This is a genomic window from Agathobaculum desmolans ATCC 43058 (assembly GCF_000701665.1).
Taxonomy (GTDB): domain Bacteria; phylum Bacillota; class Clostridia; order Oscillospirales; family Butyricicoccaceae; genus Agathobaculum; species Agathobaculum desmolans.
Window position 1 is genome coordinate 1 of record NZ_JNJN01000008.1, and the last position, 55,676, is coordinate 55,676.

62 protein-coding genes and 2 tRNA genes (1 of these 64 running past the window's edge) are annotated in these 55,676 nt (G+C 56.4%); 34 read left to right on the forward strand and 30 right to left on the reverse strand.

The genetic code is table 11. From position 1 onward, the window contains the following. Positions 1-495: 495 nt before the first annotated feature. The 4 genes from T363_RS0103535 to T363_RS16430 all read left to right on the forward strand — a co-directional run bounded on the left by T363_RS0103535 (position 496) and on the right by T363_RS16430 (position 4,546). Positions 496-1,425 (forward strand): DMT family transporter, encoded by a 930-nt coding sequence (locus tag T363_RS0103535; RefSeq protein WP_034971569.1) that lies wholly within the window; start codon positions 496-498, stop codon positions 1,423-1,425. 23 nt (positions 1,426-1,448) lie between these two features. Next, positions 1,449-2,825 (forward strand): MBOAT family O-acyltransferase, encoded by a 1,377-nt coding sequence (locus T363_RS0103540; RefSeq protein WP_031473306.1) that lies wholly within the window; start codon positions 1,449-1,451, stop codon positions 2,823-2,825. A 10-nt stretch (positions 2,826-2,835) separates the two neighbouring features. Further along, positions 2,836-3,882 (forward strand): alginate O-acetyltransferase AlgX-related protein, encoded by a 1,047-nt coding sequence (locus tag T363_RS0103545; RefSeq protein ID WP_031473308.1) that lies wholly within the window; start codon positions 2,836-2,838, stop codon positions 3,880-3,882. A gap of 70 nt (positions 3,883-3,952) precedes the next feature. Beyond that, a complete protein-coding gene (locus tag T363_RS16430; RefSeq protein WP_031473310.1) occupies positions 3,953-4,546 on the forward strand; it encodes a hypothetical protein in 594 nt (197 codons plus the stop codon). Positions 4,547-4,837: 291 nt separating this feature from the next. Here T363_RS16430 and T363_RS0103555 read toward each other — a convergent pair whose 3' ends face one another. Beyond that, entirely contained in the window at positions 4,838-5,419 is a 582-nt protein-coding gene (locus T363_RS0103555) for a sugar O-acetyltransferase (RefSeq protein ID WP_031473312.1), read from the reverse strand. Positions 5,420-5,430: 11 nt separating this feature from the next. Then, on the reverse strand, positions 5,431-5,604 hold the full coding sequence (locus tag T363_RS16335) for a DUF6472 family protein (RefSeq protein WP_169737574.1): 174 nt from the start codon (positions 5,602-5,604) through the stop codon (positions 5,431-5,433). Between the two features lie 131 nt (positions 5,605-5,735). Between T363_RS16335 and T363_RS0103565 the strand changes: the two genes are divergently transcribed. The 7 genes from T363_RS0103565 (at position 5,736) to T363_RS0103595 (ending at position 11,498) form a co-directional block, all read left to right on the forward strand. Continuing rightward, on the forward strand, positions 5,736-6,632 hold the full coding sequence (locus T363_RS0103565; RefSeq protein WP_031473314.1) for a fumarylacetoacetate hydrolase family protein: 897 nt from the start codon (positions 5,736-5,738) through the stop codon (positions 6,630-6,632). Between the two features lie 12 nt (positions 6,633-6,644). Then, positions 6,645-7,067 carry an aminoacyl-tRNA hydrolase gene (locus tag T363_RS0103570; protein ID WP_034971547.1) on the forward strand — a complete coding sequence of 141 codons (423 nt, stop codon included), beginning with the start codon at positions 6,645-6,647 and terminating at the stop codon, positions 7,065-7,067. Positions 7,068-7,175: 108 nt separating this feature from the next. Further along, on the forward strand, positions 7,176-8,075 hold the full coding sequence (locus tag T363_RS0103575; RefSeq protein ID WP_031473318.1) for a precorrin-6B methylase: 900 nt from the start codon (positions 7,176-7,178) through the stop codon (positions 8,073-8,075). A gap of 403 nt (positions 8,076-8,478) precedes the next feature. Further along, on the forward strand, positions 8,479-9,054 hold the full coding sequence (locus T363_RS0103580) for a 2-oxoacid:acceptor oxidoreductase family protein (protein ID WP_031473320.1): 576 nt from the start codon (positions 8,479-8,481) through the stop codon (positions 9,052-9,054). Then, positions 9,054-9,359 (forward strand): 4Fe-4S binding protein, encoded by a 306-nt coding sequence (locus T363_RS0103585; protein ID WP_031473322.1) that lies wholly within the window; start codon positions 9,054-9,056, stop codon positions 9,357-9,359. The genes T363_RS0103580 and T363_RS0103585 overlap by 1 nt, the downstream gene beginning before the upstream one ends. Then, positions 9,359-10,558 carry a pyruvate ferredoxin oxidoreductase gene (gene porA / locus T363_RS0103590; RefSeq protein WP_031473324.1) on the forward strand — a complete coding sequence of 400 codons (1,200 nt, stop codon included), beginning with the start codon at positions 9,359-9,361 and terminating at the stop codon, positions 10,556-10,558. Before T363_RS0103585 ends, porA begins: the two co-directional genes overlap by 1 nt. A gap of 1 nt (position 10,559) precedes the next feature. Further along, the gene (locus tag T363_RS0103595) at positions 10,560-11,498 is read left to right on the forward strand and encodes a thiamine pyrophosphate-dependent enzyme (protein WP_031473326.1); all 939 of its coding nucleotides are present in this window, start codon (positions 10,560-10,562) and stop codon (positions 11,496-11,498) included. Positions 11,499-11,814: 316 nt separating this feature from the next. Here the strand turns inward: T363_RS0103595 and T363_RS0103605 are convergent, their stop codons facing one another. From T363_RS0103605 to T363_RS0103635, 7 genes are all read right to left on the reverse strand, one after another. After that, entirely contained in the window at positions 11,815-14,517 is a 2,703-nt protein-coding gene (locus T363_RS0103605) for an ABC transporter permease (protein WP_031473328.1), read from the reverse strand. Positions 14,518-14,531: 14 nt separating this feature from the next. Then, entirely contained in the window at positions 14,532-15,200 is a 669-nt protein-coding gene (locus T363_RS0103610; RefSeq protein WP_031473329.1) for an ABC transporter ATP-binding protein, read from the reverse strand. 105 nt (positions 15,201-15,305) lie between these two features. Next, positions 15,306-16,229, reverse strand: coding sequence for a sensor histidine kinase (locus T363_RS0103615; protein ID WP_031473330.1), 924 nt, complete (start codon positions 16,227-16,229; stop codon positions 15,306-15,308). Next, positions 16,226-16,894, reverse strand: a complete 669-nt coding sequence (locus tag T363_RS0103620) for a response regulator transcription factor (protein WP_031473331.1) — start codon at positions 16,892-16,894, stop codon at positions 16,226-16,228. Before T363_RS0103620 ends, T363_RS0103615 begins: the two co-directional genes overlap by 4 nt. A gap of 364 nt (positions 16,895-17,258) precedes the next feature. Next, a complete protein-coding gene (locus T363_RS0103625) occupies positions 17,259-19,391 on the reverse strand; it encodes an ABC transporter permease (RefSeq protein ID WP_031473333.1) in 2,133 nt (710 codons plus the stop codon). A gap of 328 nt (positions 19,392-19,719) precedes the next feature. After that, positions 19,720-20,463: an ABC transporter ATP-binding protein gene (locus T363_RS0103630; protein ID WP_031473335.1), complete on the reverse strand. Its 744-nt coding sequence runs from the start codon at positions 20,461-20,463 to the stop codon at positions 19,720-19,722. Between the two features lie 14 nt (positions 20,464-20,477). Continuing rightward, positions 20,478-21,245: a TraX family protein gene (locus T363_RS0103635; RefSeq protein WP_031473337.1), complete on the reverse strand. Its 768-nt coding sequence runs from the start codon at positions 21,243-21,245 to the stop codon at positions 20,478-20,480. Positions 21,246-21,449: 204 nt separating this feature from the next. Here T363_RS0103635 and T363_RS0103640 point away from each other — a divergent pair, with 204 nt between their 5' ends. The 6 genes from T363_RS0103640 (at position 21,450) to T363_RS14990 (ending at position 25,934) form a co-directional block, all read left to right on the forward strand. Continuing rightward, a complete protein-coding gene (locus T363_RS0103640) occupies positions 21,450-22,157 on the forward strand; it encodes a LytR/AlgR family response regulator transcription factor (RefSeq protein ID WP_031473339.1) in 708 nt (235 codons plus the stop codon). Positions 22,158-22,167: 10 nt separating this feature from the next. Then, the gene (locus tag T363_RS14400) at positions 22,168-23,430 is read left to right on the forward strand and encodes a sensor histidine kinase (RefSeq protein WP_031473341.1); all 1,263 of its coding nucleotides are present in this window, start codon (positions 22,168-22,170) and stop codon (positions 23,428-23,430) included. 125 nt (positions 23,431-23,555) lie between these two features. Continuing rightward, the gene (locus tag T363_RS0103650; protein ID WP_242840222.1) at positions 23,556-24,152 is read left to right on the forward strand and encodes a TlpA family protein disulfide reductase; all 597 of its coding nucleotides are present in this window, start codon (positions 23,556-23,558) and stop codon (positions 24,150-24,152) included. Next, complete coding sequence (locus tag T363_RS14405; protein WP_034971551.1) at positions 24,149-24,295, forward strand: CD1871A family CXXC motif-containing protein; 147 nt, start codon at positions 24,149-24,151, stop codon at positions 24,293-24,295. Before T363_RS0103650 ends, T363_RS14405 begins: the two co-directional genes overlap by 4 nt. Beyond that, positions 24,288-25,175 carry a 4Fe-4S binding protein gene (locus tag T363_RS0103660; RefSeq protein ID WP_031473345.1) on the forward strand — a complete coding sequence of 296 codons (888 nt, stop codon included), beginning with the start codon at positions 24,288-24,290 and terminating at the stop codon, positions 25,173-25,175. The genes T363_RS14405 and T363_RS0103660 overlap by 8 nt, the downstream gene beginning before the upstream one ends. 96 nt (positions 25,176-25,271) lie before the next feature. Further along, the gene (locus tag T363_RS14990) at positions 25,272-25,934 is read left to right on the forward strand and encodes a 4'-phosphopantetheinyl transferase family protein (protein WP_051643067.1); all 663 of its coding nucleotides are present in this window, start codon (positions 25,272-25,274) and stop codon (positions 25,932-25,934) included. A gap of 50 nt (positions 25,935-25,984) precedes the next feature. Here T363_RS14990 and T363_RS0103670 read toward each other — a convergent pair whose 3' ends face one another. Genes T363_RS0103670 through T363_RS0103680 form a run of 3 tightly spaced genes read right to left on the reverse strand, consistent with a single transcriptional unit; the run spans position 25,985 to position 27,542 of the window. After that, positions 25,985-26,245: a TIGR03905 family TSCPD domain-containing protein gene (locus T363_RS0103670; RefSeq protein WP_031473349.1), complete on the reverse strand. Its 261-nt coding sequence runs from the start codon at positions 26,243-26,245 to the stop codon at positions 25,985-25,987. A gap of 24 nt (positions 26,246-26,269) precedes the next feature. After that, positions 26,270-26,974: an HAD family hydrolase gene (locus tag T363_RS14995; protein ID WP_051643068.1), complete on the reverse strand. Its 705-nt coding sequence runs from the start codon at positions 26,972-26,974 to the stop codon at positions 26,270-26,272. A 7-nt stretch (positions 26,975-26,981) separates the two neighbouring features. Next, a complete protein-coding gene (locus T363_RS0103680) occupies positions 26,982-27,542 on the reverse strand; it encodes a TIGR01440 family protein (protein ID WP_031473353.1) in 561 nt (186 codons plus the stop codon). Between the two features lie 254 nt (positions 27,543-27,796). Here T363_RS0103680 and T363_RS14415 point away from each other — a divergent pair, with 254 nt between their 5' ends. The 3 genes from T363_RS14415 to T363_RS0103695 are packed head-to-tail and all read left to right on the forward strand — an operon-like array spanning position 27,797 to position 28,934. Beyond that, complete coding sequence (locus T363_RS14415; RefSeq protein ID WP_034971552.1) at positions 27,797-27,994, forward strand: spore coat associated protein CotJA; 198 nt, start codon at positions 27,797-27,799, stop codon at positions 27,992-27,994. Further along, the gene (locus T363_RS0103690; protein WP_031473355.1) at positions 27,991-28,248 is read left to right on the forward strand and encodes a spore coat protein CotJB; all 258 of its coding nucleotides are present in this window, start codon (positions 27,991-27,993) and stop codon (positions 28,246-28,248) included. The genes T363_RS14415 and T363_RS0103690 overlap by 4 nt, the downstream gene beginning before the upstream one ends. Beyond that, entirely contained in the window at positions 28,248-28,934 is a 687-nt protein-coding gene (locus T363_RS0103695) for a manganese catalase family protein (protein WP_078096898.1), read from the forward strand. The genes T363_RS0103690 and T363_RS0103695 overlap by 1 nt, the downstream gene beginning before the upstream one ends. Before the next feature lie 139 nt (positions 28,935-29,073). Here the strand turns inward: T363_RS0103695 and T363_RS0103700 are convergent. Further along, positions 29,074-29,150 (reverse strand) — tRNA-Arg (locus tag T363_RS0103700). A 987-nt stretch (positions 29,151-30,137) separates the two neighbouring features. Between T363_RS0103700 and T363_RS0103705 the strand changes: the two genes are divergently transcribed. The 6 genes from T363_RS0103705 (at position 30,138) to T363_RS0103730 (ending at position 34,612) form a co-directional block, all read left to right on the forward strand. Further along, positions 30,138-31,505, forward strand: a complete 1,368-nt coding sequence (locus T363_RS0103705; protein ID WP_242840225.1) for a pyruvate carboxylase subunit B — start codon at positions 30,138-30,140, stop codon at positions 31,503-31,505. Positions 31,506-31,507: 2 nt separating this feature from the next. Then, the gene (locus tag T363_RS0103710; RefSeq protein WP_031473361.1) at positions 31,508-31,840 is read left to right on the forward strand and encodes an OadG family protein; all 333 of its coding nucleotides are present in this window, start codon (positions 31,508-31,510) and stop codon (positions 31,838-31,840) included. A 14-nt stretch (positions 31,841-31,854) separates the two neighbouring features. Next, entirely contained in the window at positions 31,855-32,235 is a 381-nt protein-coding gene (locus tag T363_RS0103715; RefSeq protein ID WP_031473363.1) for a biotin/lipoyl-containing protein, read from the forward strand. Positions 32,236-32,251: 16 nt separating this feature from the next. After that, positions 32,252-33,403 (forward strand): sodium ion-translocating decarboxylase subunit beta, encoded by a 1,152-nt coding sequence (locus tag T363_RS0103720; protein WP_031473365.1) that lies wholly within the window; start codon positions 32,252-32,254, stop codon positions 33,401-33,403. A 167-nt stretch (positions 33,404-33,570) separates the two neighbouring features. After that, positions 33,571-34,149 (forward strand): TetR/AcrR family transcriptional regulator, encoded by a 579-nt coding sequence (locus T363_RS0103725; RefSeq protein WP_161645941.1) that lies wholly within the window; start codon positions 33,571-33,573, stop codon positions 34,147-34,149. A gap of 184 nt (positions 34,150-34,333) precedes the next feature. After that, positions 34,334-34,612 (forward strand): sporulation transcriptional regulator SpoIIID, encoded by a 279-nt coding sequence (locus T363_RS0103730; protein WP_031473369.1) that lies wholly within the window; start codon positions 34,334-34,336, stop codon positions 34,610-34,612. Between the two features lie 50 nt (positions 34,613-34,662). Here T363_RS0103730 and T363_RS0103735 read toward each other — a convergent pair whose 3' ends face one another. Beyond that, entirely contained in the window at positions 34,663-34,905 is a 243-nt protein-coding gene (locus tag T363_RS0103735; RefSeq protein ID WP_031473371.1) for an AbrB/MazE/SpoVT family DNA-binding domain-containing protein, read from the reverse strand. Between the two features lie 99 nt (positions 34,906-35,004). On the opposite strand from T363_RS0103735, the gene T363_RS0103740 reads away from it, so the two are divergent. Beyond that, entirely contained in the window at positions 35,005-35,589 is a 585-nt protein-coding gene (locus T363_RS0103740) for a nucleoside recognition domain-containing protein (RefSeq protein WP_031473373.1), read from the forward strand. Between the two features lie 136 nt (positions 35,590-35,725). Further along, positions 35,726-36,241 carry a nucleoside recognition domain-containing protein gene (locus T363_RS0103745; protein ID WP_031473375.1) on the forward strand — a complete coding sequence of 172 codons (516 nt, stop codon included), beginning with the start codon at positions 35,726-35,728 and terminating at the stop codon, positions 36,239-36,241. A 169-nt stretch (positions 36,242-36,410) separates the two neighbouring features. Here the strand turns inward: T363_RS0103745 and T363_RS0103750 are convergent, their stop codons facing one another. The 10 genes from T363_RS0103750 to T363_RS0103795 form a co-directional block, all read right to left on the reverse strand. Next, positions 36,411-37,280 (reverse strand): 3-hydroxyacyl-CoA dehydrogenase NAD-binding domain-containing protein, encoded by an 870-nt coding sequence (locus tag T363_RS0103750; RefSeq protein WP_031473377.1) that lies wholly within the window; start codon positions 37,278-37,280, stop codon positions 36,411-36,413. Positions 37,281-37,325: 45 nt separating this feature from the next. Then, on the reverse strand, positions 37,326-38,141 hold the full coding sequence (locus tag T363_RS0103755) for an enoyl-CoA hydratase-related protein (protein ID WP_031473379.1): 816 nt from the start codon (positions 38,139-38,141) through the stop codon (positions 37,326-37,328). Positions 38,142-38,382: 241 nt separating this feature from the next. Beyond that, entirely contained in the window at positions 38,383-39,576 is a 1,194-nt protein-coding gene (locus tag T363_RS0103760; RefSeq protein WP_031473381.1) for an acetyl-CoA C-acetyltransferase, read from the reverse strand. 188 nt (positions 39,577-39,764) lie between these two features. Next, positions 39,765-41,339: an acyl CoA:acetate/3-ketoacid CoA transferase gene (locus T363_RS0103765; protein ID WP_031473383.1), complete on the reverse strand. Its 1,575-nt coding sequence runs from the start codon at positions 41,337-41,339 to the stop codon at positions 39,765-39,767. A gap of 5 nt (positions 41,340-41,344) precedes the next feature. Next, positions 41,345-41,626 carry a hypothetical protein gene (locus T363_RS14420; protein WP_154658731.1) on the reverse strand — a complete coding sequence of 94 codons (282 nt, stop codon included), beginning with the start codon at positions 41,624-41,626 and terminating at the stop codon, positions 41,345-41,347. Between the two features lie 81 nt (positions 41,627-41,707). Next, positions 41,708-43,159, reverse strand: coding sequence for a 4-hydroxyphenylacetate 3-hydroxylase family protein (locus T363_RS0103775; protein WP_031473385.1), 1,452 nt, complete (start codon positions 43,157-43,159; stop codon positions 41,708-41,710). A gap of 102 nt (positions 43,160-43,261) precedes the next feature. Next, complete coding sequence (locus T363_RS0103780) at positions 43,262-44,443, reverse strand: 4-hydroxybutyrate dehydrogenase (RefSeq protein ID WP_242840223.1); 1,182 nt, start codon at positions 44,441-44,443, stop codon at positions 43,262-43,264. Positions 44,444-44,725: 282 nt separating this feature from the next. Continuing rightward, entirely contained in the window at positions 44,726-45,514 is a 789-nt protein-coding gene (locus T363_RS0103785; protein ID WP_031473389.1) for an amino acid ABC transporter ATP-binding protein, read from the reverse strand. A 13-nt stretch (positions 45,515-45,527) separates the two neighbouring features. Further along, positions 45,528-46,289: an amino acid ABC transporter permease gene (locus T363_RS0103790; protein ID WP_031473391.1), complete on the reverse strand. Its 762-nt coding sequence runs from the start codon at positions 46,287-46,289 to the stop codon at positions 45,528-45,530. A gap of 209 nt (positions 46,290-46,498) precedes the next feature. Beyond that, a complete protein-coding gene (locus T363_RS0103795; RefSeq protein WP_031473393.1) occupies positions 46,499-47,332 on the reverse strand; it encodes a transporter substrate-binding domain-containing protein in 834 nt (277 codons plus the stop codon). Positions 47,333-47,573: 241 nt separating this feature from the next. Between T363_RS0103795 and T363_RS0103800 the strand changes: the two genes are divergently transcribed. After that, positions 47,574-48,914 carry a butyryl-CoA:acetate CoA-transferase gene (locus T363_RS0103800; protein WP_031473395.1) on the forward strand — a complete coding sequence of 447 codons (1,341 nt, stop codon included), beginning with the start codon at positions 47,574-47,576 and terminating at the stop codon, positions 48,912-48,914. A gap of 376 nt (positions 48,915-49,290) precedes the next feature. Next, entirely contained in the window at positions 49,291-49,845 is a 555-nt protein-coding gene (locus T363_RS0103805; protein WP_031473397.1) for an ECF transporter S component, read from the forward strand. 111 nt (positions 49,846-49,956) lie between these two features. On the opposite strand, the gene T363_RS0103810 is transcribed toward T363_RS0103805, so the two are convergent. Both T363_RS0103810 and T363_RS0103815 read right to left on the reverse strand, forming a co-directional pair. Then, a complete protein-coding gene (locus T363_RS0103810; protein WP_051643069.1) occupies positions 49,957-50,805 on the reverse strand; it encodes a glycoside hydrolase family 25 protein in 849 nt (282 codons plus the stop codon). Positions 50,806-51,067: 262 nt separating this feature from the next. Further along, positions 51,068-51,141 (reverse strand) — tRNA-Gly (locus tag T363_RS0103815). Between the two features lie 134 nt (positions 51,142-51,275). Here T363_RS0103815 and T363_RS0103820 point away from each other — a divergent pair. The 3 genes from T363_RS0103820 (at position 51,276) to T363_RS15950 (ending at position 53,082) form a co-directional block, all read left to right on the forward strand. Further along, a complete protein-coding gene (locus T363_RS0103820) occupies positions 51,276-51,848 on the forward strand; it encodes a biotin transporter BioY (RefSeq protein WP_031473401.1) in 573 nt (190 codons plus the stop codon). 362 nt (positions 51,849-52,210) lie between these two features. Beyond that, a complete protein-coding gene (locus T363_RS15000) occupies positions 52,211-52,780 on the forward strand; it encodes a GerMN domain-containing protein (protein WP_051643070.1) in 570 nt (189 codons plus the stop codon). Positions 52,781-52,845: 65 nt separating this feature from the next. Beyond that, positions 52,846-53,082 (forward strand): hypothetical protein, encoded by a 237-nt coding sequence (locus tag T363_RS15950; protein ID WP_154658732.1) that lies wholly within the window; start codon positions 52,846-52,848, stop codon positions 53,080-53,082. A gap of 27 nt (positions 53,083-53,109) precedes the next feature. Here the strand turns inward: T363_RS15950 and thiE are convergent, their stop codons facing one another. From thiE to T363_RS0103845, 4 genes are read right to left on the reverse strand one after another with little or no spacing between them, the layout of a single operon-like run. Then, on the reverse strand, positions 53,110-53,742 hold the full coding sequence (gene thiE / locus T363_RS0103830; RefSeq protein WP_031473405.1) for a thiamine phosphate synthase: 633 nt from the start codon (positions 53,740-53,742) through the stop codon (positions 53,110-53,112). A gap of 16 nt (positions 53,743-53,758) precedes the next feature. Then, complete coding sequence (locus tag T363_RS0103835; RefSeq protein ID WP_078096899.1) at positions 53,759-54,484, reverse strand: nitrilase-related carbon-nitrogen hydrolase; 726 nt, start codon at positions 54,482-54,484, stop codon at positions 53,759-53,761. Next, complete coding sequence (locus T363_RS0103840) at positions 54,472-54,945, reverse strand: YbaK/EbsC family protein (protein WP_031473409.1); 474 nt, start codon at positions 54,943-54,945, stop codon at positions 54,472-54,474. Before T363_RS0103840 ends, T363_RS0103835 begins: the two co-directional genes overlap by 13 nt. A 2-nt stretch (positions 54,946-54,947) precedes the next feature. Further along, the gene (locus T363_RS0103845; protein WP_034971564.1) at positions 54,948-55,478 is read right to left on the reverse strand and encodes a DUF1836 domain-containing protein; all 531 of its coding nucleotides are present in this window, start codon (positions 55,476-55,478) and stop codon (positions 54,948-54,950) included. Between the two features lie 144 nt (positions 55,479-55,622). Between T363_RS0103845 and T363_RS0103850 the strand changes: the two genes are divergently transcribed. Further along, positions 55,623-55,676: the 5' portion of a polysaccharide deacetylase family protein gene (locus T363_RS0103850; protein WP_031473413.1), read on the forward strand. Its footprint extends 1,188 nt past the window's final position; only the first 54 of its 1,242 coding nucleotides appear in the window; the start codon lies at positions 55,623-55,625; its stop codon lies beyond the right edge, outside the window.

A 55,676-nucleotide genomic window follows, 5' to 3' on the forward strand; every position in this document is an offset into this window, starting at 1 on the left:
CAACCAAACCCCCTTTGATTTATTCGTAGGTGAAAATGAAAAGAAACTGCTGAAGCTTCTAGACCTTTCTCCAATTGCCCCAGACGAGGTCTACCTGAAACCAGCGCTTCTCAAAACAAAACCTAACTAACCAACATCATTGCCGGTGGAGCAGTCCAATTATAGAGCTGCTCAGGCGAGGGTTGCATTTTCTTTTTCAAGAAAATAGCCGTCGTCCGGTTGTCATGCGCAAATTTCAGTAAATTCCAGCAGTTTCGTCCCTATTATACCTTGTCTGGGACTGAATTTCCACTGCTTTTATGAAGTATGATCCATTAATTCGGACTCACTGGCTTTTAGTTATTCACTCAAAGCTGGAACAAGGGGAAAATGGTATAATAACCGCATACAACTTTCCCGCTGGCGGCATTTAGCGGCTGATAGGGGATGGAGAATATGTGCCGTTGTGGCATCATCATACGGACGGTATCCAAGAAAAAAGAACGGAGCGAAAAAATGAGGGAACAAAAACAGGCGCTGCTGCGTCAATTATACATGCCTGCAGTGTTGTGCACTGCATTATGGGGGAGCGCTGCCCCCTGCGTGAAAAAAGGATATGCGTTGTTTGCCATTGCAGCGGGGGATTCGTTTTCCCAGTTGGTGTTTGCGGGATGGCGGTTTACACTGGCGGGGCTGCTGGTGCTGCTTGTCGCCAAAGGGATGGGGCACCGCATTGTGCCGGTGCGCAGCGAATGGAAGCCGATCCTGTGGATCAGCCTGTTTCAGAGCATGCTCCAGTATGTGTGCTATTATATCGGGCTGTCCGCTACAACAGGCACCAAGGGATCGGTGCTGTCCGGCACGCAGACCTTTTTCGCGTTGCTGTTTGCCCATCTTTTTTTGGCTAATGACAAGCTCAACCGCCGCAAAACACTCGGTTGCCTGTGCGGCTTTGCCGGGGTTCTGGTACTGGGGCTGGGTGGCCTGCATGGCTTTCAGCTGCGGGGGGACGGACTGGTCCTGCTCTCGGCTGCTTCCGCAGGTGCGGGCGCGTTGGTTTCGCGCATTTTCACACCGGGACGGGATCCCATGCTGCTGACCGGCTGGCAGCTGCTGCTGGGCGGCTTGCTGCTGGGTGGTATCGGTGCAGCAGGCGGCGGACGGTTGGGCGCAGTCTCGCTGCCGGGTGCGCTGCTGCTGGCCTATATGGTGATGCTGTCCGCGGCGGCCTTTACGATTTGGACCGCGCTGCTCGGGCGCTTTCCGGTGGGCAAGGTCACGCTGTTCGGATTTTTGATCCCGGTATTCGGCACGCTGTTTTCCGCGCTGGTGCTGGGCGAACAGATTTTTACCCTGCGCAATCTGGCGGCGCTGGCGCTGGTCAGCGGTGGAATTGCGGTGGCCAACTACGTGAATGAGGGTAAAAGCAGCGCAAAGCAGGCATAATAAAGAAAAAAGGAAAGTCAATCATGGTATTTAGTTCAGCGGTCTTTTTATTTGTTTTTCTGCCCGCGGTGTTTTTGCTCGACCGGCTGCTGCCGGGCATTCGGGCGAAAAATGCGCTGCTTCTCATCGCCAGCCTGATCTTTTATGCGTTCGGGCAGCCGGTGTATCTGCCGCTGCTGCTGTTATCCGTGCTGCTCAATTACGTGTGCGGACGGATGGCGGCGGGTAAGCACGCCCGTCTTGGCGTGGCGCTGGCGGTCATCGGCGGCATCGGTATGCTGGCCGTGTTCAAGTATGCGGATTTTCTGATCGGTTCACTGAACAGTGCATTCGGGCTGGCGCTGCCGCTGACCGGCATTGCGCTGCCGATCGGCATTTCGTTCTTTACCTTTCAGGGCTTGTCGTATGTGATCGACGTATATCGTGACCGCACGGTCGTTTCTCGGTCATTTGTTAAGGTTTTGCTGTATATTGCGTATTTCCCCCAGTTGATTGCGGGGCCGATCGTCAAGTATCACGATATCGAAAAGGAGATCGACAACCGCCGCACCACCCCGCAGGAGACTGCACACGGCATCCGCCGCTTTATTTGCGGCCTGTCGAAAAAGCTGCTGCTTTCCAATGCGATGGGGCGGATGGCGGATGCGGTATTTACCCTGCCGGCCGGGGAGATCGGGATGTTTGCTGCATGGATGGGCGCGATCTGCTATACGCTGCAAATTTACTTCGATTTTTCCGGTTATAGCGATATGGCGATTGGCATGGGACGCATGTTCGGTTTTCATTTTCAGGAGAATTTCAATTATCCCTATACGGCAACCACTATCAAGGAATTTTGGCGGCGGTGGCACATCTCGCTTTCCACTTGGTTCCGCGATTACCTGTATGTGCCGCTGGGCGGCAACCGGAAGGGACGCGGCCGCACATGGGTCAATCGTTTCCTCGTGTTTTTCGCCACCGGCCTATGGCATGGTGCAAGCTGGAATTTTGTGCTGTGGGGCCTGTGGCACGGCACATTCTCTGTGCTGGAGGACAGCGGCGTGCTGCCGGTGCAGCGCTTGCGCGGGCGGCTGGCGGGACGGATCTATACGCTGCTGGTGGTCGTGCTGGGCTTTACCCTGTTCCGTGCGGATACACTGGCGCAGGCGGGTGCAATGTTTTCCGCCATGTTCACGGGCGTTGGTTTGAACTGGGCCGGTACGGCAGCGGTCTGCGCCTTGCTCACCCCTTCTTTTCTGCTTTGTCTGCTGGTATCGCTGCTGCTCAGCGCACCGGTGGCAAAACGCTTGGAGCCGAAGCGGGAGTGGATAACGCTCGCGGGGTCGCTGGTGCTGCTCGTCCTGTGCATGCTGGATCTGTCGGCAGGCACGTTCAATCCGTTTATCTATTTCCGATTCTAAGGAGACTGTGATGAAATACCGCATTTTTACCGCGGCCTTTGTGCTGCTTTGCCTGATCCCGTCCGTGGGGATGCTGTGCCTGCCGCCGACCAAAGCGGCGGCAAATGAGCAGCTTGCGCCTGTGCCGCAGCTGCAAACGCCGGATGGAAGCTGGAATCCCGCAGTGCTGGAGGAAGCGACCGACTATATCGCCGATCACTTTGCCCTGCGGCAGGAGATGGTAACGCTGAACGCTGCGCTGCATACCGGCCTGCTGGCTACCTCTCCCGCGGAGAAGGTGATCTGCGGCACGGATGGATGGCTGTATTATACGGAAACGTTGGCAGACTACCAGCACAAGCCGGTGCTGACAGAGGAACAGGCGCGTGAAACCGCGGCCTTGCTGGCGGAGATGCAGGCGTATTGTGAAGCGCGCGGCGCACGGTTTTTGTTTACCATCGCACCCAACAAAAATTCGCTGTATCCGGAGCATATGCCGGGTCGCTATCTGCAGGCGGAGATGCCGAACCATTATGCCATGCTGCGTCCTTATCTGGAGGAGTACGGCGTGCATTATGCCGACCTGTTTACCTTTCTATCCGCGCAGGATGAAACGCTGTACCTGAAAACTGATTCGCACTGGTCCAACCGCGGCGCAGCGCTGGCGCATGATTTTTTGATGCAGCAGCTGGAACTGCCGCACACGGCATTTGCACAGGCGCCGTATACAACGGCAAATACACACCGCGGCGATCTGTACGAGATGCTTTATCCCGCCGGGAAGGCGCTCGAAGCGCAGCAGCAGTATCAGACGACTTTTTCGTATGTGCGGGAGCCGCGCACAGCGGAGGATATCCTGATCGAAACCACCAAGGCAGATGCACCGAACGGACGGCTGCTGCTGTGCCGCGATTCGTTTGGCAATGCGCTGCATCCGTTTCTGGCGGAGGATTTCCGCGAAACGGTCATCACCCGTCAGATGCCCTACCCGTTGGAGCAGGTGCAGGAAGGGGATACGGTGATCATAGAGATCGTAGAAAGAAATTTGCCGAATTTATTAAAATATGCGCAGAAATAAGGGAACAAAGACGGAGCGCTTTCCGTCTAACCCTGCAAAGACTGAAATAGAAACAGGGAGGATAACCGATATGATGAAAAAATGTACCGCGCTGATGCTGGCGCTTGTGCTGTGCGGCAGCCTGGCAGCATGCGGCGGCAATGCAGAGCAGCAGCCGGAAAAAGATCCGTCCGAGGAAAATCAGACGGTCGAGCCGGTGACGCCTGAGGAGAAACCGGAAGAGAACAAGCCGGAGGCGCAGAATACCGGCAGTACGACCGATCAGCCCACGGCTGATACCGGCAGCAAGCCGAGTGCGGACCAGCCGGCTTCGTCCAAGCCGAGCAGCAGCCAGTCCAGCTCGTCCAAGCCGAGCACGAATCAGTCCACTTCGTCCAAACCGGCTCCTAAGCCGGAGGCAAAGCCCGAACCCAAGCCGGAACCCAAACCCGAGCCCAAGCCGGAGCCGAAACCCGAACCGGCCGGCCCGACGGCGGGACAGGCCTCGGCTTACATCGGCGGCTCGGCTTCTGCCATGGAGGGTGCGATCGGTTCTCCGCTTTCCAAGAGCTATGCACCGAGCTGCATGGGAGAAGGCGAGGACGGCGTTTGGTCGTATAACGGCTTTACAGTTTATACCTTCCGCGGTACGAATGGCTCCGAGACGGTAGAAGCTGTACAGTAACAGTATCATAAAAGCGCCAAAGCAAAGCTTTGGCGCTTCAGCTTGTCGAAAAAGTCTTTGCGCGAGCCGCGCGCATCAAATAGAAAATGGCAGCAAGCTGCAATTTTCATAAAAACCCGCGACATGTGCGTGGGTTTTTATACAAGACGACGGAGAATTGTGCCCAAAGGGCGCGATTTGCAGTCGCAAATTCGATCGAAAGCGTGGTTTCGATCGAGAGACTGTTCGAAAAACGCAGTTTTTCGACAGTCTCAAAAGCGCCAAAGCAAAGCTTTGGCGCTTTTGTTTTGATTATAAGATGACGCGGCGCGGCTTGGCGGCAATGGCGCGAACCGGCCGGCAGGGCACGCCGACGGCAAGCATACCGGCGGGAATATCATGCGTAACAACACTGCCGGCGCCGATCACGGCATTGTCGCCGATGGTCACGCCCGGCAAGACCTGCACCCCCATGCCGATCCATACATTGCTGCCCACGGTGATCGGTTTGGCATATTCCAATCCGGCATTGCGCTGGGCAGGATCGAGCGGATGACCGGCGGTGGAAAAACAGCAGTTCGGGCCGATGAATACATGATCGCCGAAGGTGACTGCCGCCCCGTCGAGGATCACCAGATTGTGATTGGCGAAAAAGCCCCGTCCGATGCGGATATTGCTGCCGTAGTCCACATAAAACGGTGGTTCGATCACCGCATCCTCCCCGCAGGCGGCCAGCAGAGTGTGCAGCAGCGTCCGGCGCTCGTGTGGCTGTGTGCTGCGGGTCAGGTTATAGTCCAGACAGAGATCCTTGGCACGTCCGCGCGCGGCGATCAATTCGGGATCGAAATTGGCGTCATACAGCAGCCCGGCGGCTGCTTTTTCTTGTTCTGTCATAAGAGCACTCCTTAATTTTGGTGGCGAACCAGTTCATAGTCATCGCCGGAGCGATAGTAGGGGCAGGATTTGCCGCTTTGCAGCAGGCGGAAAAATTCATCCTCATCCAGATAGGCTTCGCACACATATTCATCCAGTTCATCATCGTATGCGTTGTAGGCGCAGTCCTCGCAGCGTCCGGTCACAGTGGTCACCTCGTTTTGCTTGATGCAACAAGCATAGCATATTTACGGAAAAAGTTCAAACGGATGCTTTCCATTTCAGGTGCACTGTGCTATGATAAAATGGAAAATTATGAAACAGGAGTGTGACCGCTATGAAGCTGTACACTTATCAGGGGCAGGACGGCGCAGAACATCTGGGCGTTGGCTTATCCGAACGGCCCGGACTGCTGTGGCCGGTCGAACAGTTTGGATGGTCCTTTGCGGATATGAACAATTTGATCGATCAGATGACCGCGGCGGAACGTGTTGCCTTGCAGCAGGCCGTGCAGACGGCAGCGGAGGAAGACGCGCTGCCGCTCGACCGTGTGCGTCTGCGTGCCCCCATTCCGCGCCCGCGGCAGGATCTGCTGTGTCTCGGCATCAATTATGCTGCACATGCGGTCGAATCCGCGCGTTTTCATGAGGATGCCTTTCTGGTTGGGCGGCAAAAGGCGACTTACTTTGGCAAGCGGGTCAGTGAAGCCACCGGAACCGGCGACCCGATCCCGTGGTATGAGGGGCTGGTGGACAGCTTGGATTATGAGGTCGAGCTGGGTGTGATCATCGGCAGGGACTGCAAAAATGTACCGGCGGAACAGGCCGGGGACTATGTGTTCGGATATACTGTGATCAACGATGTTTCCGCCCGCAATTTGCAGACCGCGCATAACCAGTGGTACTTTGGCAAATCGCTGGACGGCTATACGCCAATGGGGCCATGCATCGTTACAGCGGATGAATTCGCATTTCCGCCGGTGTGCACGGTGCGTTCCACGGTTAATGGCGAAAAACGGCAGGAGAGCAGCACGGATCTGCTGCTGCACTCCATTCCGGAGATTATTGCGGAGTTGTCCCGCGGGATGACGCTGCGCGCGGGCACAGTGATCGCGACCGGTACGCCGGCCGGTGCGGGAATGGGCTTTACGCCGCCGAAGTTCCTGCAGCCCGGCGATGTGGTGGTATGTGAGATCGATGGCATCGGTGCGCTGACCAATCCGGTCGGCCGGTAAGGGGGAACCGCTGTGGACAAGCCCAAACAGATGATCGTCGTGCGGCGTGATTTGAAGATGCGCAAGGGAAAAATCGCAGCGCAGGCCGGGCATGCCTGTGTCAATGCGGTGCTGGCCGCACTGGTGCAGGAGGGACGGCTTGGTCAGGTGCAGGCCGCCGGGACGGAGATCACGCTGTGTCCGTCCGACAGGCCGGCAACACCGCTCAGTGAATGGTTTGCACGGGGCACTGCGAAAGTGTGCGTATATGTGGATTCTGAAGAGGCGCTGCTTGCAGTCGACCGGCAGGTGCGGGAAGCCGGGCTGCTGTCCGCGCTGATCTGCGACAACGGCCTGACCGAATTCCATGGACAGCCGACCTACACCTGTCTGGCAACCGCACCGGCGCTGCCCGGGCAGATCGATCCCATCACGGGGGCGCTGCCGCTGCTGTAAGACGTTGGGATGTTTGCGCGGCGCGGGCAGCCGTGCTATAATGAATACAGGATATGCCGTCCGTGCGTTCTCGTGCGGTATCATCAAAAATAAAGGAGGGATCCATCCATGGATCAGCAGCTTTTCAACAACAGTCAGATCCTTTCATGGCTGCAATATTACGCGGAGCATACGCAGATCGATCTGCAAAAGGTCAAAATACTGGATATTACACGGAAGAATAAAAATCTGATCCCAACGGTGGAATCCCACGATGCGGTGCTGGTGTTTACCGAAGCCGGACACGCGGATATTTTTTACCGGATGTGGAACGCCGGTCTGGGCAGCTGCGATGTGTGGTACAACGACGGCTCAGACCCGTCCGGGCCGATCCGGCATGATAAATTGTGCGATATGATCAACCGTGGGATCAATGCTTCGGCAGCAATGCTGGTGCTCAATCCCAATGCGCGTTCGACCTATAAGATCGGGATGGAGAATGCGAACTTTTCGCGCGGGTCGATCCATTATGTCGGCAGCGAGATCCGGGCGGTCATTCTGAACAAAATGCATATGGCGCAGGATGACGTGGTATGTGTGGTTTCGGGCGAATCCATTGCGGTGGAAGCCGCGCTGATCGCAGGCGAAGGTACGGTCATCGCGGTGGAATATAACCAAAATGACCGCCGCACGCTGGAAGAGAATATTGAGCAGTTCGGCTTGAACAATATTTCGATCATTGACCATGTGGATGACCGAACCATGCAGGGGCTGCCGGCTCCGTCGCTGGCGTTCCTCGTGGCTTCGGCCAGCATGGAGCAGGAGATCGAATGCCTGCTGCGCTGCAATCCGCACATGGAGTTTGTGGTGTATACGCTGGACTTCCGCTGCGCCGCTTCGCTGCCGGAAATTTTTGCACGCTACGGCATCGGAGAGACCGAGGTGATCCAGATCTCAGTGTCCAAGCTGAGCCAGAAGCATACTTTTGAGGCGGAGCCGGCGCCGTGGCTGATCACCGGCCGGGCATAAAAAACGCACGGCGTCCGCCCGGCAAAAACAGTTGTTTTTGTGAGAAATGACGATTGACAGCGCGTTAACTCTTTATTATAATGAAGCAAAGAAATAAATCATCCCAAAGATGATGAGGGAGACAGTAGGTTTCGAACCGACCGCCGTAGCGAGCCGGGGCATGGTGTAAGCCCGGCGCCAGTAGGACGTTGCCGAAGATCACTCCGGAGTTGCAGCCCGAACCCTGCGGGAAGTAGGTGCTGACGGTTTTCCCCGTTACAGGAAGCGCGTATAACAGTATGCAGTAACGGGTGGTAGAACGAGGGTTTTACAGAGCTTTCGTCCTTTTACGGGACGAAAGCTCTTTTTATTTTCGCATCCGGCATGGCAAACGGGTAAAGATATGGAACAGGGAGGAAGCAGTATGAACAATATGGTGGAGATCCGCTGGCATGGGCGCGGCGGACAGGGCGCAAAAACCGCCTGCCTGCTGCTGGCGGACGCAGCATTTGCATCCGGCAAATATGTGCAGGGCTTTCCGGAATACGGCCCCGAGCGCATGGGTGCGCCAATCACGGCCTATAACCGCATTTCGGATGAACGGTGCACCATTCATTCCAATATTTATGAGCCGGATTATGTTGTTGTGGTTGATGAAACGCTGCTGCAGTCGGTCGATGTGACGCACGGCTTAAGCCCCAAGGGCGCCATTGTTATCAACACACATAAAACGCCGGATGAGGTGCGCCCGCTGCTGCGCGGCTATGAGGGGCGCGTGTACACGATCGACGCACGCGCGATCTCCGAGCGTACGCTCGGCAAATATTTTCCCAATACGCCGATGCTGGCGGCAATCGTTAAGGTAAGCGGTGTGCTCGATCCGTGGCGGTTCATATCCGATATGGAGGCATCCTTCCGGCACAAGTTTGCCACCAAACCGCAGGTGATCGAAGGGAATATGGAGTGCCTGACCCAGTCTTTGAAAGAGGTGCGCGGATAATGGCAAAATGTGCAAAGGATATTCATGAGCAGTCCCCGTGGCAGGATCTGACCCTGGGGGGAGAGGTTTACGAGGGCGGCACCGCCCGCCTGACCATGACGGGCGAGTGGCGTGCCAACATTCCGGTATGGCATGAGGATAAATGCAAGCAGTGCCTGCTGTGCGCGCCGTTCTGCCCAGATTCGTCCATCCCGGTTTGCGACGGCAAGCGGGCAGATTTTGACTTTGATCACTGCAAGGGCTGCGGCATCTGCTGGAAGGTGTGTCCCTTCGGCGCGATCGATTTTGTGAAGGAGGAAAAGTGATGAGCATCCGAGAACGGCTTTCGGGCAACGAAGCGGTGGCCTATGCCATGCGGCAGATCAATCCGGACGTGTTCGCGGCTTTCCCGATCACGCCTTCAACAGAAATACCGCAGTATTTTGCGCAGTACGTTGCCAACGGGCAGGTGGATACCGAATATGTTACGGTTGAGTCCGAGCATTCCTCCATGTCCACCTGCATCGGCGCGGAGGCGACCGGCTGCCGTGCGGTTACCGCGACCTCGTCCTGCGGTTTGGCATTTATGTATGAACTGTTGTATGTGGCGGCTTCTTCGCGTCTGCCGGTCACGCTGGCCTGTGTCAACCGTGCCCTGACCGGCCCAATCAATATCAACAATGACCATTCGGACTCCATGGGTGCGCGCGATACGGGCTGGATCCAGCTGTATGCGGAGAATAATCAGGAAGCGTATGACAATTACCTGCAGGCCATGCGCATTGCGGAAACGCCCGATGTGCGCCTGCCGATCATGGTATGTCAGGATGGCTTTATCACGTCACACGCGGTCGAGAATATCCTGATTGAGGAGGATGAGGCTGTCAAAGCGTTTGTGGGCGAATACCACCCCGAGCATGCGCTGCTGGGGCGGGAAACGCCGCTTGCAGTCGGCCCGTACGACATTTCGCCTTACTATATGGAGCATAAGGTGCAGCAGGCCGAGGCCATGAAAAACGCCAAGCGTGCGGTGCTGGATGTGGCAGCGGACTTTGAAAAGACCTTTGGCCGCAAATACGGATTTTTTGAGGAATACTGCATGGAGGATGCCGAGGTCGCGCTTGTGCTGATCGGTTCGACAGCCGGCACGGCAAAGGCGTGCATCGATCAGCTGCGTGCGGCAGGCCGCAAGGTCGGCCTGATTAAGATCCGTGTATTCCGCCCGTTCCCGGGTGAGGAACTGGCGCAGGCTCTTTCGCACGTCAAGGCTGTGGCTGTTATGGATAAGAGCGAAGGGTTTTCTGCTTGCGGCGGCCCGCTGTATGCGGAAACCTGTGCCGCCTGTTACGATCTGCCCGAGCGGCCGGTGCTGGTCAATATTGTTTACGGTCTGGGCGGACGCGATGTGGCAACCGAGGATATTGCCCGTGTGTACGATCATCTGTTCCTGCTGACCCGCAACGGCGGTCAGGGGCCGAAATATATCCACATGGGACAGCGCAGCAGCGAAGCGGAGGTGCTTTGACATGGCCTATAATCACAAAAAGGAATTGAGCAAACCCGAGCGCTTTGTCGGCGGACACCGCTTATGCGCGGGCTGCGGCGCGGGATTGGTGTGCCGCGGCATGCTGCGCGCACTGGATGAGGGTGATAAAGCGGTGGTATGCAACGCAACATCCTGCCTGGAGGTCTCGTCCTTCCTTTATCCCTATACGGCGTGGGAGGATTCCTACATCCACTCGGCATTCGAAAATGCAGCGGCGACCTGCGGCGGTGTGGAAGCAGCCTATAACGTGCTCAAGCGCCGGGGCAAGCTGGATGACACTTATAAATTCCTTGCGATCGGCGGCGACGGCGGTACATACGATATCGGCTTCCAGTCCCTGTCCGGCGCGATGGAACGCGGGCACGATATGGTATATTTCTGCTACGACAATGAGGCGTATATGAATACCGGTATCCAGCGCTCGTCCTCCACGCCGCGGTTTGCCACCGCAACGACAACACCGGTCGGATCGGTTTCCGCGGGCAAAAAGCAGAATAAAAAGGATCTGACCGAGATTATGGCGGCGCATCATATCCCTTATGTGGCGCAAACCACCTTCCTCGGGAATTTCAAGGATTTTCATGAAAAGGCGCATCGCGCGATCTATACCGAAGGGGCGGCGTTTGTCAATGTGATGTCTCCCTGCCCGCGCGGCTGGCAGTATTCCCCTGAATTGCTGCCGGAGATCTGCAAGATGGCGGTGGAAACCTGTGTATGGCCGCTGTATGAGGTCATCGATGGCAAGTGGCATTTGAGCTACATGCCGCGGAAAAAACTGCCGGTGACTGAGTTTATGAAATTGCAGGGACGGTTTAAGCATTGCTTCAAGCCCGGCAATGAATGGACGCTGGAAGCCGCACAGCAGTATGTGGATGAAAAGTGGGAACAACTGCTGGAACACTGCGGACAGCGTGCCTGATACAGCGGAGCGGCCATATGAAAAGGCTGCCGAAAAAGTATTTTGTCGATGGGTGCCCACAATACGCGCGGCAGCGCGCATAAAACAGTATTTGCAGCGCAAATGCATAAAAAGTCAGGACATGTGCCTGACTTTTTATGCTTTGCGAGAGAAAAAGTTTCTGTATAGGAACTTTTTCTCGTTTATGATCCGCGTAGTCCAAACATAGATTGTCGGAAAAACGAAGTTTTTCGACAGTCTCAGGCTGCCGAAAACGTAAGCGTTTCGGCAGCCTTTTTCCATTTGGTGCGGGTTATAATGACCTGCGGAAGCAGCTTCATTCCTCGGTGCGCAGGCGCTCCACCACGCTCTGCCGCGCGGTGCTGCGGTAAGCGGCCAGCGGAATCAGCAGCCCCAGCAGTAGGAAAACCGGCAGCAGCAGGGCAAGCGGCAGAATGGTGAACCGGTAAGTGAAAAACCAGAAGATGTTGGCGCAGCCTGCGCCGATCAGCGGCCCTGCCGTTACGCTGATGAGCAGGCTCAGTCCCAGCGCGAGCAGCGTGTAATACAGCCCTTCCAGCATCAGCATGCGCTTGAGCTGCCTGCCGGTCATGCCGATGGCCTGCAATACCGCAAATTCATGCCTGCGGGTGATGATGCCGGTCAGCACGGCGTTTAAGAAGTTGAGTACGCCCACCAGCCCGATGATCAGGCTGAGCGCGCCGCCCAGCGTGAGAAACATGGTGCGCATGCTGTCAAATTCAGCCTGATAGGTCTTTTTGCTCTCGTAGTCAAAAAGCGGCTGTACATTTTCGGTATAATCGGCAAGGAAGGCCTCCATCGTGTCGGCGGCATCATCCTCGGTGTCGAATACATAGGTCATCACCGAATTTGTTTGGGTATCCTGCATGAACTGCCCGGCGCCCATTACAAACTGGTCAGCGCCGTAATAACGGTAGTCGAGCGAGCCGGGGATGAGTACCGCAGCCACGACGGTGTATTCTGCATCCCGATAGACCTTGGCGCGCTCGCCGAAGCCGCGCTCACCGTTGTAAGCCGCATTCAACTGGTCGGGCGGGATGATCTCGCCGGTGTCGGTGTAGAAATACTCCACATCTTCCACATAGCGCAGATGCACCTTGTCGCCCACCTTGGCCCAGTGGGACTGCTCCCTTACATCGCCGTAGTCGTCATCCGTATAGACCGCCGCGACCGCGTTGGCGTTCGGGTCGGAGAGTGCGGACAGGTCGCCGTCCAGCACGGTCAGCTTGGAGAGGGGAAAGTCCTCCATGCCGTAAAGCTGGGCGCGGTCGGCCAGCCGTCCGTCCGGCCCCCGTTCGGCATCCGCTACCATTAGGTCGAGGGTTTCCGGTGAATTCCATTGCCCCCAATTCTTACGGTACCAGTCCTCGGTGATGAACTCCTGCACCTTCGATACCTGTCCGTAGATGCGGCCGGAGGCGGTGATGCCGTTCTGCGCGCTGATATCCGCAATGACGTTGTCGGGAACGGCTTCATCAGTAGTGCTGAAGCCCGAACCGGTTTGGAAATAGGCCGCGTCGCCCACGATGAAATCGACTGCCGACTTGCTTTCCAGATACTTATCCATATCAAAGCCGCTGGCAAAGGTATAGGTGAGCTGGGTCAGCACCACGGCCAGCGCAAGCGAGATGACCGTGACAAGGGTCTTGCTGCGGCTGCGGCCCAGATTCATCCACGCCATGCGGGGCAGACGGGCGCCGTAGGCGGCCTGTTTGGACGCTGTGTGCTTCCCCTTGGCGCGGCGGGGCTTTGCCGGGGCGGCATCGGTATAGCGCACCGCCTCAACCGGCGACACCCGCGCTGCCATTTTGCCGGGACGGCGGCAGGAAATGCGCACGGTAACAAGCGAAAACAGAATGGAAAACACAAAAATCAGCGGGCTGAGGGAAACGGTTTCATGCATGCCGTCCAGCCGTGAAATGATGACCGGCACCAGCCCCGCGCCGACAAAATAGCCGCCCGTCAGCCCGATCGGGATGCCGATGAGCGAAAGCACATAGGCCTGCCGACGGATCATGCGGCGGATCTGCCTGCCGGTCGTGCCGATGGTTTTCAGCAGGCCGTAAAAACGGATATCGTTCGTCACCGAAATCTGGAACACGTTGTAAATGATGAGATAGCCGGTGAAAATGATGAGCAGCAGCATGGCGGCAACGGCAATCACGGTCATGGGGTCAAGCTTTTCCGAAAACTGTGCGCCCGAGTAGCCCCAGTTGACGCCGATGTTGATATAGTTGTCCTCGCCCGCGTTGGCGCACTGGTAGCCGTGGTTTGCCAGTATCTGCTCCAGATCGTCCCGAATGTGGAACGCGCTGCCGAGCATGACGTCCAGCGACCAAAGGCCGGTCGAACTGCCGGTGGCGCCGCTGGAAAGGGCGCACAGCTCTTCTGCTGCCGAACGCGGCAGCGCAACGTGCGAGGCGACAACCGCGCTGTCGTACTCCCACCAGCCGGACAGGGTGAAGGTGCGCTCGACCACCTGACTGGACGAGGTGTTCCCGTCAATCTCGATGGGAAGGGTAAACTGTGCGCCGATTTTCGGCTCCACGCCGAGCAGGGAAAGCACACGGGTATCGGTTGCGGCCTGATCGGTGCCCTCGGCGGGCAGAGAGCCTTCTGTCGGTTCGATGAAGTAGTGCCGTGCCTGATTTTCGTCTATATAGCTGATCTCGATATGGCTTTTGTTGAACGGCGGGTCGTCGCTCGTCATGCCGACCAGCAGGCGTGTGCCGTATTCCTTGATGAGCGGGTCGTCTTTCAGCTCGTTTACCTGCGCTTCGGTCAGCTCCTTAAACGTGCCGTGGTTGTCGCCGCCCGCCTGCCGGAAGTTGCCCTGCTGAAAGGATTCATTCATCGAAAGGGCGATGGTGAACAGCGAGGTAAACAGCAGCGTGGTCAGGGCAATGGCAATCACCGCAATGATGTTGCGGGTTTTGGCGGCTTTTAGGCTGCGGTCGGACAGACGGCGGATGCATTTTTTGTTTGCTACCTTGAGCATGATGCGCGCCCCCCTTACGAATGGACGATCCGGCCGTCCTCAATGCGGATGATCCGGTGCGCAAGCTGGGCGATCTCCTCGTTGTGGGTGATCATCACAATGGTCTGGCCGAATTTCTCGCTCGTCACCTTGAGCAGGGCAAGCACGTCCTGACTGGTGCGGCTGTCCAGATTGCCGGTCGGCTCATCCGCCAGAATGATGGCGGGCTTGGTGGCAAGTGCGCGGGCAATGGCAACACGCTGCTGCTGTCCGCCCGAAAGCTGGCTCGGCAGATTCACAAGCTTGCTTTCCAGACCGAGCGTGCGGATGATCTCATCCACATAGGGGCGGTCGATCTCGCCGCCGTCCAGCTCAATGGGCAGCACGATGTTTTCGTACACGCTGAGTACCGGCACCAGATTATAGGCTTGGAACACAAAACCGATGCGCCGGCGGCGGAATATGGTCAGCTCGTCATCCCCCAACGCAAAAATATCGTTGCCATCGACCAGCACCTTGCCGTCTGTTGGGCGGTCAAGCCCGCCGAGCATGTGCAGCAGCGTGGACTTACCCGAACCGGAGGTGCCGACTACCGCGACAAATTCGCCGCTTTCCACCGAAAGATCGACGCCGGCCAGCGCGTGTACGGCGGTATCGCCCGCGCCGTATACCTTGCGCAGCGCCTGTGTCTGTAAAACTGTCATAAGAGAAAAACCTCCCCGAAAAAAAGTCTGTATCGCACCCTTGGGTACAATACAGACAATAACATAACAATCTGTCGAGAGCCTGTCGGAAATCTAACAGTTTTGTCAGGATTGGGACGGCTCTTGCGTTTTTTCGTATGCCATGGGCAGAAACAGCGAAAAGGTGCTGCCTCCGCCGGGACGGGACGCCGCCTTGCAGTAGCCGCCGTTTGCCGCGGCGATCTCGCGCACCAGATACAGGCCAAGGCCCACTCCCGGCGCGTGCCGCACGGCAGGCGAGCGGTAAAACCGCTGAAACACCCGGCTGTATTCCGCTTCGGTCAGGCCGATGCCGGTGTCGCTCACATCAATGCGGCAGAACAGCTCGTAGGGCGTGACCGAAACCGTGATGCTGCCGCCGGAGGGGGTGTATTTTATCGCGTTGTCGAGCAGGTTGTCCAGCGCTTCGCGCGTCCATTTGCGGTCGAAGCAGGCGTGCGCCGTTGTGGGCAGGGCGGTCAGCGCCAGCCCCTTGGCCTCTGCCGCCGCCGCAGCGGCGGAGACCGCCTCCCCGATCAGCTCCTGCAGGCTGTCCGGCTGAGGATGGACGGCGATCACGCCGGTTTCCAGCCGTCCGGTCTTGACGAGCGAAGCGATGAGGAACTGCAGCTTTTCCGCCTGACCGGTGAGCTGTTCGACGCAGTCGCGGCAGTCGGGCGGCAGGTCTTTGCTGTCCAGCAGCTCGGCATACAGCAGGATGGAAGCGAGCGGCGTTTTGGTCTGGTGCGAAATATCGGCGATCAGCCCCTGTACCCGTGCTTTTTCCTCGGCCAGATGCGCGGCGGAGGTGCCGCTGGCCTGCAAAAAACGCGCCATTTTGTCCTCCACGGCAGAAAGGCGGCTTTCATCAAAGTGCGAAGCGCAAAAGCTGCCGCGGATCGCATCGTCCAGCATGCGATCCAGCGTGCGCAGGGTGCGGCGCAGGTACAGGCGGTCGAGCAGAAGAACGGCAGCGGCAAGCACAATAGCCGCAGCGGCAGCATACATCATGGCTGCACCGCCCAGCTGTAACCCACGCCGTACACGGTTTTGATGGGCGCATGTTTGCCGAGCTTGCGCCGCAGCCGTCCGACCGTGACCGACAGCGCGTTTTCATCCACATAGTCGGCGCCGTCCGTCCAGATACGGTCGATCAGCGTTTCGCGCGGCAGGGTATGCCCGCGGTTTTCGATGAGCAGGCGCAGCAGCCGCTGTTCGGTCTGCGAAAGCTGAAGCGGTCTGCCCGCCGCGGTAAAGTCCATGCGGTCAAAATCAAAGCGGAAGCCGTCCTGCTCGAACACAGCGGGTGCAGCGGCGGGGGCGTTTCGGCGCAGCGCGGCCTCCACCCGGGCGCGCAGCACCGCCAGCGAGAACGGCTTGGTTACATAGTCATCCGCGCCGCGCCCCAGTCCGACGACGATATCGGTCTCCATATCGTTGGCAGTGAGCAGGATGACCGGCGGGCCGCCGTCTGCACGGATTTCGTCAAGCAGCGAAAGGCCGGAGCCGTCCGGCAGGTTGACGTCGAACAGGGCAAGGTCGAAGGCGGTTTCGCGCAGCGCCTGCCGTGCCGCGGCGCAGTCGGGGGCAAGGGTGCAGCGGTAGCGGTCGCCCAGCGCAAGCGTCAGCCCGCGGCCGAGCGCGTCGTCATCTTCCACGATGAGAATCTGGTTCATAGGGGTCACCTCACGCCTTATTGTAGCAGAAACGGGGTGTGTTTTCCATAGGGAAAACACACCCCAGAGACTGTCGAAAAACTTCGTTTTTCCGACAATCTATGTTTGGACTGCGCCAAACATGGACGAGAAAAAGTTCCTATGCAGAAACTTTTTCTCTCTCAAAGTATAAAAGCTGAGGTACACGCCCCCAGCTTTTATGCATTTGCACTGCAAATGCTGTTTGATGCGCGCTGCCGCGCGTATTGGTAAAACGCATCAACAAAATACTTCTTCGACAGACTGCGGGGTGTGTTTTCCATAGGGAAAACACACCCCAAGATTGCGAATTGCGTCCCACGGCGTAAAGACTTTTCCGGCAGTCTCAGCGGTGGATCTGCAAGGCACGACAGACCTTGTTCCGCGTGATGCGGTATACCACATACAGCAGGACGGAAACCGCTGCGATCACAGCAAGGCACGCGCCCATGCCTGCCAGCTCGCCGCGGGTAAAGCCGATGGGTTCGCCGTTGAAATACATGATCATCATGTAAAAAATCCAGATCAGTCCGGTGCCGACGAGCGCGGGCACAAGGAACACCCGGCTGACCTGTCCGCGCACCGAGCGGAAGAGGTAGGCGTTGGACGCGCCCAGATGCCGCAGGTCGTCATACACGCGGGCGTTGACGAGCGCAATGGTCATGCAGCGGGTAAAGGCGATGACGATGACCGCCGCAAAGCACACCACGGCAATGAAGATGAACAGCATGAGGAATACCGCCATAGTGGTGGTAAAGTCGTTTTGGTCAAGGATGCGGAACTGCGGCATGTATTTCCAGTAGGAGCGGAAGCCGGAAGAGTCGCGGTCGTCATAATCCGGTGCGAACAGACCGCGGGAAGCGGCTTCCTCGGGAGAATAGCGATAGGGCTCGCCCGCCTGTGCGGCCAGCGACGCTTCGACCTCGTCATAATAGTCCCCGACCTCAACCTCGGGGCCGGAACGGTCCACGATCTGGTCAAACAGCGCCTTGGCAAAGGGGTAGCTGCTGCCCACATCCGCAACGTTAAAGAACACATATTCCTCGCGCCATAGATCGGTAAGTCCCTCGGTCAGCACGGCGTAGTCCGCGTCATCCAGCACATAGCAGCCGAGCAGCATGGTGTAGCACAGCGGTTCAAGCGGGGTCACATCCATTTCCGCGCCGGTCACCATATTGGTCAGGTGGGTCGCGTCGCCGCCGGACAGATAGCGGGTGCCGCCCTCGTCATCCACGATGTTGGCGCACGCGCCCGAAGGAATATCCACGTCCTGTCCGGTCAGGGCGTTGTACGCGCTTTCCGAAAAGAAGGTCGAGCCGCTCAAAAGCTTTGCGTATTCGGTTGTGTAGGTGGTGCCGAAGCTGGTTTCGTTTTCGATGGAGTAGGTGCCGTCCCGTCCCAGCACGGCGGCGCTCTGCTGCGCCCACGAGGTGATTTTGACCGCCGCTTCATCGGCCAGCGTCTGCACCTCGTCCCGCTGGGGCAGGGACTGATCTGCACGCCAGTGATATTCAAAATCGATCGGGCGCGAGGCGTAGGTGTTTTCCGAGCTGGTGGACAGCATGGGCGAGTAGAACGAAGCAAAGTAGGCGCCTGCAATCAGCAGGGTCATCACCAGCATGTTGCGCACGGTTTGGCGGCCCTGAAATTTCATCATGGAGTTGGAGATGATGTGCTTATAGCGGTTTGCGCCGCGCCGCCAGCCGTTGACTACGGTGTGCAGCAAAACCATGTACAGGCCGGCGAGGGCGGGCAGGTAGAAGAGTGCATCCACCGCGCCGGGGGCATACCAGTGCAGCACCCTGACGAAAAAGACCGGCATCATATAGCCCAGCGCCGCGCCGAGCAGCATCAGCAGGATGCCGACCGGCCCATACCAGCGCGCCACCGCGCGGATGGGTTCGGATTTGTGGGATTCCTGCACAATGTCGATGATGTTGGTGCGGCGAATGAAGCGCGCGGCGAGGAAAAACAGCATGACGATCACATAGGCAGAGAACAGCAGGGCAAGCAGATACGCCTGCGGATCAAAGCGAAGCGGCATTTCCTGCGAATCCACAAGGAACAGGCGGAAGCCGCGCCAGATGAGCCACGCAAGCGGTGCGCCCAGCACCGCGCCCGCAGCGCACGAGCCGAACGAGATCAGCGCAAGTTCGCGGCCCAACTCGTGCCGGAGCTGCCGGCGCGATGCGCCCAGCGCAAGGAAAATACCGGTTTCGCGTGATTTCTGGCGGAAAAACAGCCCTGCGGCATAGGTGGTAAATACCGCGCAGCCCAGCACCGCCAGTACAAATACCATCACAACCTGCTTGCGGCTGTCGCCGCCCTCGGGCAGGATGGTGAGAATGGTGGGCGAGCGCATCATGCAGGCGTAGGCGGTGATGAGCAGCACCGAGAAAAAGCAGCAGCCCGCAAGCAGTCCGTACTGTCCGCGGTTTTTGCGGCGCAGCGCTGCGTAGACTTCGGAAAAGGTTTTCATAGGTGAGTCACTTCCTGTCAAGGTAAAGTTATTTGCGCGAAGCGCATATCAAATCGGAAATTGCGGCGCACCGCAATTTCCATCAGCTTGTTGTAAAAGTTTTCGCGCCGCAGCGCGCATTTAATAGAAAATTGTATCAAGTTGTAATTTTCATAAAAACCCGCGACCGGCGCGTGGGTTTTTATACAAGACGACGGAGAATTGTGCCCGAAGGGCGCGATTCGCAGTCGCAAATTCGCTCGAAAGCGTGGTTTCGAGCGAGAGACTGTTCGGAAAACGAAGTTTTTCGACAGTCTCACAGAGGGTATGGATACCCCCTATATTAGTATTATTCGTTTGACATTTCGCGGATGGCGTCGAGCAGTTCATCCTGAAAAGCGCCGCGCGCCTGTCCGCCCTTTTCCAGCACATGCCATACCACACCGTCCCGCAGGATGACCACGCGGTCGCAGAAGGAGGCGGCGAAGGAATCGTGCGTGACCATAAAAATGGTCGCGCCAAGCGCCTGCCGCGCCTGTGTAAAGCTGTCGATCACGGCGCGGGAGGATTTGGAATCCAGATTGCCGGTCGGCTCGTCGGCCAGAATGAGCAGCGGGTGGTTGATCAGTGCGCGGGCGACTGCCGTGCGCTGTTTTTCGCCGCCGGAAATTTCGGCGGGATATTTGTTCTTGATGGCGGAAATGCCAAATACATCGCACAGGCTGTCAGCGTCGTGCTCCATGCCGCTGTCGACCTGACCGGCGATGATGCGCGGCAGCAGGATGTTTTCGTGCACGGTCAGCCCGTCGAGCAGCAGGAAATCCTGAAACACAAAGCCGAGCTTGCGGTTGCGCACCTCGGCCAGCGCGTCCTCATCCAGACGGGCGATCTCCTCCCCGCGCAGGGTGATGCTGCCGCTGTCCGCAGGGATATAGCAGGAGATGCAGTTGAGGAGCGTGGTCTTGCCCGAGCCGGAAGGCCCCATCACGGCAACGAATTCGCCCTCCTGCACGGAGAGGGAGACGCCTTTGAGCACCTCGTAAGTGGTTTTGCCTACTTGATAGGATTTGTGCAGATTTTGTACGTTTAACATGGAAAAATCCCCTTTCAGAACAGAATGAATTGCAAAACCGCGATCACCGCAAGGTGCGCGGGATAAAACGCATAAAACACCCATTTGGGAACGTGCAGGTCAAAGTGGGTGGGACGGAAGAGAAACGGCGCGGCGAACACGGCGAAGAACGACCAGTCGATGCACAAGCCGCCAAGCGTGAAATTCAGCGGGTCGCCCGGCTGCCCCATCAAAAGGCCCGGCAGGAACTGGGCGCAGTACAGCGCCGCGCCGATGCCCGGGCGGCTGCGGCACAGGTAGAAGATGAGCATATAGAGGATGCCGTTGCCCGAATAATCGAAATTCCACCACGAAACCACGAAAAGCGCTGCAAGGAACAGCCACCATTTGCGCTCCATGAAGCCGTACATGGCAAGCAGTGAGAGGAACAGCGTGAAAAAGATGTTCCAGTTGGTCAGCTCTGCCCAGAAGTGGTGCGGATGGAAGGCCAGCACATAAAACGGCTGGGAGAGCACCGCGAACAGCCCAAGCCGGAACAGGTATTTTTTGATATCCCGCGTATACAGCAGGCCGACCGTCATGCAGTAGCAGAAGATGGGGAAGGCGAGCCGTCCCACCCAGCGGAACCAGCCCACCTCGGGGAAGAACGCGCCGCCGATGTGGTCGATCAGCATGGCGAGGATGGCAATGAGCTTGAGAAAATTGGTATCCAGATTGGTCCGGAGCCGCGGCACGCCGTCCGGAAAGACGGGCGGTGTGCGCAGGACCGTGCGGATACGGGAAAGTGTGTGGTTTGCAGTCAAATGGATCGCCCCTTTTCTGGTTTCAGCATACCGCGGAAAACAGGCGAAAACAAACCGCCCTGCCAAGTTTGGCAGGACGGCTGTAAAGTTTGGCACGGCGGCGGGCGGCAATGTCAAGAATGGCGCAGATGCTGTAAAGTTTGGTTTGGAGAACAGGAGGGCTTGTGATATAATTTACTGCGGTAAATAAAGGGGGGATACCCCATGCTTCGCATCGGCATTTGCGATGATTCAGCGGAAGCGCGGCTCGGTTTGCGCGCGGTGCTGCAGCGTCTGCTGGAAAAACGCGGCACGGAATATACGACCTACGAATTTTCCTCGGGCGAGGGGCTGCTCGGCTGGCTGGAAAAGCACGAGGGCGAGCTGGAGCTGGTTTTTCTGGATATTGAAATGGCCGGTCTCAACGGAATGCAAACGGCGCGGGCGCTGCGCGCGCAGAGCGACAGTGTGCAGATCGTTTTTGTCACCGGCTACGCGGATTATGTGTTCGATGGGTACACAGTCGGTGCGCTGGGCTATGTGATGAAGCCGCCGCAGCCGGAGCAGTTGGATGCGGTGCTCACCCGTGCGCTTGCCGCGCTGTTTCGGGAGGCGGATACGGTGTTTCTGTGCCGCAACAACGAGGGGCTGTTCCGTATCCCCAAAAAGTCCATCCGGTATTTTGCGTCCGACCGGCGCAAGGTCACCTGTGTGACCCAAACGCGCACGATCCCGTTTTATGCCCGTCTGGATGATGTGGCGCAGACGGCGGGCGCATCCTTTGTGCGCATCCACCAGCGCTATCTGGTGCGCGCGGCCGCAGTAGACCGGGTTGAGGGCGGCACGGTGTACATCGGCGGGGAGGCGCTGCCGGTCAGCCGGTCGTACCAGTCCGCCGCGCTGGCCGCGCTGACACGCGCGGTGCTGGAATAGGGGGCGCGGTATGACGGCTGGGGATCTGATCGTCTGGGCGCTGCTCTGCATATTCGGCGGCATCCTGCCGGCGCGCACGGCGCAGTATTTTTTGACACCGTCGAAGGGGCGGGTGCTGCGCGCCGTGCCCTGTCTGGTATTCGGCGCGGCGCTCAGCATGCCAACGTGGATGGGGGACGGAAATCCGCTGTATTATTTTCCGTTTCTGATCGCCGCCTTTGTGGTGGGATACGGCGGCAGGCTGGCCGCGCGGCTGGTTGTGGGCGTCATCTTTTTTGAGTGGGTCATCGCATGGGGGATGATCGTGGATACGCGCGCGGTGCTGCCTGCCTCCGCAGATTACTGGGGCGCGATCCTGTGGAAACTTGCCATGTGGGCGGCGGTGTATGCGCTGGCGCGGCGGCTGTTTCGGGACGGCAAGACGATTACGCTGTCCGGACGGCTGTGGGGGCTGTTGGGATTGCTGGCGCTGTCGCCGCTTTTGAGTGAATTGGCGTTTTCCCTGTGGAATATCCGCGCGTATACACCGGAGGGTGCGGATGTTGTGCTGGATGCGGCGTTTTACACGCTGCTGCCGTTTGTTTTTGTCTCTTCGCTTGCGCTGCTGTTGGCGGTCGTGCTGCTGTCGCGCCATCAGGCACTTGAACAGGAGCATCAGCTTGCCGATCTGCGTGAGGTATATTATCAGGGCATCCGCCGGGAGCAGGAGCAGGTGCGCCGCCTGCGGCATGATATGCGCAACCACCTGACCGCGCTGTCCGGTCTGTTGGAGCAGGGCGAAACCGGACGTGCGGCTGATTATGTGCGCAGCCTGCAGGCTGCGTCCGGCACCTCCGGTGCCGGACGCTGGTGTGAAAACGATACAGTCAACATCGTGCTTTGCGCCAAAGCGTATGAGCTGGGACAGGCGGGACTGGAGGCGGATTTTCAGGTATCGCTGCCATCTGCGCTGCCCGTGCGGGATGTGGATCTGTGCGCCCTGTTCGGCAATGCGCTGGATAATGCGCTGGAGGCGGCGCGGCGGGCAGCGGAAAAGTGCGTTGCCGTGCGCGCCCGTGCGGATAAGGGTCTGCTGATGCTGCGGGTGTCCAATGCCTATACGGGCGTGCGAACCGCCCGAGACGGTATTTTCGGCACCACAAAGGCGGATCGGCAGGCGCACGGCTTCGGCCTGCGCGGCATGCGGGAGATCGCGGCGCGTTACGGCGGTACACTGGAAGCCAGTGCGGAAAACGGACGGTTTGAGCTGATCGTGTGTATTCCGCTGGCATAACACGCACAGGGCAAGCGGGGCGCTTCATGGATGCCGCCTGAGCATACCGTATCCATGGTTTGAGGTTGACAGCCGCTCCCATTCCCCTTATAATGAGGGAAACTATCGAATGGGAGGTTTCCTCTATGAAACGGTTGTCCGTTATGGCGCTGGGTGCGGCGCTGTCCTGCACACTGGCGCTGACTGCCTGCTCTGCCGCGTCCCCCGATACGGTGCCGCAGGATATGCAGCAAACCCCTGCGGCACCGTCCGAACAATCCTCTGCCGGGGTGCTGAGTGCGTTTTCCGCGACCGATCTGAACGGCAATGCCGTCGATCAATCGGTTCTGGAGGAGTATGACCTGACTATGGTCAATGTATGGGCTACTTTTTGCGACCCTTGTATCCATGAGATGCCTGCGCTGGGTGAGCTGGCGGAGGAATATGCCGGTCAGGGCGTGCAGATCATCGGCCTGTTGTCCGATGTAATGGATTCGGAAGGCAATATTGATGATGGACAGGTAAAGACTGCACAGGATATTGTGCAGGAAACCGGAGCAAACTACCTGCATCTGCTGCCTTCGTCCGATCTGTATGGTATCCTCTCGCAGATCTATGCCGTGCCCACCACATTTTTTGTAGATGCGCAGGGGAATCAGGTAGGGGATGCGATCGTGCAGGCGCAAAGCAAGGAGCAATGGGCGGAAACGATCGACCGGATGCTGGCGGAGGTGACGGGGTGAGCTTTCTTCGCCGCAACCGCACGGCAATGGTGCTGCTGGCAGCGGCTGCTCTCTTCCTTGTGCTGGGCGTAATGCGCGGGGAGCAGGAGATCGTGTTCCGCAAGGCGGTCAATATCTGTATGGAGTGTATCGGCCTTGGGTAAGTGGAAGGATAAGGCGCGCACGCTGGTGCAGCTTGCGTTTACCGCCCTGACAAACGGTTACGCCGCCGGTTTTGCGCAGGGAAGGATCTTCCGTGGCAGCAGCAAATTTGTATGCGTGCCGGGACTGAGCTGCTATTCGTGCCCGGGGGCGCTGGGGGCGTGTCCGATCGGCTCGCTGCAGGCAGTCATCACCAGTCGGGAGCATAAATTTACTTTTTATATCGTCGGCTTTTTGCTATTGTTCGGGGCGCTGTTCGGCCGCCTGATCTGCGGCTGGCTGTGTCCGTTTGGGCTGGTGCAGGATCTGTTGGATAAGATCCCGTTTCGCAAAAAGCTGCGCGCGCTGCCGGGCGACCGTTGGCTGCGGTATCTCAAATATGTAATTCTGGCCGGATTTGTGCTTGTGCTGCCGCTGACCGTGCTGGATATTGTAGGGCAGGGGCAGCCGTGGTTTTGCAAATACATTTGTCCGTCGGGTACGCTGTTTGCCGGCATCCCGCTGATCGCCTCCAATCCGCCGCTGCGCGCAGCGCTTGGCTGGCTGTTTACTTGGAAAACCGCGATCCTGATCGTCCTGATCGTACTTTCTGTTATCGTATACCGTCCGTTCTGCCGGTATCTGTGTCCGCTCGGCGCGATTTACGGCTTATTCAATCCGGCTGCGCTGTACCGGTTTCGCATCGATGCGGATCGCTGTACCCAGTGCGGTGCCTGTCAAAAGGCCTGCAAGCTGGATATTGCGGTTTACCGCACGCCGAACAGCCCGGAGTGTATCCGTTGCGGGGATTGCAAGCGGGTGTGCCCGCATGACGCGATCGGCAATGTTAATTTGCTGCGCAGCATCCCGCGCAAACGCACCCGGGGCGACCGGATGGGATGAGCGTTGGCAGACTATGAAAAATATGCTATAATAAAACCGTACCACTGCTGTGGACGGACCGTTGGTCACTTCGCAAACCATGAGGGGGAATTCTACTTGACTGCCATCTATGCCATACCGGTGTCCGCCGTCGATCCGGATGACAGCGCCGCGCGTGCGCGCCTGTCCCGCGAGCGGCTGGAGCAGATCGACCGCCGTCGGGATACAGCGCGCCGGCAGGGATTTGCGGCATCCTTGCTGCTGGAGTATGCGGTTGCCCAGCATTTTCCGTGGGTCGTGCATCCGCTTGCCCTTTCGATTGCGGACGGCGGCAAGCCGTATCTGGTCAGCGAGCCGGGCGTACACTTCAGCCTGTCCCACTCCGGCGATTGGGCGGTGTGCGCGGTCAGCGATCATCCGGTTGGAGTGGATATTGAAAAATGTGAGCAGGGCAGACGGGATATCGCGTCCCGCTTTTTCCACCGGGAGGAAGTGCGCTATCTGAACACGCTGCTGCCCTCCATGCGGGATAAAGCGTTTTATCAGCTTTGGACGCTGAAAGAGAGCTTTGTCAAATCCACCGGGCATGGGCTGGATCTGCCGCTGCGCAGCTTTTGGATCGATATTCGCCGTATGCCGCCAAAGCTGGACTGTGATGAGTTTCGCGGCGGCTACTCGCTGTTCCTGCCGGATTTTTCGGCTGCCGATTCGGATTACTGCCTTGCGGTATGTGTAGAACAGGCGGGTGCAGAAGCTCCTGCGGTGCATATTATGAAGTAATGAAAAAGGGACTGTTTGAGAACGAAGTGTTCTCAAACAGTCCCTTTTGATTATGCCTTTTGGTTTTCACAGGCGGCGCGAACGGCGGCTGCAAGCTGGTCTGAACAGCTTGTGCCCTTTCCGCCGCAGGAGATGCCTTTGAAATAACCTTCGATTTGGGAGACGCTCATCCCTTCGACCACGCGGCTGATCGCCTGCAGGTTGCCATCACACCCGCCAAGGAAGGAAACGTTATGTACGATTTCCCCCTCCATATCAAAGGAGATCCGCGCCGGGCATACGCCGCGCGGCTTATACTCAAAATGCTGCATGGGAATCGATCCTTTCTGTTTTTATTATAGCAGGCTGCGGATGTGTGCCGCCGCCTGTTCAAAGCTGTGGGCTTCAAAGTAGTCCCGTTCGTCTTCGGGCCGCGGCAGATGGGTCCAGTTGAGCCAGATGCCGCCGATCCCCAGATCGGTTGCACCTTGGATATCGTGCCGGAAATTATCGCCGACCATGACAGCTTCGTGCGGCAGGCAGCCGCATTTGTGCATGGCCAGCCAGAAGATCGGTGCACCGGGCTTGTCCATACCGGCTTCCTCACTGGTGACCAGATAGCTGATCTGGTCGGCCAGACCGAGCCGCTCGAGCTTTTCCATTTGAATATCTGCCAGCATATCCGTGCATACCGCCGTTTGGATGCCTGCCGCCCGCAGATCGTCCAGCAGTTCGGTCACGCCCGGGCGCAGCTCCATTTTGGAAAATACCGCCTCCCAGTAAACGCGGTGTGCCGCACGTGCATAGCGCACTGCGTTCAGTCCCAGCCGCTCGAGTGCGCCCTGTGCAAACAGCACGCGGTCGTGCACGGGAGGCATGCCGGGCTGCTGCCGGGCAAACCGGAGCCGGTTGGTGCGGAAGGCATCGGCAAAAGTTGTGCCGGCTACGCCAAGCGTTTGCTCCGCCCACGCGGCAAGCTGCTCCAGCGCATAGGCATCGCATGTTTTGAAGCTGCTGTATAAGGTGTCGTCCAGATCAAAAAATACCGCTTTCAGTCCCATAAATCCCTCACAAAAGTTTTTCATTATAAACGGCACGGCTGCCGCCCACAAATTTGGGCCGGCGGCGTGCGCAAAGCAGGATCGCGCTGCCGATCTGCTTAGTTTCGATACGCAGCGGCACCACGACCGGTTTGATGTGCATACCAATCAGCGTACCGCCGATATCCATGCCAGCCGATGCGGATTGCTTCAGGCTGTCCACCGCGACCGGGTCGGCAAACCGCTTATAGGCGGTTGTAGCAAAGGAACCGCCTGCCTTGGGCTGCGGCACAACATTGACCTCATCCAGCATAAAACGGCTGCATACTGTCCGTTCGACGATGAGCGCACGGTTGAGATGTTCGCAGCACTGGGCGGCGAGATCGATCTTCCGTTCACACAGCACGGAATAGATGCCGTCAAACACGGCCTCCGCGACCTCTACACTGGAGTGGGTGCCGATTTTTTCGCCTGAGATCTCGCTGGAAGAGCAGCCGACCACAAACAGGTCGCCTGCGTGCAGCTTAGCTGCGTCACATACCTGCTGCGCTGCCTGTGCAGCCTGTTCCCGAATATGAGAAAGCTCCATGATTTTACACCTCCGTTGGAATCGCGCCTGCAGCCGAAGCCGCAGGCCGTTTGGGTTGTTGCCTGTCTGCTTCCGGTGTGATGGCGGAAACCGGAAGGTGGTTTATCTTTAGTATAGCACAAAAGACTGTGCTTGTTAAGCCGCCGGCGTTGTTTTTCAGGCAGTGCGGTGGAGAGGCACCCGGCCGGTGCCGCAGGCATATGTTGAGGATGAGGCACAGCCTCAAACCGTTTTTGCAGTAAGGAGCGACCGCAATGAACATGATGAACCCTCAGGCGGAACAGACGCTGCCCGCGGACAGCATCGATCCCCGCCTGTTGTCTTTGGCCATGGCGTTCGTACCGGCGCAGAGCTTTGACACGCCGTATGAGCCTGCGCTGGCACTGAGCCGCGGCACGATTTTCCCCGCCCTTGATAAGCCCTTCCTTGGAGAGGAGGCGGTGCCGAGATGACCGAACGGGAAAAGCTGCTCGGCCGGGTGCGGATGTATGATTTTGCACTGGTAGAAGCCATTGAGTATCTGGACGGACATCCGGATAATAAAGCGGCGCTGGCATATTACAGTGATATGCGCACCGCGTTTGATAAAGCCGCCGCAGAATATGAGGACGCATTCGGCCCGTTGACCGCCCGTGAGGTGGACACCCGCAGCGGACATTGGCGCTGGATCGATGATCCGTGGCCGTGGGAAGGAGAGGATAACTGATGTGGTCATATGATAAACGCCTGCAATTCCCGGTCAAAATCAAAAATCCCGATCCGCAGACAGCCAAAATCGTGATGACACAGCTCGGTGGGCCGGATGGCGAGTTGGGTGCCTCCATGCGTTACCTGAACCAACGGTATGCCATGCCCTACAAAGAATGTAAGGCAATTTTGACTGATATCGGCACGGAAGAACTGGCGCACATGGAGATGATCTCGGCCATTGTTTATCAGCTTACCCGTAACCTGACGCCTGAGCAGATAAAAGAAGGCGGATTCGATGCTTATTTCGTCGATCATGCTACCGGCATCTATCCGCAGTTTGCTTCCGGTACGCCATGGAGCGCAATGACGTTTCAGTCCAAGGGTGATCCTATTACCGACCTGTTTGAAGATATGGCGGCAGAACAGAAAGCCCGCAGCACGTATGACAATCTGCTGCGCCTGATCGATAATCCGGATGTGCGCGAGCCGCTCAAGTTCCTGCGGGAGCGTGAGATCGTGCACTTCCAGCGCTTCGGCGACGCTTTGCGTGTGGTACAGGATCATCTGGATGCAAAAAATTATTATGCCTTTAATCCGGCGCTGGATATCCGCCCACCGGATACTTGGCGCAGACCGACACTGTCCACAGCGGATTTGTGTCGAGCTGCTACTCCGCAGCTTTCTGAACAAGACAGTGACTGATCGGATGCCTCCCCCTTGCCGGGGGAGGTGTTCTTTTGCTTTGTTACAGTGTGCAACGAGCTATAATGCCGGGGTCTGTGAGTAAAAGCATAAAAATAGCCGCCGTAAACCAGCAAAAAACGGCTTACAGCGGTTGTTTTGGCACCCCCGGCGAGACTCGAACTCACTACATTCCGCTTAGGAGGCGGACCCTCTATCCCGGTGAGGTACGGGGGCAGATAGAACCGATCGCTTGTGTACAGGGATAGTGTATACACGGCGGCATGGGCGATAAAACAATCGTCTGTATGCGGCAGCGGCGCTGCACACTTGAGATTCCAAGCATCCGATGCGGCAAAACACCTATTATATTACCGCACTTGGGGACAAAAGTCAATCCGGGAAGCGGCGGCATCCGTCTGTCTTTTGGACGGATGGGTTCCGATGCTGTTGATATTGCAATGCATTGATAGAAGCTGGAAAATGTGATAGAGTAAATATAAAGAGAAACTAGACCGGCAACAGGAGATGAATTGATAGGAAAAGGAAAATAGCCATACCATTTGCTGCTGTAGTACTTATTCTGATCGGTGTTGCCGTTTGGTATTATACCCCAATTGACTTAATGGATTTAGATGATAAAGAAGTCGTGGAGATTGCTATTTTTAATGGCAGTAGTGGAAATATGACACATATCACCAATAAAGAACAAATTTGATATATTATGGATAATTTGAATGATGTTGCGGTAAAGAGGTCAAAACTATCTGTTGGATATTCTGGATTCGGTTTCGAATTAACTATCTATCGATCCGATGACCGGGAAGCAGAGGATTGGAATCATTTTATCATCAATTCAAGTGATACGGTTAGAAAGGACCCCTTTTTTTATTCGGTTGCAAAAGGCAAGATTGATTACGGCTACATTGAGAATATTGCAGCATAATGCAGATCTATTTCTAAATATACAAGGCACGGCTTGCGAATCTGCTGTAAGATTGGAAGATATCTGCCCCCGTCTTTTTGAGGACTTATATATTAAATTCATTCAAATGGGAAGCGGACGTGCGGCAGTGCCGGCAAAGTGCATAGCAAAACTTTAACAGAATAAAAACATTGCACGGAAACCGAGAAAATGGTATGATAAAATTAAATAACATGGGGCAAACAGTGTGGTGCTGTAGCCCTGTTTTATGGTGAAGGAGGGGCATGTTTGTGAAACCAATGCATATCACCGAAACGGTGCTGCGGGATGCGCAGCAGTCACTGATCGCAACCCGGATGCCGTTCGATGATTTTGAAACGGTGCTGGATCAGATGGATCAGGCCGGCTATTACTCGATCGAGTGCTGGGGCGGTGCAACATTCGACAGCTGCCTGCGGTATTTGAATGAAGATCCATGGGAGCGTTTGCGTAAGATACGGTCGCACATGAAGCAGACGAAACTGCAAATGCTGCTGCGCGGTCAGAATTTGTTGGGATATCATCATTATTCCGATGATACAGTGCGCCGTTTTGTGCGTAAGTGCATTGAAAACGGAATGGATATCATCCGTATTTTTGATGCGCTCAACGATTTGCGCAACATTGAAACGGCGGTAGATGCGTGTATTCAGGCGGGCGGACATGCACAGGGGTGCATTTGCTATACGCTCAGTCCGATCCACAATCTGGAGATGTTTGTTTCGCTCGGTAAGCAGATCGAGGCGATGGGATGCCATTCGCTGTGTATTAAGGATATGGCGGGCATTATGTCGCCGCAGGAATGTTATGATCTGGTCACTGCGCTGCGGCAGAACATCAGTCTGCCGGTTTATGTGCACACGCACGCAACCACCGGGTTGGGTTATATGACCTACCTTAAGGCGGCGGAGGCTGGGGCAGCCGGTATCGACTGCGCTACCTCATGTTTCTCGGGCGGTACCAGCCAGCCGGCCACCGAATCTATGGTGTATGCGCTGACCCAGATGGGATTTGACTGTGGTGTGGATGCGCGTGCGCTGAATCGGATCAATAACTTTTTCCTGCCGGTCAAGGAGGAATTTTCTGCGAACGGCATGTTTGATCCCTATGTGCTCTCCACCAAGACGGATGCATTGGTTTACCAGATCCCGGGTGGTATGCTGTCCAATTTGGTAGCGCAGCTCAAGGCGCAGAATGCGATCGACCGGTTGGATGAGGTGCTGGAGGAAACGCCGCGTGTGCGTGCGGATTTGGGCTATCCGCCCTTGGTAACGCCGCTCAGCCAGATGGTTGGCGTGCAGGCAACGGTTAACGTGCTGCTCGGTGAACGGTATAAGTCGATCGGCAAGGAGATCAAAAGCTATATCCGCGGTGAGTACGGCAAGGCGCCGGGGAAGATCGCTCCGGCTCTTGCAGAAGCCGTGCTGGGGGAGGAGCAGCCGATGACCGGACGCTATGCCGAAACGCTGCCGCCTGAGTTTGAGGCGGCAAGAGCACATCTCGGCAGCCGTGCCCGCTGTGAGGAGGATGTGCTGTCCTATATCGCGTTTCCGCAGCAGGCGGAACAGTTCTTTGACCGCCGCGAACGCACCTTTACAGCGAGCTACACGATTAAGGAGGTCATCTGATCATGGTTCACGGTCCGCTTGGGATGCTGGATGCGCTGATGGTGGCGCTGTCCGGCTTTGTGATCGTTTTTCTGATGCTGGCGCTGCTGTGGGGGCTGATTCTGGTCATTTCACGTGCGATTGCCGGGATAGAGCGTCATCCGCAGCCGGTGCATCATCCTGCTGCTGCGCCGTCCGCTCCGTTATCAAATGGAGCACCTGCTGCGCCCGCGGCTGTACCGGTGGCACTGGAGGGTGTGGATGAGCTTCAGGCAGCCTGTATTATGGCAATCGTCAGCCACCAAACCGGAATTCCGCTGGAACAGCTGGTATTTCGGTCGATCAAGGCGCTATAAGGGGGAAGAAAACGATGAAATATCTGGTAACACTCAATGGCAAACAGTATGAGGTCGAGGTGGAGCAGGCTTCGGTCAGTGCGGTGGAGGTCGGTGCAGCACCGGCAGCACCTGCTCCGGCACCGGCACCCGCCCCGGCTCCTGCGCCGGCGGCAGCAGCGCCGGCAGCCGCAGCCCCGGCCGGCGGCGAGACGGTTTCTGCGCCGATGCCCGGTACGATTTTAGATGTGCGCTGTGCAGCGGGGCAGGCAGTCAAGACCGGTGACGTATTGTTTATTCTGGAAGCAATGAAGATGGAAAACGAGATCTGTGCTCCGCATGATGGTACCATCCGGGCAGTGCAGGTGCAGAAGGGCGCAGCAGTGGAAACCGGCGCGGCGCTCTGCACGATGTAACAGGAGGGCGCGAACCATGCAATTTTCCTTCTTTGGTGCATTGCAGGAGATTTTGGCCGGTTCGGGATTTGCCGCGTTGGCGGAGGATCCGCGTAAGCTGGTTATGATCCTGATCGCCTTTGTCCTGCTGTATTTGGGCATCGGCAAAAAGTTTGAGCCGCTGCTGCTCGTGCCGATCGCATTCGGTATGCTGCTGTCCAACTTTCCGATTACGGGCTTGCTCAATCCGCCGGTGGGCGGAAGCAGCCCCGGCATGTTGTGGGTATTCTATCAGGGTGTAGAACACGCGATCTATCCTTCGATCATCTTTTTAGGCATCGGTGCGATGACGGATTTTGGCCCGCTGATCGCCCGTCCCTCTTCACTGCTGCTGGGTGCGGCAGCGCAGCTCGGCATTTTCGCTGCATTTCTGCTGGCGCTGGCCCTTGGCTTCCCGGAGGCAGTTGCTGCGGCGATCGGTATTATCGGCGGTGCGGACGGCCCGACAGCGATTCTGGTGGCATCGCGTCTGGCACGTGATTATCTGCCTGCGATTGCGATCGCGGCATATTCCTACATGGCGCTGATCCCGATGATCCAGCCGCCGCTGATGCGCATGCTGACCACGCAGAAAGAGCGTGAGATCAAGATGGAGCAGCTCCGTCCGGTCTCTAAAGCCGAGAAGATCATCTTTCCGATTGCGGTTGCGACCGTTGTGATCCTGCTCATTCCGGATACGGCGCCGCTGATCGGCATGCTGATGCTGGGCAACCTGCTGCGGGAGTGCGGTGTGACTGAGCGTCTGTCCGATACCGCGCAGAATGCGCTGTGCAATATCGTAACGATTTTCCTCGGCTTGTCGGTAGGCTGCAAGGCGGTAGCGGATACGTTCCTTACATGGGAGACGATCAAGATCATTGCTTTAGGATTGATCGCGTTTACGTTCTCGACCTGCGGCGGCCTGATCTTCGGTAAGGTCATGTGCAAGCTGACGGGCGGCAAGGTCAATCCGCTGATCGGCTCGGCGGGTGTTTCTGCGGTGCCGATGGCCGCACGTGTCTCTCAGGTGGAGGGGCAGAAGGCTAATCCGGCAAACTTCCTGCTGATGCACGCAATGGGGCCGAACGTGGCGGGCGTGATCGGTTCTGCTGTTGCGGCGGGTTTTATGCTGAAGGTATTCGGCGCATAACACAGGATTTTGTAAATAAAGACCGGCATATGCCAATAGGCATATGCCGGTCTTTTTGTATGCAGTCAAAATTTTACGATCCTGTGATGGGGTGTTTGGTGATAGATTGTTGACAAAAAACGCGAAACTGGTATAATAAAGAAAGAAATGAACGGGTGGTCTTTATTGTGCAGGTATTAAAGGATGAACTGAGGCATAAGATTTTGGTAGAGGCGCAGCATTTGTTTTTGCAGCGCGGCTATGCGCGAACTTCGCTGCAAATGATCGCAGATAAGGTGAACATCAGTAAAAGCAACTTCTATCATTATTTCAAGAATAAGGAAGATTTGTTTTATGAGCTGACGGACGGAGCGGCAGACGGACTGCGCAAACTGATCCTGCGGCTGCGGGATAAACGCTTTGATTTGCATACCGGACAGCGGGAATATCAGGTGTTGCTGACAGAGGAGGTCATCTCCCTTCTGCTGGCAGAAAAATATGGACTGCTGCTGATTATGGAGCAGGCTGAGGGCACACGGTATGAGCATCTGCGTCCCAGTATGATCGATATGCTGGCGGCAAAGATTGCACCGCTGTTGGCAGATGAGGATAATGCGCTGCTGCTGGCACAGGTCATGGCGAGCAATCTGCTGAATGGTACGGTACAGATATTGAAGAACCGGGTGCGTCCGCGTGAGGTGCGGATGAATCTTAACAAACTGGTCGAGTATCATACAAGGGGAATCAACGCGCTGCTCAAGCAGTAGGGAAATGCGATGGATATTATTCAAAGGCGCTGCCATAGGGGCAGCGCCTTTTTGAAAAGGAAAAGCGACTATATATTCATTATAATGGATTAAGTACAGAAATCGACAAATAATTCGTTCTATCGTGCGATAAAGCGGCATAGGTTGGAAACAGTCATAGTGTCAGCAGGCAGGGGGGACGATGGTGAAAGGTTTACCGGAGGAGCGCACGATACGGTTGGCGCAGTACATGGTGGAGGAACGCGCGACCGTGCGGCAGACAGCGGCACGGTTTGGCATTTCAAAATCCACGGTGCATAAGGATATTACGACTCGGCTGAAAAAACAAAATGCCGTCCTGTACGAACGGGTGCAGGAGGTGCTGCGCACGAATAAGCAGGAGCGCCATATTCGCGGCGGCATGGCCACACGGGAAAAGTATCGGGCAAAAGCAGCAGAAAGCCAGTCGGCATCCCGTCAATAAAACCGGTCATCCTGTAGTGCAGGATGACCGGTTAGCAGCATGGTATGTACTTAGTGCAGACCCAACTCATGTGCGCAGGACGCGCAGACATTCTTGCCCTTGTAGTGGATGATATCTTTTGCGTTGCCGCAGAAGATGCAGGACGGTTCATATTTTTTCAGAATAATCTGATCGCCGTCTACATAGATCTCCAAGGCATCCTTCACGTCGATATCCATGGTGCGGCGCAGTTCGATGGGTAGTACGATACGCCCCAGCTCATCCACTTTTCGAACGATTCCGGTCGATTTCATTGAGAAACACTCCTTCATTTCTTTTCTGTCAATTCTATCAATGTTTGTATCACAACCTCCCAGAAGGGGGGATCGCGCGGGGAAAGGGGAAAGGTATCCATGCTCAGTTTGGTATGGGTCGGCTTTTTGGCAGCGGCACTGGTGTGCGGTGCGGCCTGTGGCCGGTTAGATGCCGTAACGGCTGCCGTCAGCACGGGGGCAGCGCAAGCGATTACGCTGGCGTTCAGCATAGCAGGCTTGATGTGCTTTTGGAGCGGCATGATGGAGCTGCTGCAGGCTTCCGGACTGGCGGATCGTCTGTCCCGTTTATTGATGCCGCTGCTGCGGCCGTTGTTTGGAAGCGCAGCCGAAGACCGGAAGGCCATGGAAGCAGTCAGCGCGAATGTTACAGCAAACCTGCTGGGGCTTTCCAATGCGGCAACGCCGCTGGGTCTTCGTGCCGTGGACCGTTTATATGCTCTTGCAGGGCGGCGCGGTGCACCGGACAGTGTGCTGACGCTGATTACGTTGAACACAGCATCGATCCAGCTGATTCCATCCACCGTAGCGGCGATCCGTGCCTCCTGCGGTGCAGCAGCACCGTTTGACATTATGCTGCCCGTATGGGGAGCATCTGCCGCTTCGGTGGTGGCGGTGCTGCTTAGTGGCCGGTTGATACGTCCACTGTTTCCGGATGAGAAATAATAGGAAATCTCCGGCTGCATTACAATTTGTATTATTGCATAAGCAGGAGAGGAAAAATGTCGAATTGCCTGTTATTACCATAAATATTTCCCGATTCGGGAAAAAGAAAATATATGAATGGGAAGAGGGAAATACGATGCAGAGTGTATTGGTGCCGATGCTGCTGGCAGGGATCGCAATTTATGCGTTGTGCAAAGGGGTAGATGTTTTCCCAACCTTCCTGCGTGGCGCACAAAATGGGTTGCAGACTGCTGTCAGTATTTTGCCGACCATGGTGGGCATGCTGACGGTGGTATACATGCTGCGCGCCTCGGGGGCGATCGACCTTGCTGCGGAGCTGTTGGCGCCGGTATTCCACCTGTTGGGCATTCCGGAAGAATGCGGTGCGCTGACGCTGCTCAAGCCGGTCAGCGGTGGCGGTGGATTGGCATTGGGCAGTGAGATCATGCAGCGGTGCGGGCCGGACAGCTATGCAGGCAGGGTAGCGGCAGTGATGCTGGGTGCATCCGAAACCAGTCTGTACACGATCAGTGTGTACGCGGGGCACATCGGGCTTCGTGGAACACGGTATGCTGTTCCTGCCGCATTGTGTGCGGATTTTACAGCATTTACCGTTTCTGCGCTGTTTGTGCGCTTGTTATTTCCCATTTAATTCATATTATACTGTGTTTTTTCAGTAATTACTATACACTACTAGGAATTTTGTAGAGTATACCAAACGACTATGATAATAATTGTGCAATATGTGAAATGGTTTGCAGGATAGGATGCACATGAAAAAAGGCGTTATGCACAATGCACAACGCCTTTCTGTTGTTTGGTTATTTAACGATTTCTTTACCGAAGGGGCCGTCGTATTCAAAGAAGCCCTTGCCGGTTTTTACGCCGAGCCAGCCGGCGCGCACCATCTTGCGCATCAGCGGATGCGGACGGTACTTGGGATCGCCGGTTTCACGGTACAGAGTCTCCATGATGGCAAGGTTGACATCGTGGCCAACCAAATCGGCCGTGTGGAGCGGGCCGGACTTCATGCCGGCGCCAAGCTGCATGGCAACATCAACGTCCGCAGGGGAGGCGATGCCGTCTGCAACGATGCCCATGGCCTCGTTCATCATCGGGATCAGGATGCGGTTTACAACAAAGCCCGGGCCTTCATGTACGGCAACAGGGGTCTTGCCGAGGGAGGTCATCAGGTCGAACGCAGTTTTGAAGGTTTCATCCGAGGTCTGGATCGCACGGGTGACCTCGACCAGCTTCATGATCTGCGCCGGGTTAAAGAAGTGGCAGCCAATTACCTTGTCGGAACGGGAAACGCAGGCAGCCATTTCGGTGGGCGAAAGCGCGGAGGTGTTGGAGGCAAAAATGGTGTGCGGCGGGCAAATCTTGTCCAGATCCTGCAACAGTTCCTTTTTCAGGTCCATGCGCTCCAGAATGACTTCCATAACGAAGTCTGCGTCGGCAGCAGCGCTGCGGTCTACCGAGGTTTTGAGTGCGCCAAGCAGCTCATTCTTACGCTCCTCGGTCATCTTCTCCTTCTTTACAAGGAAGGAAAGATCGCCGGTGATGGTTTTTACACCACGGTCAACGAATTCCTGCTTGATGTCGATCATCGTCACATCGTGGCCGTTGGTCAGGAATACCTCAGCGATACGTGCGCCCATGTTGCCGGCGCCGAATACACATACTTTCATGTTTATAAACCTCTCTCTCTCACTCTTGACGGATTGCGAATCGGCTTACTTGTTCTTGAACTCCTTCGCGGGCTTCTCCTTGTTCTTATCGAGGAAGTAGGCCATGCCATACTTCTGGTCCTCGGTAGCGAAGCACTGGCCGAAGCAGTTGCCTTCAAATTTGAGGGCGGAGTTCAGATCGGTCTGCATGCCGACATTGATCGCTTCCTTGCAGAGGGAAACGGCGATCGGCGCCTGCGCTGCGATCTCTTCCGCAAGCTTCATCGCCTCGTCCATCAGATCCTCGAGCGGATATACGTAATTTACCAGACCCATATCGAGCGCCTGCTGTGCAGTGTAGTTGCCGCGTGCCGTGTAAATCAGCTCCTTGGCCTTGCCCAGACCTACGATGCGCGCCAGACGCTGGGTACCGCCGCAGCCCGGGGTGATGCCCAGACCAACCTCCGGCTGACCAAACAGCGCATTGTCCGAGGCAAGACGGATGTCGCAGGACATTGCCAGCTCGCAGCCGCCGCCGAGGCAGAAGCCGTTGATCGCCGCGATAACCGGGCGCTTGAAGTTTTCGATCTTCCAGCAGACACGGTTGGAATCGTTGCCGAAGAACTTGCCCTCTTCCACCGTCATGGTGGACATCTGTGCGATATCAGCGCCGGCAACGAAGGAGTTGACCGTTTTGCCCTTCTTGTTGACGGTAGAGGAGCCGGTCAGAACGACACAATATACATCGTCCATCTTGCCGACCTCGTCAAAGGCCTCCTCCAACTGGGCGTACATGTCGGTGGACAGTGCGTTCATCGCCTTCATGTGCTCGATCTTAACAACAGCTACATGGCCCTTTTTCTCGATTACTACATCGGTCATTGGTAAAGACTTCCTTTCCAAAATAATGACACTGGTCGTTGGGAAAAGTGATTTCCCATGCAACATCCGAACCGGATATTGCAGATGAATAAAACGGAAAAATCATGGATTTTCCGTTTTTCCTGTTTCCCCACATCAGGCCGCACAAAAACGGCAAAATGCGGGCAGCCTGTACACAGCCAGATAATAAACCGTGACAGGGGATATAGGGGGTACAGGGTACCCCCTATATTTCATAAGCTTACTTGCAGAGCTCGTCGCGCTCTACGATGATGGCTTCGCCCATACCGCCGCCGATGCACATGGTAGCAAGGCCGAGGGTCAGGTCGCGCTTGATCATTTCGTAAATCAGGGTGGTGGTGATGCGGCAGCCGGCAGCGCCGATCGGGTGGCCGAGCGCAATGGCACCGCCGTTTACGTTTACGATATCCATGTTAAAGCCAAGCTCGCGGTTAACAGCGGCAGCCTGTGCGGCAAACGCCTCGTTGGACTCGATCAGGTCGAGATCGGCAACGGTCAGACCGGCGCGCTTCAGCGCCTGACGGGTGGACTCGATCGGGCCGACACCCATGATGGACGGATCGCAGCCGACAGAACCGAAGGAGCGGATCTTGGCCAGCGGCTTGAGGCCATGCGCCTTGACGAAGTCCTCGGAAGCGATGATCATGGCAGCGCCTGCATCGTTGATACCGGAGGCATTGCCGGCGGTAACGGTGCCGTCCTTCTTGAAGGCCGGGCGCAGCTTAGCCAGACCCTCGAGGGTGGTCTGTGCACGGCAGTGCTCATCGGTATCGAAAACAACGGTTTCCTTCTTCTTCTTTACTTCGATCGGAACGATTTCGTCCTTAAAGCGGCCGGAGGAGATCGCCTTGGCAGCCTTCATCTGGGACTCATAGCCGATCTGATCCTGCATCTCGCGGGTGATGCCGTACTGCTCGGCAACATTTTCCGCAGTGATGCCCATGTGGTACTGGTTGAATACGTCAAATACGCCGTCATAAACCATCATATCAACGAACTTTACGTCGTTCATACGGGCGCCCCAGCGCATGTTGCGGGAGATGTACGGTGCGCCGGACATGGATTCGCAGCCGCCGACCAGCATCATGCCGTTCTCGCCTTCGCCGGAGCGGATGATCTGGGAACCGAGGGAGATCGCACGCATAGAGGACGCGCAGACCTTATTCAGGGTCATGGCCGGGGTGGTGATCGGCATATCGATGCCGAGGGATACCTGACGGGCTACGTTCTGGCCTACGCCGCCCTGCAGTACCTGACCGAACAGCACTTCATCGATGGCGGTCTTGTCAACGCCGGCGCGCGCAACAGCAGCATTGGCAGCAGCAATGCCGAGCTGGGCAGCGGGTACGTCGCGCAGGGTGCCGCCATAGGTACCGATCGCGGTACGGGCAGCGGAACAGATGTAAACGTTCATGGGTCTATTTCTCCTTTTCTCTTCTGGTATATTGCCGGAAACCGGCTTTTATAATAGTAGCCTGCAAAAGCACGCTGTTAATATTTTATAAAAAACACAGTAGATTGCAAGTGCTTTTTGCAAAGTTTATCAAATGTTTGAAACTTGCCCAAAACATATACAGCATGCACATAAAATCCAATCGGGATTTAATCGTTTGCCAGCCCCATCAGCTCATCGCGGAAGATGCGTTCGTCCATCAGCTTGATGGTGCCGTCTTCCTGATAAGCGATCTGCGGTACAAATTCCATCTGATCAAGGATCTGGGTCTGCAGATCAATACCGGGAGCGATCTCGATCAGGGTAACGCCTTCCGGACGCAGCTCGAATACCGCGCGCTCGGTGATGTACAGTACCGGCTGATGAACCTTGTTAGCATAGATGCCGGAGAAGGTGATGTGCTCAACTTCCTTAACGAACTTCTTCTTTTCGCCTTCCTGCAGGATGTTGATCTTGCCGTCCGCTACTTCTACCTTAAGACCCTTGGCGGTGAAGGTGCCGCAGTAGCAGACCTTCTTGGCGTTCTGGGTGATATCAACAAAGCCGCCGGAGCCTGCCAGACGGGTGCCGAATTTGGATACATTCAAGTCGCCGTTCGGTGCGGTTTCCGCCAGACCGAGGAAGGCAATATCCAGACCGCCGCCCTGATAGAAGTCGAACTGTACGTTATGCTCAAGGATGGCTTCTGCATTGGCGGAAGCGCCGAACTGCGGGCCTGCCAGCGGGATGCCGCCGATCGGGCCGGCCTCGACGGTCAGCGTCATCTTATCTGCGATGCCCTCTTCTGCTGCAACGCTGGCGATCTGCTCCGGCATACCGGTGCCGAGGTTGACGATCGCATCGTTCGACAGCTCCATCGCCGCACGGCGGGCAACGACCTTGCGCTGGTTGAGCGGGATCGGCGGGATCGCATCAAGCGGGATGGTGTATTCGCCGGCAGCAGCGCCGTCGTACGGTACACCGATGCACTGCATGTTGTCCTCCGGCTCGCCGACAACAACGGCATCAACATAGATGCCGGGGATCTTGACGAGCTTGGGATCGAGCGAACCGGCCGCTACGATCTTTTCAACCTGTACGATGACCTTGCCGCCCGAGTTCTTGCACGCCTGTGCCATGGCGGTGGAGTCCAGCGGGCCAACCTCGCGGTGAACGGTGCAGTTGCCGCGCTCGTCGCAGTAGGAGGCACGCAGGAAAACGACATTGATCGGGAAGCCCTTATACAGCAGGCGTTCCTGACCCTCGATCTCGATCAGCTTGACCAGATCTTCCTTCGTCACATCATTCAGCTTGCCGCCGCCGTTGCGGGGATCAGCAAAGGTGTAAAGGCCAACATGGGTAATGGTGCCGATGTTGTGCGCTGCAATATCGCGGTACATGTGCGCGATAACACCCTGCGGCAGGTTGTATGCCTCGATTTTATTTTCGAGCGCCAGCTTGCCCAGTCCGGGGGCACGGTCCCAGTGTCCGCCGACCACGCGCTTGACCATGCCCTCGTGGGCAAAGTGGTCACCGCCCGAGCCGGGGGTGCCGCGGAAGCCCTGACCGGCTGCGTAGAACAGGGTCATGTTATTCGGATGACCGGTCTCTACAAAGCGCTTCTCCAGAGCCTTGGAGAGAGTCTCCGGGCAGGCGCAGCTAACGAAACCGCCGGTAGCGATGGTATCGCCATCGTTTACCAGAAGGGCGGCCTCCTCCGCCGTCAGAACTTTTACTTTCTTCATGTCAATCAATCCTTTTTGTGTTTTTCTAAGGTTTGAATTTCGCGAATGACACTGTGCACATCCTCTGCGGAGACAGAGACGAGCCGGATGTCGGCGTCAATATCCTCGTAAAGGTATTCGCAGCCGGTGCAGCCGCGCAGGATCACGAGCACGTCATAGTGCACGCCATCCTCCGGCAGGGAGAAGCTGGCCGTGCCGGACAGTGCTTCGCGGATCGTGCGGTAGGCTTCGCCGCGGTCATACCGCGGGTTGCAGCCGCCGCAGAACTTTACGGTGCATTGCAGCACGGTGCATGGCTCCTTTCTTTTGCCGATTGCAAACATAGGCACTCATGGAATGACCGTGAGTGCCTATGCTTCGCGCAAAAATTACTGGATGCGGGCAATCTTCTTGGCCAGTTCCTTCTTCATTTCGAGGTTGGACTGACGGGCGATCATGATGCGCTGCGCCTGCGGGGAACCTGCGCCGTGCATGGATTCCGGCAGGTAGCCGACAGCGGCGGTGCCCATGGTCATGTTCTCGATCAGGCGGAGGACACGCATACGATCCTCGGTCGGAACGGAAGCAACACCCTTGAGGTACTTTTCGATGTAATCATGGGTTGCCGGGTTACGGTAATCCGCCTCAGAGGGCTGGGTCACCATAATACCGCCAGCCAGATCCTGTGCCAGACGAGCGATTTCATACGGGAAGCGGGTGACGTTCTGCTTGCAGACATTTGCCAGCAGCAGGTCGATCAGGTAGTTGCCCGCCTTGGTCTTGGTGCCCTGCGAAGAGCAGGCGATACCGCAGCAGTACAGGGTCTCGTTCAGGTGGGTCATCTCGATCAGCTTATCCTTTACATGGGACGCCTTGGAGGAACCCGCCATATCACCGGCCAGTGCGGTCGCGCCGATCAGCACGTCGCCTACGCCGACCTTGCAGCCGCCGTAGCTCTGACGGTGATAGCCTGCGAAGCGCTCAACGATCATGCCGGCAAACTTAACCTCGCCGTTGAGGAAGATGCGGTCGTTCGGAACGAACACGCGGTCGAAAATAACCAGAACCTCGTGGCCGCCGTATACCTTGTTGCCTACGTCGATATCGTTGTACTGCTCGGTCTTGCGGGTATCGCAGGACTGACGGCCGTAAATCAGGGTGATGCCCTCAGAATCGGTCGGAACGGCGAAGGAGATCGCGTAGTCCTCATCGCCTTCACGCATGGAGATGGTCGGCATGACCAGCACCTCGTGCGAGTTGACAAAGCCGGTCTGATGTGCCTTGGCGCCGGTAACGTATACGCCGTCCGCGGTGCGCTCGACAACGTGCAGGTACAGATCGGGATCGGCCTGCTTGGACGGAGCTAGGCTGCGGTCGCCCTTGACGTCGGTCATGGCGCCGTCAACGGCAAGATCCTCGTCCTGTACGCGGGTCAGGAACTTAACGAAGTTCTCGTGGTACTTGGTGCCGCAGGCTTCGTCGATTTCGTAGGTGGAGGAGAACACGGCGTTCATCGCGTCCATGCCGACGCAGCGCTGGAAGCAGGCTGCGGTCTTCTGGCCGAGCAGGCGCTGCATCTTGACCTTCTTGATCAGGTCGTCGGTCGACTGGTGCATGTGGGTGAAGCGGTTGATCTTCTTGCCCGAAATATGCGAGGTAGCGGTCATCAGATCCTCGTACTGGGGATCTTCGGCCAGCTCATAGGTAGCGGCGAAGGAATTGAGGGAGGGGCGGATGATCTCGTTATCTACGGGGTTCTCCACCTTCTCGCCGAACATGTACAGGTTGAGGTGCAGTTTGCGCAGGGACTCGATGTACTGCTCTTTGGTCATCATAGTGATCAAGTTTCCTTTCTTTTTGTGTTTTCAGTGAAGTGGGTCGCTTATACTGAAAAAAGGCGGGGAACGCGGGGTTCCCCGCCTGTATCAGGCGAAACGCTTAAATCAGAAGCACTCGCGGTATACGCGCTCGCTCAGCTCGATGCTCCACGGGCGGTAGGAGTTGGTGATCAGACGCTGCTGGTTTGCATCAACAGAGAGTGCAAAGCTCTTTACGTCCTCATCCTTAAAGCCGTACTCGTGCAGGGGCTTGAGCGGCAGAACCTTCTCGAGGGTCACGTTCAGGGTGCGCAGTGCATCATCCTTGGTGCAGCCGAGGCAGCGTGCAACGATTTCCTTGAACTTGCCGAGCTCGCCTTCCGGATTGTACTCGTCGTACATCTCGAGGATCTTGCCGAACAGAGCATAGTTGGACTCGCCGTGCGGTACGTGGTAGGTGCCGCCGAGCGGGAAGGACATGCCGTGCACGGTAGCGCAGCCGGCCTTCAGGAAGGCGATGCCTGCGAACAGGGAAGCGGTAACGAACTCGCCGAGGTAATCCATGCGGGCATCCGGGCCTTCGAGCGCGATGCGGCGGAAGCCTTCGAGGATCATCTCCGTTGCCTTGACTGAGTACATCTCAGAGGTAACGGTCTTGCGGTGCGGGGAGAGGAAGGACTCAGTCGCGTGGATCAGCGCGTCGATCGCAGAAGCGGCGAACGGCTTGTACGGCAGGGTCTTGAGCAGATCCGGGATCAGGCAGACCTTGTTCGGGATGATGTCGTCGGAAACCAGGCCGAGCTTGGTCTCGCCGCCGGTCAGAACGCCGTCCTTCTCATCCTTAACGATGGCAACCGAGATGTTGGTAACCTCGGAACCGGTGCCGCAGGTGGTCGGGATCGCGATAACTTCCTTTTCATGTACAACAGGCTCGCGCTTGAAGTACAGCTCATGTACAGAGGACGGACGCTTGCAGCCAAGCAGCTTGCAAAGGTCCATGATAGCGCCGCCGCCGACAGCGATGACGCGGTCGTAGGAGTCGTACGGAATGGCTTCGTACATGGTTTCGATCATCGCCTCGGAAGGCTCGCCTACACCGAACTTCTCCTGGAATACGAACTTGCTCGGCAGGCCAAGCTCCTCCATGAAGGGCTTGTAGATAAACTCGTTGGTGAGGACAACGTCGCGCTCGCCGAGCTTGAACTTCGCTGCGAAATCAGCAAAGTTAGCAAACTTGTAAATGGTCGGGGCAATGACGATCTCTCTCTTGTCCTGCATCAGGGAAGCGCTGAAAGCATCCATAGCCATAATTGAACATCTCCATTTCTAAAATTTTATAAAAGGCCGTGCGGGCTTTTTATGCGTTTGACAGGCCGTAGCTGTCCTGTGCCTCTATTGTAACAAATCGGCGTCAGGAGTTCAACACAAATAACCAAAAAAATCATCAGAAATTAACCAATCATTCCTGTACAAATAGACAATAAAAAATCCCGCATGTTCAATACGGGATTATTTTATCGCATTTATGCGTATTTGTAAATGGTTTGATGGTGAAAACCACCGAAAAGTTTTTGCATTGATTTCCGTTCTTTAGCTGTTTTGTGAAAAACGGCTCAAAAATGCACGGGTACGCTCATTTTTGGTATTTTCGAACAGGTCGGTGGGGGTGCCCTCCTCCACGATAACACCGCCGTCCATGAACAGCACGTGGTCGGCCACATCGCGGGCGAAGGCCATTTCGTGTGTGACGATGATCATCGTGGTGTGCTGATCCGCCAGCGAGCGGATGACGCGCAGCACTTCGCCGGTCAGCTCCGGGTCGAGCGCGGAGGTCGGTTCGTCAAAGCACAGGATATCAGGCTGCAGGGCAAGGGCGCGGGCGATCGCCACGCGCTGCTGCTGCCCGCCGGAAAGCTGGTGCGGATAATGGCTCATGCGCCCCTCCAGACTCATCTGGCTGAGCAGACCGATGGCGCGGTGCTCGATCTCCTCATGGATGGCGTGTTTGTTCTGCTTATAGTCGGGGCGCTCCTTGGCCAGCAGCAGGCTGGCGAGCATCACGTTTTCCAGCGCGGTATACTGTGGGAACAGATTGAAGGACTGAAAAACCATGCCGAAATGCAGCCGCTTTTTGCGGATCTCCGCATCGCTTTGCGAGGCGTGCTCACTGGCATCGAACAGGGTTTCACCGTTCACAATGATGCGGCCTGCGTTCGGCGTTTCCAGAAAATTCAGGCAGCGCAGCAGTGTGGTCTTGCCTGAGCCGGACGAACCGATCACAGCAAGCGCCTTGCCGCGTTCGAGTGAAAAGCTGATATCGTTCAGCACCTGTGTGGAGCCGAAGCTCTTGTGAATGTTTTGTACTTCTAAAATGGGCATAGCGGCTCCCTCCTTACCGGAAATAGTCAAGTTTGCGTTCCAGCCGTTCGAGCAGTACGGTCAGAATACCGTTGAAGATCAAATAATAGATAGCGGTGAAAAACAGCGGCCAGATCACGCCTGAAATGCCCTGTGAGCCTTTCATAAAGGCCTGACCGGCCCAGATGATCTCCTGCAGGGCGATAATGCGGGCCAGCGAGGTATCTTTGACCAGCGTGATGATCTCGTTGGACATCGGCGGCACGATTCGCTTGATCATTTGCAGCAGCGTGACCTTGAAAAAGATCTGCCGGCGGGTCATGCCGAGCACCAGACCGGCTTCCTGCTGTCCGCGCGGTACGCCCTGAATGCCGCCGCGGTAGATTTCGGAAAAATAGCAGGCGTAATTGAATACAAAGGCCACGGCGGAGGCGGTGAAACGCCCGGCTTCCGAGCCGCCCCAAATCGGATTGCCCAGCACCAGACCGGGGAAATAGTAGATGATCAGCAGCTGGATCATCAGCGGTGTGCCGCGCACGACCCAGACGACCAAACGGGTCAGCGCGCGGATCGGGCGGATGTTGGACAGCCACTTGCCGAAGCGGCCCTGCGGCGCAAGCCCAACGGCGGAAAACAGCCAGCCGAGGGGACGCCAGTTGTTCATGGAGCCGAACGAAATGATCAGGCCCAGCGGGATCGCACCCAAAAGGGTCACCGCAAACAGCTTTAAGGTTTGCACAAAGCCGACGTTCAGCGCATGGATGACGATCGGCAGGTGCTCGGGATTGATATTCATACAACCATCCTGTCTTATAAAATTAAAATACGGGTGTTTTCACAGTAGGGGGATACGGAGAAACGCGCAAAACCCACGCACATGTCGCGGGTTGGACGGCCTGCCCGGCAGTGGGGCCGCATGGCACGGGGACTGCCTGAAAAAGGAAGCTTGGGCAGACAAACGGCAGAGAGCGGTTTCCCGCTCTCTGTCCGTAATCGGTATGGGATTTACTGCTCGATCAGCGCGGCCTGCACACCGTACTGTTCGGCAATTTTCATCATGGTGCCGTCTTCATAGCAGGTTTTAAAGAACTCGTTGAGCTTTTCCGTCAGATCGGAGCCCTTGCGGAAGCCAACGCCGTATTCCTCGCTGTTCAGGCCGACCGTGTAGGTCAGGTTGGCGTAGCTGGTGCCTTCGCCCACCATGGCAGCAGCCATCAGCGAGTCGATCACAGCGGCCTCTGATGTACCCGAGGCAACCTCCATCAGGGCGGTCGCCTGATCAGCTACTTCGGTAAAGGAAGCGCCCAGTGCTTCTACCTCATCCTTGCCGGCTGAGCCGGTTTCCACCGCGAAGGACAGGCCCTTTACGCTTTCCGCGTCCTGATAATCCGCAGCCTTGTCGCTGGGGACGATCACGACCTGCGCATTGCTGCAGTAGGCGTTGGAGCAGGACATGGCGCTCTTGACCTCGTCGGTCAGCGTCATGCCGTTCCACACTACGTCGATGGTTTTGCCGTCCAGTTCCATGACCTTGCTGTTCCAGTCGATGAGCTGGAACTCCGCCTTTACGCCGAGGCTCTCGGCAAAGGCCTTGGCAAGATCGGCGTCAAAGCCGATCCATTCACCGCTTGCGTCCTGATAATCCATCGGCTCAAATTCGGTGATGCCGACGACCAGCGTGCCCTTATCCTGCACATAGGCCAGATCGCTCTGCGCTGCATCTGCGCCGCTGTCTGCTGCGCCGCCGTCCGCGTTGTTATTGCTGCTGCCGCAGCCGGCGAGCAGGGTGGCGGTCATCGCGCCGGTGAGAAGAAGTGCCAATAGCTTTTTCGTTTTCATGAGGTACCCTCCTGATCGGCAGCCTGCTTGGCTGCCCTGTGAAATTCTTTTACCATTGTACCACTTTATTTAAGAAAATCAAGAAAAACTTTTGGAGCGGTTTTGGGTTTCTTTTGGTATTATGTGGCACCCTGCTTGACCTTGTGAAAATTGCATAGTATACTCATGTAGTATCCGTGTTCGTTATTGGGATATTACAAAAAAATAAATTGAAATATATGTAAGTGGAGGGTCAGGTAAAATGGATTACACGGCACTTTATCAGAGCAAATTGACAACGGCGGAAGAGGCCGTAAAAGTAGTAAAATCGGGTGATTGGGTGGATTACGGCTGGTGCGTCGGCACGCCAGACGTACTCGATCAGGCGATGGCCAAGCGGCTGCCCGAACTGCACGATGTAAATTTCCGCGGCGGCGTGCTCATGCGCGTGCCCGCGATCTACCAGATCGAAGATCCCGCGGCGCACATGACATGGAACTCCTGGCACATGTCGGGGATCGAGCGCAAGTTCATTGCGACGGGCGCAGGCTTCTACGCGTCGATGCGGTATTCTGAGTTGCCGCGATTCTACCGTGAAAACATCGGCCACGTGGATGTGGCGATGCTGCAGGTTGCGCCGATGGATGCGCACGGCTATTTCAGCTTTGGCCCGCAGGCTTCGCACCTGCGTGCGGTGTGCGATGTGGCGGATAAGATCATTCTGGAAGTGAATGAAAATATGCCGCGCTGCCTGGGCGGTATGGAGGACTGCATCCACATTTCCGAGGTGGATATGATCGTGCAGGGCGATAACGCGCCCATGCCGCAGCTCGGCTCGGTACCCGCGACCGATGTGGACCGCAAGGTGGCGGAGCTGATCGTGGCACAGATCCCGAACGGCGCCTGCCTCCAGCTTGGCATCGGCGGCATGCCGAATACCGTAGGTGCGCTGATCGCCGAGTCGGATCTGAAGGATCTGGGCGTGCACACCGAAATGTATGTGGACGCATTTGTGGATATTGCAATGGCAGGCAAGATCAACGGCTCGAAGAAAATGATCGACCGCGGCCGTCAGGCCTATGCTTTCGCAGCGGGTACGCAGAAGTTGTATGATTACCTGAACGACAACCCGCAGTGCGCATCGGTACCGGTCGATTATACCAATGATGTGCGCGTGATTGCGCAGATCGACAACTTTATTTCGATCAACAACGCGGTCGATATCGACCTGTACGGTCAGGTGAATGCGGAATCGGCCGGCACTAAGCAGATCTCCGGTACCGGCGGCCAGCTTGATTTCGTAATGGGTGCGTACCTTTCCAACGGTGGCAAGAGCTTTATCTGTCTGTCCTCCACCTTTAAGCAGAAGGACGGCACGCTGGCTTCCCGTATCCGCCCGACGCTGTCGAACGGCTCGATCGTGACCGATCCGCGCTCGGCTACCCAGTATGTGGTCACCGAGTACGGCATGGTCAACCTTAAGGGCAAATCTTCGTGGGAGCGTGCAGAGGCGCTGATCTCGGTGGCACATCCGGATTTCCGCGAGCAGCTGATCAAAGATGCGGAAAAGATGGGCATCTGGAAGCGTACCAACAAAATCTGATGACGGTTTACGAAAGCAGCCCTGCGGGGCTGCTTTCAGCTTGTTGAAAAAGTATTCGCGCCGCAGTGCGTATTCAATAGAAAATTGCAGCAAGCTGCAATTTTCATAAAAAGCCGCGACCGGCACGTGGGTTTTTATACAAGACGACGGAGAATTGTGCCCAAAGGGCGCAGTTCGCAGTCGCAAATTCGATCGAAAGCGTGGTTTCGATCGAGAGACTGCTCGAAAAAACGAAGTTTTTCGACAGTCTCGAAGCAGCCCTGCGGGGCTGCTTTTTTATTTCCATCTGGCATTGAAAAAAACGCAAAAACTGACACTTTCTAAAATGCCAGAAAAGGCATACAATAAGACCATAACAGAAAAGAAGGTGCCGGATATGGAACACAAAAAACTCAGATCATTGATTTTTGCCGCACTGCTCGCTGCGCTGACTACGGTGGCTACCATGGTCATTCGGATTCCTACACCTACGCTCGGCTATATCCATCTGGGAGATGGTCTGGTGCTGGCCTGCGGTATTTTGCTGGGCCCGGGACTGGGGGCGCTGGCAGCGGGCATTGGTTCGATGCTGGCAGACCTGTTCGGTGGATATATGGCTTGGGTGCCGGGCACATTTGCCATTAAGGCGCTGACGGCGCTGGTTGGCGGTTGGCTTTATCACCGGCTGACCAAGCATGAGCATTGGAACACCCCGATGCGTGTGGCGCTGTGCGGCATACCGGCGGAGATTGTGATGGTAGCGGGCTATTTCTTGTATGAAGTCGGTATGGAAACGGTTGCAGGAAGCACAGTAGGGGCTGCTGCCGCGGCAGTGCTGGCCGGCGTGCCGTTCAACATGGTGCAGGGATTAGCCGGTGTGATCGTTTGCGCCGTGCTGCTGCCGGTGCTCAGCCATGCGAGCACAGAGATGGGCGAGCGTATGCGGGTCTGATAAATGGATTTTTCCTTGGAAGTTGAGGACCGGGGCAGTACCCCGGTCCTTTACTTGTGCCTGCAGTGTTCCGGCCATTGCGCCGGGCTGTGCAGGTATATGATACTGATGTTATGTGTCGGCAGGCAGCAGCAGCAGATTCAAATCGACCGGCCCGCTGATCCCGGGCACAGTTCCCTGATCGGTGTATTGCCACATGGCAAAGCCGCCGGATAAGGTGGGGAATGTGGTATAATCGGCAAACCAGATGGGGTAGTGATCCAACTGCTTCATGTCGTACATGGTACCGGCCCAATCGTTGTTGGTGTAGATCATGGGAAGATAACCGGCTTCGTGGATCCGTCGGCAGAACGCAAGAGCGTTTTTGGTGGCCTGTTCGCCGGTCAGTCCATCTGTTCGCGCCTGATCGGCGGTATATTCCTCCTGATCATACACAACAGGATAATCGACCGGATGTCCGTCGATCAGCTCGAGCAGATAGTCGGCTTCCTGCACGGCCTCCTCTTCGTTCAGCGCCTGTGAAAACAGATATACGCCTACATGCAGACCGGCAGCCGCAGCGCCATCGATATTGCGTGCAAAGGTATCATCCGGCACCAGCTTGCCGGTTTCATAGCCGCGGTAGGCGGCACGGATGATCGCAAACTCGGCGCCGGCTGCTTTTACAGCAGGCCAGTCGATCTCGCCCTGAAAGATGGAAACATCCACCCCGGGTACGGCGCGGACACGGTCATCTGCATTTTCGTAAGTATAGAACGGCGCACCGGTTTGCAGCAGGCTGCTGTCGACCGGCAGATTGCGCAGCCCCAGCTCGTTTTTGATGATGCTGTGCTGCATACGGTAAACGGCAAACAAAGACAGGCCGACAATCACGATCAATATAGGCAGCAGGATGAGCAGCAGGCGGCGTCTCTTGTTGGGGGTGCGCCGTGGACGGCGCGGATATTGCGGTTGTGACATAGAAAGGCTCCTTGTGGAATTATGGTACGGAAAAACAGCAGGAGAACCGGAAGCGGTTGTCCTATTATTTTATCATATCACATGATTCGTGTTTTTTCCACATAAAAGACAGGGAGGCCGTGTTGGTTTTCGTGTTGCATGCCCTTGTTTTTAGCGATTTTTACGCATCATTTATGACTGTGGATAATCATGTAAAACGGCTTCAAACCCGCACCACGCTTAAGGAAATGAAAACGCCCGCATCATGCGGGCGTTTCGTGATTGGAGCGGATGATGGGAGTCGAACCCACCTATGCAGCTTGGGAAGCTGCCGTTCTACCGATGAACTACACCCGCAGGATACTATATTATTGTAATCGCAGGTACATGGTTTGTCAAGATAAAGTTAAGATGTCAACTATTTATAAAAATAGGTTGACAATGACGGAAGGGCGTGATATACTGCATCCAGCAAGAACGGGGGGATTCCAATGGATAGAAAAATCAACGAAAGAACGCAGATGCTGACCATGAGTGCATTGTTTGCCGCCTTGATTGCGGTGGGGGCATTTATTCGGGTACCGGTGCCGATGTGGCCGTTTACGCTGCAAACCCTGTTTACCACATTGGCAGGATTGCTGCTTGGGCCGCGGTATGGCACACTGGCGTGCATAGCCTATATGGTGTTGGGTCTGGTTGGACTTCCGATTTTTACCGGCGGCGGTGGTCCACAGTATATTTTTCAGCCGACTTTTGGCTGTATTGCAGGATTTGCGGTCGGGGCGTGGTTGGCCGGCAGTATCATGCAGCGGCTGCAGCGGCGGGGCTTTCGTCAGGTTCTGTTGGCGGCACTGGTGAATATGGCAGCGGTTTATGTGGTCGGTATGGCGTGGTTTTGGTGCATCAAGGCATTTTATCTGCATGATCCGATTGGCGTTTGGACGTTGTTTGTCACGTGCTTTGTGCCGACGATTGGGGTGGATGTGTTCAAGGCTGCTGCTGCGGCAGCGTTGGCGGTGCGGTTGGCGCCCGTGCTCGGTACCTATCGGCAGACGGCTGCATGATACAGCTTTTCTGAGACTGTCGAAAAACTTCGTTTTTCCGACAATCCGAGGTTGGACTGCGCCAAACATGAACGAGAAAAAGTTCCTGAGCAGAAACTTTTTCTCTCTCAAAGTATAAAAAGTCAGGTACTTGTCCTGACTTTTTATGCATTTGCGCTGCAAATGCTGTTTTATGCGCGCTGCTGCGCATATTGCTGACACCCATCGACAACATACTTTTTTGACAGGCTGTGAAAAGAACGCGGAAGCGTTCTTTTCTTTTACGGATAGCTGTGATATAATCAGTGCAAAGATACGGCAGCCTGTCGGTGGCAGCACCGGCAGGCTGGAGAATTGGTGCGATTCAGACAGGAGGCGTAACCATGAAAAAGCAAGTATGGATTCTTGCGGCGGTCGTTGTGATCGTTGCAATAGTGATTGGTGCAGTGGTATTTGGCTTTTTGGCAGGCGAAGAGGAACCGGCGCCCAAACCGCCGGTCACCGATCCGGTGCCGGAGCCGAAACCGGAGCAGCCGGATGACGGGGATAAGGCTCCGGTGCAGCCGGTTGATCCCAATCCGTCCGGCGGGGATTCGGTGGTTGTTTATGTACCGGATGAGCAGGGGGAAAGCCTGACACCGGTGGGCGCAGATGCAAAGGATGACTCCAATCAGGCCTTGATCGATGCCCTGATTCAGGCCGGTTCCCTGCCCGAAGGGGTGAAGGTGCAGTCCTCCGAAACAGCGGACGGCATTCTGACGCTTGATCTCAACACGGTTTATGGGGATGCGGTACGCTCGTCCGGTACGACCGGGGAAAGTATGCTGATTTTTTCGCTGGTCAACACATTTGTGCAGGCACGCGGCGTGGACAGTGTGCTGCTGACCGTAGATGGCGCACCGCTGGAAAGCGGGCACGAGATTTATGACTATCCGCTGCAGGCAACCAACTGAGTACGGATCAGCAAAAAGGCTTCGGCATCGCCGAAGCCTCAGTCTGTCGAAGAAGTATTTTGTTGATGCGTTTCACCAATACGCGCGGCAGCGCGCATCAAACAGCATTTGCTTTGCAAATGCATAAAAGCTGGGGGCGCGTACCTCAGCTTTTATACTTTGAGAGAGAAAAAGTTTCTGCACAGGAACTTTTTCTCGTCCATGTTTGGCGCAGTCCAAACATAGATTGTCGGAAAAACGAAGTTTTTCGACAGTCTCAGGCTTCGGCATTGCCGAAGCCTTTTGTTTCGCTCAAAACCTGATGATTGGATCATTCACAGCAGCTTTATTTATGATTTACGCATATTGCACATCTTGCTGCGAAGCAGGGAGGCTGCCGCGCAGGGATCGTCTGCCTGCATTACGGCGGAAACAACAGCGATGCCTGCGATCGGGCTGTCCGACAGGACATTCATATTATCGGCAGTCAAGCCGCCGATGGCAACGACCGGGATGGGGACAGCGCGGCAGATAACATTCAGGGTGGAAACCGGCGTCAGCCGGGTGGCAACACGGGTGGAGGTGGGGTGGATTGCGCCGGTACCGAGATAATTTGCACCGTCTTTCCAAGCGGCCAGCGCGGCTTCAACGGTCTTTGCTGTTGCGCCGACGATTTTATCCGGCCCGAGCAGGGTGCGGCATACGGCAACCGGCAGGTCGCTTGCGCCGACATGCACACCGGCAGCATCACAGGCAAGTGCAACATCCACCCGGTCGTCGATGATCAGTGGAATGTTATGGTGGTCGGTCACCTGCTTGACCTGCTGCGCCAGCGTGAGAAAATCACGGCCGCCGGCCTCTTTTTCGCGGACTTGGATCAGTGTTGCACCGCCCGCGCAGGCCTGATCGACTGCGTGCAGCAGGCTTTCCGTGGTATGGCCGCTGCGGTCGGTGATTACATACAGGGTAGGATCGAATTGCATGGCAGAAGCTCCTCTTTTATAAATGGATGGTCAGCAGCCCTTCTCCCTCGGTCATACTGCCGAGGGCTGTGCCGTTCGGGGCGAAGGCGGTGCTGTGACCGATAAAGGTTCCGGCGGCATATTGATCCACGCCGAGAACGGTCATGTGGTTTTCAATGGCACGGGCGCACAGCAGGGTGCGCCAATGCAGCCGCTTGTCCGGGCCTTCGGCCCAGCCGGCGGGCACATATAAAATATCGGCGCCGCCTGCACGCTGGGCAGCGGCAAGAGCGGGAAAACGCAGCTCAAAGCAGGTGATCACACCCAGCTTGCCACAGGGGGTATCGATGGGGACAAAGTCCGTCTGACCGGCGCGGCATTCCGCAGATTCCCGGTAACCGAACGCATCGTACAAACGCTGCTTGCGGTGCGCTCCGCGCAGAATACCGCGGTCATCCAGCACAACGATCGTGTTGTAGGGCAGGCTGTCCGTGCGTTCGTACAGACCGGCGGCAAGCCACAGACCGGCCTCGCGGGCGATTGCTCCGAGCGCGGATACAAATGCGCCGTCCAGCGGTTCGGCAGCCTCGCAGTTTTGTGACTGCCTGTTCGTTTTTGCATAAAACATACTGTATTCTGGAAGAAACAGCATAGATGCACCTGATTGTGCAGATTCCTGTGCATAAGAACGGATGCGGCACAGGTTCTCATCCTTGCGGTCGGATGCACCGAACTGGGCGAGCGCAAGGGTCATGATTCCCATCCTTTGCACACATCCACCCAAGCTTGAAAGGCGGAAAAGCGTTCCAGTTCGGGAATGGTCAGTTCAATGGCAGAGTTGGCGGAGCCGCAGGCCGGAAAGACGGTTTCGAACCGCCGCAGCGAGGCATCCAGAAATACCGCGACACCGTCTGGAATGCCGAACGGGCATACGCCGCCCACTGCATGACCGGTTTCAGGCTCCACCTCATCAAAGGTGAGCATTTTGGCCTTGCAGCCAAAGCTTGCCTTGTATTTGGGGTTATCGATTTTGGCATCACCGGCAGCAACGATCAGGATCACGCCGTCCGGGGTGCGGAAGGACAGGGTTTTGGCAATACGGGCCGGTTCGCAGCCGACGGCCTGCGCTGCCAGCGCAACCGTTGCTGAGGAGCTGTCAAAGGTCAGGATACGGCCGGCTGCGTCAAATTGCTGCAGCCAGCGAGTCGCTTTTTCAATGGACATGGTCAGTCGCCTCCGATGGATTCAGGGATGGTGTCGATCAGATGCTCGCACAGGCGGCGCAGATAACAGGCGGTTTCGCTCAGCGCCAGACACAGCACGAGCCGGTCGTTCGGGTCGTCCGGATCGGCAGGCAGATGCTCGTGCAGCATGGGCGGCAGCATGGTGCGCAGATGCTCCTTTTCCTGCAGCAGGCGGGTGTAGCAGGCCTCAAAATCCACATCCTCCCGCCCGGTCAACGCTTTGATATCGCTCAGCCGCAGGGTTTGCTTGAGATGATAAACGCAAAGAAGCTGCATGATTTGCTCACGGGTGTATTTTTTCCCGCGCACGGGCGTCATCAGCCCTTCTTTCACATAATTGTTGATCATGGTTTTGGTCAGCAGCTTATCGGACGGCGTGCGTTTGGTGCCAGACAGATACTGCTCGAACAGGGAAAGCACCTGATCCATATACAGCTCCAGCCGGGGAACGTCTGCCGGGTGGATATCACGGTCGGCAAAGACCGCATCGATCGCTTCGTTGAGCCGGGACATGGCAGTCACCTCATTTCGTATCTATTATAAGCCATGTCCCTGCGGAGTGCAAGCCCGACACGGGCGTTGTGTACGGCGTGCGGGCGTGCTATAATACAGATGGGTAGAATATAAACCATATTATGAAAATCAGGGGGGAGCAAAATGAAAAGAAATAAACGGAAAATGCTGCTTATGCTGGCGGTTTTGCTAGCTGTG

Bases quoted from the DNA above. Each gene is read 5' to 3' on its own strand.
- T363_RS0103535 (WP_034971569.1), top strand. From the start codon at position 496: ATGAGGGAACAAAAACAGGCGCTGCTGCGTCAATTATACATGCCTGCA.
- T363_RS0103540 (WP_031473306.1), top strand. From the start codon at position 1,449: ATGGTATTTAGTTCAGCGGTCTTTTTATTTGTTTTTCTGCCCGCGGTG.
- T363_RS0103545 (WP_031473308.1), top strand. From the start codon at position 2,836: ATGAAATACCGCATTTTTACCGCGGCCTTTGTGCTGCTTTGCCTGATC.
- T363_RS16430 (WP_031473310.1), top strand. From the start codon at position 3,953: ATGATGAAAAAATGTACCGCGCTGATGCTGGCGCTTGTGCTGTGCGGC.
- T363_RS0103555 (WP_031473312.1), bottom strand. From the start codon at position 5,419: ATGACAGAACAAGAAAAAGCAGCCGCCGGGCTGCTGTATGACGCCAAT.
- T363_RS0103565 (WP_031473314.1), top strand. From the start codon at position 5,736: ATGAAGCTGTACACTTATCAGGGGCAGGACGGCGCAGAACATCTGGGC.
- T363_RS0103575 (WP_031473318.1), top strand. From the start codon at position 7,176: ATGGATCAGCAGCTTTTCAACAACAGTCAGATCCTTTCATGGCTGCAA.
- T363_RS0103580 (WP_031473320.1), top strand. From the start codon at position 8,479: ATGAACAATATGGTGGAGATCCGCTGGCATGGGCGCGGCGGACAGGGC.
- T363_RS0103585 (WP_031473322.1), top strand. From the start codon at position 9,054: ATGGCAAAATGTGCAAAGGATATTCATGAGCAGTCCCCGTGGCAGGAT.
- porA (WP_031473324.1), top strand. From the start codon at position 9,359: ATGAGCATCCGAGAACGGCTTTCGGGCAACGAAGCGGTGGCCTATGCC.
- T363_RS0103595 (WP_031473326.1), top strand. From the start codon at position 10,560: ATGGCCTATAATCACAAAAAGGAATTGAGCAAACCCGAGCGCTTTGTC.
- T363_RS0103605 (WP_031473328.1), bottom strand. From the start codon at position 14,517: ATGCTCAAGGTAGCAAACAAAAAATGCATCCGCCGTCTGTCCGACCGC.
- T363_RS0103610 (WP_031473329.1), bottom strand. From the start codon at position 15,200: ATGACAGTTTTACAGACACAGGCGCTGCGCAAGGTATACGGCGCGGGC.
- T363_RS0103615 (WP_031473330.1), bottom strand. From the start codon at position 16,229: ATGATGTATGCTGCCGCTGCGGCTATTGTGCTTGCCGCTGCCGTTCTT.
- T363_RS0103620 (WP_031473331.1), bottom strand. From the start codon at position 16,894: ATGAACCAGATTCTCATCGTGGAAGATGACGACGCGCTCGGCCGCGGG.
- T363_RS0103625 (WP_031473333.1), bottom strand. From the start codon at position 19,391: ATGAAAACCTTTTCCGAAGTCTACGCAGCGCTGCGCCGCAAAAACCGC.
- T363_RS0103630 (WP_031473335.1), bottom strand. From the start codon at position 20,463: ATGTTAAACGTACAAAATCTGCACAAATCCTATCAAGTAGGCAAAACC.
- T363_RS0103640 (WP_031473339.1), top strand. From the start codon at position 21,450: ATGCTTCGCATCGGCATTTGCGATGATTCAGCGGAAGCGCGGCTCGGT.
- T363_RS14400 (WP_031473341.1), top strand. From the start codon at position 22,168: ATGACGGCTGGGGATCTGATCGTCTGGGCGCTGCTCTGCATATTCGGC.
- T363_RS0103650 (WP_242840222.1), top strand. From the start codon at position 23,556: ATGAAACGGTTGTCCGTTATGGCGCTGGGTGCGGCGCTGTCCTGCACA.
- T363_RS0103670 (WP_031473349.1), bottom strand. From the start codon at position 26,245: ATGCAGCATTTTGAGTATAAGCCGCGCGGCGTATGCCCGGCGCGGATC.
- T363_RS14995 (WP_051643068.1), bottom strand. From the start codon at position 26,974: ATGGGACTGAAAGCGGTATTTTTTGATCTGGACGACACCTTATACAGC.
- T363_RS0103680 (WP_031473353.1), bottom strand. From the start codon at position 27,542: ATGGAGCTTTCTCATATTCGGGAACAGGCTGCACAGGCAGCGCAGCAG.
- T363_RS14415 (WP_034971552.1), top strand. From the start codon at position 27,797: ATGAACATGATGAACCCTCAGGCGGAACAGACGCTGCCCGCGGACAGC.
- T363_RS0103690 (WP_031473355.1), top strand. From the start codon at position 27,991: ATGACCGAACGGGAAAAGCTGCTCGGCCGGGTGCGGATGTATGATTTT.
- T363_RS0103695 (WP_078096898.1), top strand. From the start codon at position 28,248: ATGTGGTCATATGATAAACGCCTGCAATTCCCGGTCAAAATCAAAAAT.
- T363_RS0103705 (WP_242840225.1), top strand. From the start codon at position 30,138: ATGCATATCACCGAAACGGTGCTGCGGGATGCGCAGCAGTCACTGATC.
- T363_RS0103710 (WP_031473361.1), top strand. From the start codon at position 31,508: ATGGTTCACGGTCCGCTTGGGATGCTGGATGCGCTGATGGTGGCGCTG.
- T363_RS0103715 (WP_031473363.1), top strand. From the start codon at position 31,855: ATGAAATATCTGGTAACACTCAATGGCAAACAGTATGAGGTCGAGGTG.
- T363_RS0103720 (WP_031473365.1), top strand. From the start codon at position 32,252: ATGCAATTTTCCTTCTTTGGTGCATTGCAGGAGATTTTGGCCGGTTCG.
- T363_RS0103735 (WP_031473371.1), bottom strand. From the start codon at position 34,905: ATGAAATCGACCGGAATCGTTCGAAAAGTGGATGAGCTGGGGCGTATC.
- T363_RS0103740 (WP_031473373.1), top strand. From the start codon at position 35,005: ATGCTCAGTTTGGTATGGGTCGGCTTTTTGGCAGCGGCACTGGTGTGC.
- T363_RS0103745 (WP_031473375.1), top strand. From the start codon at position 35,726: ATGCAGAGTGTATTGGTGCCGATGCTGCTGGCAGGGATCGCAATTTAT.
- T363_RS0103750 (WP_031473377.1), bottom strand. From the start codon at position 37,280: ATGAAAGTATGTGTATTCGGCGCCGGCAACATGGGCGCACGTATCGCT.
- T363_RS0103755 (WP_031473379.1), bottom strand. From the start codon at position 38,141: ATGACCGATGTAGTAATCGAGAAAAAGGGCCATGTAGCTGTTGTTAAG.
- T363_RS0103760 (WP_031473381.1), bottom strand. From the start codon at position 39,576: ATGAACGTTTACATCTGTTCCGCTGCCCGTACCGCGATCGGTACCTAT.
- T363_RS0103765 (WP_031473383.1), bottom strand. From the start codon at position 41,339: ATGAAGAAAGTAAAAGTTCTGACGGCGGAGGAGGCCGCCCTTCTGGTA.
- T363_RS0103780 (WP_242840223.1), bottom strand. From the start codon at position 44,443: ATGGCTATGGATGCTTTCAGCGCTTCCCTGATGCAGGACAAGAGAGAG.
- T363_RS0103785 (WP_031473389.1), bottom strand. From the start codon at position 45,514: ATGCCCATTTTAGAAGTACAAAACATTCACAAGAGCTTCGGCTCCACA.
- T363_RS0103790 (WP_031473391.1), bottom strand. From the start codon at position 46,289: ATGAATATCAATCCCGAGCACCTGCCGATCGTCATCCATGCGCTGAAC.
- T363_RS0103795 (WP_031473393.1), bottom strand. From the start codon at position 47,332: ATGAAAACGAAAAAGCTATTGGCACTTCTTCTCACCGGCGCGATGACC.
- T363_RS0103800 (WP_031473395.1), top strand. From the start codon at position 47,574: ATGGATTACACGGCACTTTATCAGAGCAAATTGACAACGGCGGAAGAG.
- T363_RS0103805 (WP_031473397.1), top strand. From the start codon at position 49,291: ATGGAACACAAAAAACTCAGATCATTGATTTTTGCCGCACTGCTCGCT.
- T363_RS0103810 (WP_051643069.1), bottom strand. From the start codon at position 50,805: ATGTCACAACCGCAATATCCGCGCCGTCCACGGCGCACCCCCAACAAG.
- T363_RS0103820 (WP_031473401.1), top strand. From the start codon at position 51,276: ATGGATAGAAAAATCAACGAAAGAACGCAGATGCTGACCATGAGTGCA.
- T363_RS15000 (WP_051643070.1), top strand. From the start codon at position 52,211: ATGAAAAAGCAAGTATGGATTCTTGCGGCGGTCGTTGTGATCGTTGCA.
- T363_RS15950 (WP_154658732.1), top strand. From the start codon at position 52,846: ATGCGTTTCACCAATACGCGCGGCAGCGCGCATCAAACAGCATTTGCT.
- thiE (WP_031473405.1), bottom strand. From the start codon at position 53,742: ATGCAATTCGATCCTACCCTGTATGTAATCACCGACCGCAGCGGCCAT.
- T363_RS0103835 (WP_078096899.1), bottom strand. From the start codon at position 54,484: ATGGGAATCATGACCCTTGCGCTCGCCCAGTTCGGTGCATCCGACCGC.
- T363_RS0103840 (WP_031473409.1), bottom strand. From the start codon at position 54,945: ATGTCCATTGAAAAAGCGACTCGCTGGCTGCAGCAATTTGACGCAGCC.
- T363_RS0103845 (WP_034971564.1), bottom strand. From the start codon at position 55,478: ATGTCCCGGCTCAACGAAGCGATCGATGCGGTCTTTGCCGACCGTGAT.